Source organism: Priestia aryabhattai (assembly GCF_023715685.1).
Taxonomy (GTDB): Bacteria; Bacillota; Bacilli; order Bacillales; family Bacillaceae_H; genus Priestia; species Priestia aryabhattai_B.
On record NZ_JAMBOQ010000002.1, the window covers coordinates 914,386 to 972,056 of the forward strand.

The 57,671-nt window shown below is 37.1% G+C and carries 62 protein-coding genes and 3 pseudogenes (2 of these 65 only partly in view); 36 read left to right on the forward strand and 29 right to left on the reverse strand.

The window, feature by feature from the left end; genetic code table 11:
* Together M3225_RS11585 and M3225_RS11590 are read left to right on the forward strand one after the other, a co-directional pair.
* On the forward strand, positions 1–1,755 hold the 3' portion of the coding sequence (locus M3225_RS11585) for a DEAD/DEAH box helicase (protein WP_251393536.1). The gene continues 1,452 nt to the left of window position 1, outside the view; 1,755 of the gene's 3,207 nt are visible here — the last part of the coding sequence; its start codon lies off the left edge, out of view; its stop codon occupies positions 1,753–1,755.
* Positions 1,756–1,772: 17 nt separating this feature from the next.
* A complete protein-coding gene (locus M3225_RS11590) occupies positions 1,773–2,429 on the forward strand; it encodes an MtnX-like HAD-IB family phosphatase (protein WP_251393555.1) in 657 nt (218 codons plus the stop codon).
* An 11-nt stretch (positions 2,430–2,440) separates the two neighbouring features.
* Here M3225_RS11590 and M3225_RS11595 read toward each other — a convergent pair whose 3' ends face one another.
* The gene (locus tag M3225_RS11595; protein ID WP_251393556.1) at positions 2,441–3,535 is read right to left on the reverse strand and encodes an acetyl-CoA C-acyltransferase; all 1,095 of its coding nucleotides are present in this window, start codon (positions 3,533–3,535) and stop codon (positions 2,441–2,443) included.
* Positions 3,536–3,548: 13 nt separating this feature from the next.
* Positions 3,549–4,106 carry a biotin transporter BioY gene (locus tag M3225_RS11600; protein WP_251393557.1) on the reverse strand — a complete coding sequence of 186 codons (558 nt, stop codon included), beginning with the start codon at positions 4,104–4,106 and terminating at the stop codon, positions 3,549–3,551.
* Between the two features lie 149 nt (positions 4,107–4,255).
* Here M3225_RS11600 and M3225_RS11605 point away from each other — a divergent pair, with 149 nt between their 5' ends.
* Positions 4,256–5,689 (forward strand): class I adenylate-forming enzyme family protein, encoded by a 1,434-nt coding sequence (locus M3225_RS11605; protein WP_251393558.1) that lies wholly within the window; start codon positions 4,256–4,258, stop codon positions 5,687–5,689.
* Positions 5,676–6,134 (forward strand): GNAT family N-acetyltransferase, encoded by a 459-nt coding sequence (locus M3225_RS11610; protein WP_251393559.1) that lies wholly within the window; start codon positions 5,676–5,678, stop codon positions 6,132–6,134. Before M3225_RS11605 ends, M3225_RS11610 begins: the two co-directional genes overlap by 14 nt.
* Positions 6,135–6,172: 38 nt before the next feature.
* Here the strand turns inward: M3225_RS11610 and M3225_RS11615 are convergent, their stop codons facing one another.
* Positions 6,173–7,735, reverse strand: a complete 1,563-nt coding sequence (locus tag M3225_RS11615) for an alpha-amylase family glycosyl hydrolase (RefSeq protein WP_251393560.1) — start codon at positions 7,733–7,735, stop codon at positions 6,173–6,175.
* A 423-nt stretch (positions 7,736–8,158) separates the two neighbouring features.
* Between M3225_RS11615 and pxpA the strand changes: the two genes are divergently transcribed.
* The 11 genes from pxpA to mug all read left to right on the forward strand — a co-directional run bounded on the left by pxpA (position 8,159) and on the right by mug (position 18,731).
* The gene (pxpA, locus tag M3225_RS11620) at positions 8,159–8,920 is read left to right on the forward strand and encodes a 5-oxoprolinase subunit PxpA (RefSeq protein ID WP_251393561.1); all 762 of its coding nucleotides are present in this window, start codon (positions 8,159–8,161) and stop codon (positions 8,918–8,920) included.
* A 24-nt stretch (positions 8,921–8,944) separates the two neighbouring features.
* Complete coding sequence (locus M3225_RS11625; protein WP_251393562.1) at positions 8,945–10,183, forward strand: NRAMP family divalent metal transporter; 1,239 nt, start codon at positions 8,945–8,947, stop codon at positions 10,181–10,183.
* 52 nt (positions 10,184–10,235) lie between these two features.
* Positions 10,236–11,027 (forward strand): putative hydro-lyase, encoded by a 792-nt coding sequence (locus M3225_RS11630; protein WP_251393563.1) that lies wholly within the window; start codon positions 10,236–10,238, stop codon positions 11,025–11,027.
* 17 nt (positions 11,028–11,044) lie between these two features.
* A complete protein-coding gene (gene pxpB / locus M3225_RS11635) occupies positions 11,045–11,800 on the forward strand; it encodes a 5-oxoprolinase subunit PxpB (protein WP_251393564.1) in 756 nt (251 codons plus the stop codon).
* Positions 11,797–12,792 carry a 5-oxoprolinase subunit C family protein gene (locus tag M3225_RS11640; RefSeq protein WP_251393565.1) on the forward strand — a complete coding sequence of 332 codons (996 nt, stop codon included), beginning with the start codon at positions 11,797–11,799 and terminating at the stop codon, positions 12,790–12,792. Before pxpB ends, M3225_RS11640 begins: the two co-directional genes overlap by 4 nt.
* Positions 12,793–12,813: 21 nt before the next feature.
* Complete coding sequence (accB, locus tag M3225_RS11645; RefSeq protein WP_251393566.1) at positions 12,814–13,275, forward strand: acetyl-CoA carboxylase biotin carboxyl carrier protein; 462 nt, start codon at positions 12,814–12,816, stop codon at positions 13,273–13,275.
* Positions 13,276–13,303: 28 nt separating this feature from the next.
* The gene (gene accC / locus M3225_RS11650) at positions 13,304–14,668 is read left to right on the forward strand and encodes an acetyl-CoA carboxylase biotin carboxylase subunit (protein WP_251393567.1); all 1,365 of its coding nucleotides are present in this window, start codon (positions 13,304–13,306) and stop codon (positions 14,666–14,668) included.
* A 130-nt stretch (positions 14,669–14,798) separates the two neighbouring features.
* On the forward strand, positions 14,799–15,563 hold the full coding sequence (locus tag M3225_RS11655) for an IclR family transcriptional regulator (protein ID WP_251393568.1): 765 nt from the start codon (positions 14,799–14,801) through the stop codon (positions 15,561–15,563).
* Between the two features lie 27 nt (positions 15,564–15,590).
* Positions 15,591–16,400, forward strand: coding sequence for a uroporphyrinogen-III synthase (locus M3225_RS11660; RefSeq protein ID WP_251393569.1), 810 nt, complete (start codon positions 15,591–15,593; stop codon positions 16,398–16,400).
* Positions 16,401–16,809: 409 nt separating this feature from the next.
* Positions 16,810–18,150 carry a coiled-coil domain-containing protein gene (locus tag M3225_RS11665; RefSeq protein ID WP_251393570.1) on the forward strand — a complete coding sequence of 447 codons (1,341 nt, stop codon included), beginning with the start codon at positions 16,810–16,812 and terminating at the stop codon, positions 18,148–18,150.
* Positions 18,151–18,218: 68 nt separating this feature from the next.
* On the forward strand, positions 18,219–18,731 hold the full coding sequence (gene mug / locus M3225_RS11670) for a G/U mismatch-specific DNA glycosylase (protein WP_251393571.1): 513 nt from the start codon (positions 18,219–18,221) through the stop codon (positions 18,729–18,731).
* A 20-nt stretch (positions 18,732–18,751) separates the two neighbouring features.
* Here the strand turns inward: mug and M3225_RS11675 are convergent, their stop codons facing one another.
* Complete coding sequence (locus M3225_RS11675) at positions 18,752–19,861, reverse strand: metallophosphoesterase (RefSeq protein ID WP_251393572.1); 1,110 nt, start codon at positions 19,859–19,861, stop codon at positions 18,752–18,754.
* A 148-nt stretch (positions 19,862–20,009) separates the two neighbouring features.
* Positions 20,010–20,309, reverse strand: a complete 300-nt coding sequence (locus M3225_RS11680; protein ID WP_013057177.1) for a hypothetical protein — start codon at positions 20,307–20,309, stop codon at positions 20,010–20,012.
* A gap of 157 nt (positions 20,310–20,466) precedes the next feature.
* On the opposite strand from M3225_RS11680, the pseudogene M3225_RS11685 reads away from it, so the two are divergent.
* Positions 20,467–20,966, forward strand: a pseudogene (locus M3225_RS11685) (metallophosphoesterase family protein).
* A 29-nt stretch (positions 20,967–20,995) separates the two neighbouring features.
* Here the strand turns inward: M3225_RS11685 and M3225_RS11690 are convergent.
* On the reverse strand, positions 20,996–21,220 hold the full coding sequence (locus M3225_RS11690) for a hypothetical protein (RefSeq protein WP_140456823.1): 225 nt from the start codon (positions 21,218–21,220) through the stop codon (positions 20,996–20,998).
* 153 nt (positions 21,221–21,373) lie between these two features.
* On the opposite strand from M3225_RS11690, the gene M3225_RS11695 reads away from it, so the two are divergent.
* The 11 genes and pseudogenes from M3225_RS11695 (at position 21,374) to M3225_RS11750 (ending at position 30,309) form a co-directional block, all read left to right on the forward strand.
* Positions 21,374–23,356, forward strand: coding sequence for a methyl-accepting chemotaxis protein (locus M3225_RS11695; protein ID WP_251393573.1), 1,983 nt, complete (start codon positions 21,374–21,376; stop codon positions 23,354–23,356).
* 79 nt (positions 23,357–23,435) lie between these two features.
* Entirely contained in the window at positions 23,436–23,573 is a 138-nt protein-coding gene (locus M3225_RS11700) for a hypothetical protein (protein WP_014459963.1), read from the forward strand.
* A 198-nt stretch (positions 23,574–23,771) separates the two neighbouring features.
* Positions 23,772–25,208 carry an FAD-binding oxidoreductase gene (locus tag M3225_RS11705; RefSeq protein WP_251393574.1) on the forward strand — a complete coding sequence of 479 codons (1,437 nt, stop codon included), beginning with the start codon at positions 23,772–23,774 and terminating at the stop codon, positions 25,206–25,208.
* A complete protein-coding gene (locus tag M3225_RS11710; RefSeq protein ID WP_251393575.1) occupies positions 25,205–25,768 on the forward strand; it encodes an MFS transporter in 564 nt (187 codons plus the stop codon). The genes M3225_RS11705 and M3225_RS11710 overlap by 4 nt, the downstream gene beginning before the upstream one ends.
* 101 nt (positions 25,769–25,869) lie before the next feature.
* Complete coding sequence (locus M3225_RS11715; protein ID WP_251393576.1) at positions 25,870–26,061, forward strand: hypothetical protein; 192 nt, start codon at positions 25,870–25,872, stop codon at positions 26,059–26,061.
* Between the two features lie 124 nt (positions 26,062–26,185).
* On the forward strand, positions 26,186–26,377 hold the full coding sequence (locus M3225_RS11720; protein WP_251393577.1) for a hypothetical protein: 192 nt from the start codon (positions 26,186–26,188) through the stop codon (positions 26,375–26,377).
* Between the two features lie 429 nt (positions 26,378–26,806).
* Positions 26,807–27,151 carry a DUF2294 domain-containing protein gene (locus tag M3225_RS11725; RefSeq protein WP_251393578.1) on the forward strand — a complete coding sequence of 115 codons (345 nt, stop codon included), beginning with the start codon at positions 26,807–26,809 and terminating at the stop codon, positions 27,149–27,151.
* Between the two features lie 189 nt (positions 27,152–27,340).
* Entirely contained in the window at positions 27,341–28,135 is a 795-nt protein-coding gene (locus M3225_RS11730) for a formate/nitrite transporter family protein (protein WP_251393579.1), read from the forward strand.
* A 434-nt stretch (positions 28,136–28,569) separates the two neighbouring features.
* Entirely contained in the window at positions 28,570–28,890 is a 321-nt protein-coding gene (locus M3225_RS11735; RefSeq protein ID WP_251393580.1) for a hypothetical protein, read from the forward strand.
* Positions 28,886–29,866: pseudogene (locus M3225_RS11745) on the forward strand (GTP-binding protein); the annotation flags it as partial. The gene M3225_RS11735 and the pseudogene M3225_RS11745, both read left to right, overlap by 5 nt.
* A gap of 131 nt (positions 29,867–29,997) precedes the next feature.
* Positions 29,998–30,309, forward strand: coding sequence for a hypothetical protein (locus tag M3225_RS11750; protein ID WP_251393581.1), 312 nt, complete (start codon positions 29,998–30,000; stop codon positions 30,307–30,309).
* A 72-nt stretch (positions 30,310–30,381) separates the two neighbouring features.
* On the opposite strand, the gene M3225_RS11755 is transcribed toward M3225_RS11750, so the two are convergent.
* On the reverse strand, positions 30,382–30,903 hold the full coding sequence (locus M3225_RS11755) for a hypothetical protein (RefSeq protein WP_251393582.1): 522 nt from the start codon (positions 30,901–30,903) through the stop codon (positions 30,382–30,384).
* Positions 30,904–31,143: 240 nt separating this feature from the next.
* Here M3225_RS11755 and M3225_RS11760 point away from each other — a divergent pair, with 240 nt between their 5' ends.
* The 3 genes and pseudogenes from M3225_RS11760 to M3225_RS11770 form a co-directional block, all read left to right on the forward strand.
* Entirely contained in the window at positions 31,144–32,547 is a 1,404-nt protein-coding gene (locus M3225_RS11760; protein WP_251393583.1) for a glutamate decarboxylase, read from the forward strand.
* A 218-nt stretch (positions 32,548–32,765) separates the two neighbouring features.
* Positions 32,766–33,737 (forward strand): hypothetical protein, encoded by a 972-nt coding sequence (locus tag M3225_RS11765; protein ID WP_251393584.1) that lies wholly within the window; start codon positions 32,766–32,768, stop codon positions 33,735–33,737.
* A gap of 317 nt (positions 33,738–34,054) precedes the next feature.
* Positions 34,055–34,147 (forward strand): annotated as a pseudogene (locus M3225_RS11770) (FtsW/RodA/SpoVE family cell cycle protein); the annotation flags it as partial.
* A 263-nt stretch (positions 34,148–34,410) separates the two neighbouring features.
* Here M3225_RS11770 and M3225_RS11775 read toward each other — a convergent pair.
* Both M3225_RS11775 and M3225_RS11780 read right to left on the reverse strand, forming a co-directional pair.
* On the reverse strand, positions 34,411–35,346 hold the full coding sequence (locus M3225_RS11775) for a 3'-5' exonuclease (RefSeq protein ID WP_251393585.1): 936 nt from the start codon (positions 35,344–35,346) through the stop codon (positions 34,411–34,413).
* A gap of 226 nt (positions 35,347–35,572) precedes the next feature.
* On the reverse strand, positions 35,573–35,815 hold the full coding sequence (locus M3225_RS11780; RefSeq protein WP_251393586.1) for a tyrosine-type recombinase/integrase: 243 nt from the start codon (positions 35,813–35,815) through the stop codon (positions 35,573–35,575).
* A 1,581-nt stretch (positions 35,816–37,396) separates the two neighbouring features.
* Between M3225_RS11780 and M3225_RS11785 the strand changes: the two genes are divergently transcribed.
* Both M3225_RS11785 and mbcS read left to right on the forward strand, forming a co-directional pair.
* The gene (locus tag M3225_RS11785) at positions 37,397–38,095 is read left to right on the forward strand and encodes a hypothetical protein (RefSeq protein WP_230932660.1); all 699 of its coding nucleotides are present in this window, start codon (positions 37,397–37,399) and stop codon (positions 38,093–38,095) included.
* A 156-nt stretch (positions 38,096–38,251) separates the two neighbouring features.
* Positions 38,252–39,832, forward strand: coding sequence for an acyl-CoA synthetase MbcS (gene mbcS / locus M3225_RS11790; RefSeq protein ID WP_251393587.1), 1,581 nt, complete (start codon positions 38,252–38,254; stop codon positions 39,830–39,832).
* A gap of 47 nt (positions 39,833–39,879) precedes the next feature.
* On the opposite strand, the gene M3225_RS11795 is transcribed toward mbcS, so the two are convergent.
* Positions 39,880–40,842 carry a VanW family protein gene (locus tag M3225_RS11795; RefSeq protein ID WP_251393588.1) on the reverse strand — a complete coding sequence of 321 codons (963 nt, stop codon included), beginning with the start codon at positions 40,840–40,842 and terminating at the stop codon, positions 39,880–39,882.
* 386 nt (positions 40,843–41,228) lie between these two features.
* Between M3225_RS11795 and M3225_RS11800 the strand changes: the two genes are divergently transcribed.
* Positions 41,229–41,687: a MarR family winged helix-turn-helix transcriptional regulator gene (locus M3225_RS11800; protein WP_013057155.1), complete on the forward strand. Its 459-nt coding sequence runs from the start codon at positions 41,229–41,231 to the stop codon at positions 41,685–41,687.
* Positions 41,688–41,723: 36 nt separating this feature from the next.
* Here the strand turns inward: M3225_RS11800 and M3225_RS11805 are convergent, their stop codons facing one another.
* The gene (locus tag M3225_RS11805; RefSeq protein WP_251393589.1) at positions 41,724–43,235 is read right to left on the reverse strand and encodes a class I adenylate-forming enzyme family protein; all 1,512 of its coding nucleotides are present in this window, start codon (positions 43,233–43,235) and stop codon (positions 41,724–41,726) included.
* Between the two features lie 412 nt (positions 43,236–43,647).
* Between M3225_RS11805 and M3225_RS11810 the strand changes: the two genes are divergently transcribed.
* Entirely contained in the window at positions 43,648–44,292 is a 645-nt protein-coding gene (locus M3225_RS11810) for an SDR family oxidoreductase (RefSeq protein ID WP_251393591.1), read from the forward strand.
* Positions 44,293–44,326: 34 nt separating this feature from the next.
* Here the strand turns inward: M3225_RS11810 and M3225_RS11815 are convergent, their stop codons facing one another.
* The 10 genes from M3225_RS11815 to M3225_RS11860 all read right to left on the reverse strand — a co-directional run bounded on the left by M3225_RS11815 (position 44,327) and on the right by M3225_RS11860 (position 50,091).
* A complete protein-coding gene (locus tag M3225_RS11815) occupies positions 44,327–44,947 on the reverse strand; it encodes an NUDIX hydrolase (protein ID WP_251393603.1) in 621 nt (206 codons plus the stop codon).
* 176 nt (positions 44,948–45,123) lie between these two features.
* Complete coding sequence (locus M3225_RS11820; protein ID WP_251393605.1) at positions 45,124–45,390, reverse strand: hypothetical protein; 267 nt, start codon at positions 45,388–45,390, stop codon at positions 45,124–45,126.
* Between the two features lie 201 nt (positions 45,391–45,591).
* Positions 45,592–46,017 (reverse strand): 3-hydroxyacyl-ACP dehydratase FabZ, encoded by a 426-nt coding sequence (fabZ, locus tag M3225_RS11825; RefSeq protein ID WP_251393614.1) that lies wholly within the window; start codon positions 46,015–46,017, stop codon positions 45,592–45,594.
* Positions 46,018–46,035: 18 nt separating this feature from the next.
* Positions 46,036–46,842 (reverse strand): ABC transporter substrate-binding protein, encoded by an 807-nt coding sequence (locus M3225_RS11830; RefSeq protein WP_251393623.1) that lies wholly within the window; start codon positions 46,840–46,842, stop codon positions 46,036–46,038.
* A gap of 100 nt (positions 46,843–46,942) precedes the next feature.
* Complete coding sequence (locus tag M3225_RS11835) at positions 46,943–47,221, reverse strand: hypothetical protein (RefSeq protein WP_251393631.1); 279 nt, start codon at positions 47,219–47,221, stop codon at positions 46,943–46,945.
* 15 nt (positions 47,222–47,236) lie between these two features.
* Positions 47,237–47,422, reverse strand: coding sequence for a hypothetical protein (locus M3225_RS11840; protein WP_251393639.1), 186 nt, complete (start codon positions 47,420–47,422; stop codon positions 47,237–47,239).
* 133 nt (positions 47,423–47,555) lie between these two features.
* The gene (locus M3225_RS11845) at positions 47,556–47,771 is read right to left on the reverse strand and encodes a DUF378 domain-containing protein (protein WP_013057146.1); all 216 of its coding nucleotides are present in this window, start codon (positions 47,769–47,771) and stop codon (positions 47,556–47,558) included.
* A gap of 133 nt (positions 47,772–47,904) precedes the next feature.
* Positions 47,905–48,372 (reverse strand): DinB family protein, encoded by a 468-nt coding sequence (locus M3225_RS11850; RefSeq protein ID WP_251393648.1) that lies wholly within the window; start codon positions 48,370–48,372, stop codon positions 47,905–47,907.
* A gap of 431 nt (positions 48,373–48,803) precedes the next feature.
* On the reverse strand, positions 48,804–49,619 hold the full coding sequence (locus M3225_RS11855) for a protein-glutamine gamma-glutamyltransferase (RefSeq protein WP_251393650.1): 816 nt from the start codon (positions 49,617–49,619) through the stop codon (positions 48,804–48,806).
* A 142-nt stretch (positions 49,620–49,761) separates the two neighbouring features.
* Positions 49,762–50,091 carry a hypothetical protein gene (locus tag M3225_RS11860; RefSeq protein WP_251393651.1) on the reverse strand — a complete coding sequence of 110 codons (330 nt, stop codon included), beginning with the start codon at positions 50,089–50,091 and terminating at the stop codon, positions 49,762–49,764.
* A 724-nt stretch (positions 50,092–50,815) separates the two neighbouring features.
* On the opposite strand from M3225_RS11860, the gene M3225_RS11865 reads away from it, so the two are divergent.
* Positions 50,816–51,085, forward strand: coding sequence for a hypothetical protein (locus M3225_RS11865; RefSeq protein WP_251393653.1), 270 nt, complete (start codon positions 50,816–50,818; stop codon positions 51,083–51,085).
* A 452-nt stretch (positions 51,086–51,537) separates the two neighbouring features.
* On the opposite strand, the gene M3225_RS29825 is transcribed toward M3225_RS11865, so the two are convergent.
* From M3225_RS29825 to M3225_RS11885, 4 genes are all read right to left on the reverse strand, one after another.
* A complete protein-coding gene (locus M3225_RS29825; RefSeq protein WP_251393656.1) occupies positions 51,538–51,825 on the reverse strand; it encodes an ATP-binding cassette domain-containing protein in 288 nt (95 codons plus the stop codon).
* A gap of 254 nt (positions 51,826–52,079) precedes the next feature.
* A complete protein-coding gene (locus M3225_RS11875; RefSeq protein ID WP_251393667.1) occupies positions 52,080–52,520 on the reverse strand; it encodes a hypothetical protein in 441 nt (146 codons plus the stop codon).
* 271 nt (positions 52,521–52,791) lie between these two features.
* Complete coding sequence (locus M3225_RS11880) at positions 52,792–53,352, reverse strand: nitroreductase family protein (protein WP_251393669.1); 561 nt, start codon at positions 53,350–53,352, stop codon at positions 52,792–52,794.
* Between the two features lie 235 nt (positions 53,353–53,587).
* Entirely contained in the window at positions 53,588–54,880 is a 1,293-nt protein-coding gene (locus M3225_RS11885; RefSeq protein ID WP_251393671.1) for a Glu/Leu/Phe/Val family dehydrogenase, read from the reverse strand.
* A 198-nt stretch (positions 54,881–55,078) separates the two neighbouring features.
* Between M3225_RS11885 and M3225_RS11890 the strand changes: the two genes are divergently transcribed.
* Complete coding sequence (locus M3225_RS11890; RefSeq protein WP_251393674.1) at positions 55,079–55,234, forward strand: hypothetical protein; 156 nt, start codon at positions 55,079–55,081, stop codon at positions 55,232–55,234.
* Positions 55,235–55,243: 9 nt separating this feature from the next.
* On the opposite strand, the gene M3225_RS11895 is transcribed toward M3225_RS11890, so the two are convergent.
* From M3225_RS11895 to M3225_RS11910, 4 genes are all read right to left on the reverse strand, one after another.
* Positions 55,244–55,633, reverse strand: a complete 390-nt coding sequence (locus M3225_RS11895; RefSeq protein WP_251393689.1) for an alkyl sulfatase C-terminal domain-containing protein — start codon at positions 55,631–55,633, stop codon at positions 55,244–55,246.
* A 5-nt stretch (positions 55,634–55,638) separates the two neighbouring features.
* Positions 55,639–56,613, reverse strand: a complete 975-nt coding sequence (locus M3225_RS11900; protein WP_251393698.1) for an alkyl sulfatase dimerization domain-containing protein — start codon at positions 56,611–56,613, stop codon at positions 55,639–55,641.
* Positions 56,614–57,310: 697 nt separating this feature from the next.
* Entirely contained in the window at positions 57,311–57,508 is a 198-nt protein-coding gene (locus M3225_RS11905; protein WP_251393707.1) for a ChaB family protein, read from the reverse strand.
* A gap of 65 nt (positions 57,509–57,573) precedes the next feature.
* On the reverse strand, positions 57,574–57,671 hold the end of the coding sequence (locus tag M3225_RS11910; protein WP_251393715.1) for a DUF2971 domain-containing protein. Its footprint extends 748 nt past the window's final position; only the last 98 of its 846 coding nucleotides appear in the window; its start codon lies off the right edge, out of view — the gene reads right to left on this strand; the stop codon is at positions 57,574–57,576.

A 57,671-nucleotide genomic window follows, 5' to 3' on the forward strand; every position in this document is an offset into this window, starting at 1 on the left:
GCATATACGGATTTTTCGGCGCCGGTAACAACGGTTGACATCAAAAACAGCAATCAGTTATTAGAAATTAATTTTGACTTAGGAGACATTGATCATCAGACCGTTCAAGATGTTTTAAAATCCGTCTTAGAAAAGAAAAGCTATCATCGTCTAGATAACGGCGCGTTTATCCCTCTTGAAAACGAAGGCTTTGAACATATCCAAAACCTGTTTCGTGAGCTGAACGTAACGGAAAAAGACTTAAAGGATAACTCATTGCAAGTACCTTTATACAGAGGGATGCAAGTGGAAGAAATTATGAGTGCGGGTGATAAATCAGCTGCTAAGTTTGGCTCAGCATTTAAAAGATTACTCACACAGCTTAAATCCCCAGAAGAAATGGACTGGGAAGTGCCAGAATCCTTACAGGCATCCCTGCGTGATTATCAGTACAATGGGTTTAAGTGGTTTAAATCTCTGTCTCACTACTCTTTAGGAGGCATATTAGCTGATGATATGGGGCTTGGAAAAACGCTTCAAAGCATTGCCTATATTTTATCTGAAAAAGATCATGGTGAAGATAGTAGTGCCTTTTTAATTGTTGTGCCAGCTTCCTTGATTTATAACTGGCGCAACGAATTGGAGAAATTTGCACCGAATCTAACGGTTCAAACCATTACAGGAACGCCAAGCGAGCGGGAGGAAAAGTTAAAACGAACAGCTGACGTATGGATTACATCTTATCCAACGCTGCGTCAAGATATTGATTTGTATCAGCCTCTTCATTTTCATGCTTTAATTCTAGATGAGGCTCAGAGTATTAAAAACCATACAACGAAGACAGCAGTAGCTGTGCGGACTATTTCAGCTAAAAAACGTTTTGCGCTAAGTGGTACGCCTATTGAAAACTCACTTGATGAGCTTTGGTCAATTTTCCAGACCATTCTTCCGGGTTTATTTCCAGGGCTTCGCCAGTTTAAAAACATGTCATCTCAGCAGGTCAGTCGAATTGTAAGACCGTTTTTACTACGACGAGTAAAAAAAGATGTGTTAAAAGAACTGCCTGATAAAATTGAAACAACGCATTTATCTGAGCTGACTAAAGAACAAAAAGAGTTATACGTAGGCTATTTAGAGCAATTAAAATCATCTTTAGCCGGTGAGGATTTTAATAAAAATCGAATGAAGATCTTGGCCGGATTAACAAGGCTTCGCCAGATTTGCTGTCATCCTTCTTTATTCGTTGAAAATTACGAAGGGTATTCAAGCAAATTAGAGCAGCTGCTTGAGATTACAAGAAATGCAGTTGCGAACGGAAAACGCTTGTTAATTTTTTCTCAATTTACAAGCATGCTTCATATTATTCGAGAAGAGCTTCAAAAGGAAAACCTCTCATACTTTTACTTAGACGGTCAAACGCCATCAAAAGAACGAGTGGAAATGGCGGATCGGTTTAATAATGGAGAACAAGACATTTTCTTAATCTCATTAAAAGCCGGAGGCACAGGCTTAAATTTAACAGGAGCCGATACAGTTATTTTATATGACTTATGGTGGAACCCCGCTATTGAAGAACAAGCGGCAGGCCGAGCACACCGCATTGGTCAAAAAAATGTTGTGCAGGTCATCAAGCTTATTTCTCAAGGGACTATCGAAGAAAAAATTTACGACTTGCAGCAAAAGAAAAAAGAACTTATCGAACAGGTTATTCAGCCCGGAGAAACGATGCTTTCTAGTTTGACAGAAGAAGAGCTTCGAGAACTGCTTAGTATGTAGCAAAGGATGTGTGAGGAATGAAAAAATGGGCGTTTGTATCAGATTTTGATGGAACGATTTCAAGAAAAGATTTTTACTGGATTGTGATTGAAAAGTATTTTCCAGAAGGTGAAGAACTTTTCCACCGATGGAAAGCAGGAGAAATGAAAGATATTGATTTTTTATCTACTGTTTTTCAATCCATTCACCAGGAAGAACCGCAAATTTTAGAAGAAGTAGCGAATATTCCAATTGATGAATACGTGCCCGCTTTTATTAAAGCTGTTCAGAAAAACGGCGGGGATTTTTATATTTTAAGCGCTGGAACGACGTACTATATTAAACCGATTTTAGATAAATACGGTGTTGAAGAAGTTGAAGTTTATTCGAATGAAGGATATTTTCATCAAAATAATGTTCATTTGCGTCTAGACCCTACTCACAGGTGGCATTCAGAACGCTACGGCATTGATAAATCTACTGTTATTCAAGAACTAAAGGAAGCATACGAAACGATTTATTTTGCTGGAGACAGCGAGCCGGATTCGCATCCGGCAAAATATGCAGATGTCACATTTGCAAAAGATTCTTTGCAAGATTTACTGCGTGAACAAAACGTTCCCTTTGTTCCTGTTGACACATTTAAAGATATTGAGCAATATTTGATACAACATAATGTAATAAAAAAGGCATAAAAACAGCGGTATTATTTGATCACTTCAAATAATACCGCTGTTCCTATTCCGCCTCCGCTCCCTAAAGCAGCTATTACATATCGCATGTCCCGGCGCTTGCTTTCATAAAAAAGACGCGTAGCTAAAATAGCTCCTGATGCTCCGTACGGGTGTCCTAGCGTCAATGCCCCTCCACGAATATTCACTTTCTTTTCTGATATCCCCAGTTCTTGCATGCAAGCGACAACTTTAACAGCAAAGGCTTCATTGATTTCAAATAAGTCAATATCATCTACCGTAAGAGAATTTCGCTTCAGGATGTTTTTAATAGCTGAAACCGGTGCAATAGCTGGATAAAGAGGTGACACTCCTGAAATGTCAGCGTCGATAAAGCGTAAAACTGGCTGAAATCCTAAGGCTCGTGCTTTTTTCTCTTCCATCACAAGTGTGATGCAGGCTCCGTCATTGATTCCGCAGCTGGTGACTGCGGTGACGGTGCCTTCTTTTTTTAAAAAGACGGGGCTGACTTTTTCAAGCAGCTTTGTTATGTTTCGTTTTTTCATAAATGCTTCATCTTGCATCACGTTCGGAAGATGAAGGGTTTCTTCTTCAAACAATCTCTTTTCAAAAGACTCCCAGCTTCTTTCATGACTTAAAAGAGCGTACCTGTCTTGCTGCTCTTTAGATATGTTATATTGCTGAGCTACGTTTTCTGCTGCGATTCCCATGTCAGGATCACCAATTTTATCAGGAGAAAAACGTGCTCTTTTTTCAAAAGGAGAGGTGCTTGTACTTTCAACACCTCCAGCTAAATAACACGTTCCAGCGCCCGCTTTTATCAAATAGCTGGCCATTCGAATCGCATCTAAGCCAGCTCCGCACTGACGATCGATAGTCATTCCCGGGATAGAAAAAGGGAGGTCTGCTTCTAAAGCTGAGAGCCTAGCTACGTTTCCTCCTGGACCTACAACATTCCCTAAAATAATGTCATCAATTTCATGTTCGATTCCAGCGCTAAGCTGTTTTAATAAAGGAGCCGCTAGCTCTTGAACATGAAAATCTTTAAGTACACCGTTTTCTTTTCCAATGACTGTACGCTTCGCTTTTACAACTGCTGCTTGATACATAGTCATCACTTCCTTACATAGAAGCTGTGTTAGAACGGCCAGGTACCGTTACTACTTTTCGAACTTTTGTAATTAAATAAGCCGCAACCACTGCTTTTATACAGTCACCTGGAAGGTAAACGAAACTTAGCTGAAGAGACTTCAGAAACGGAATGTGAAGCTGCATTGCCTGCACAGGAATGCCACATGCATATACTAACACAATGCCAAATAACACATTGACGGCAAACGCCTTTGCAACCGTTACATTTTTTAACTTAGATAGCGTCCAGCCAATAAAGAAAGCTGCAAACACATAGCCTATGATATATCCAGCACTCGGACTCAAGAATACGCCAATTCCTCCGCGCCCTCCAGCAAGTAAAGGAACGCCAGCTGCTAGTAAACATAAAAAAATAAATTGGCTTAATGCGCCTAACCTAGCCCCAAGAATACCTCCTGCCAGCATAACTCCCATCGTTTGAAGAGTAATAGGAACGGGAGTAAATGATAGAAAAATAGGAGGAACAAGCCCCAGTGCTCCCATTACAGCCGTAAATAATGCGACATACGTCATATCTTTTGTTTTCATTGTAAACCTCCGCTATGTATGATAAAACATGACTATCGTATCTTATTAAACTTAAATTAGTCAACTTTATTTTTATATAAGTTTACATTTTTTCTTTTCTCAAACGTACATTTACGGTACACTAAAAGAAAAAGGGAGTTTAAGCAGTAATGAAACGAATTGAAGAACTAATTTTTTATCAGTGTCAACAAACGCCTGACGGACTGGCACTATCGGATTCTATTAATAAGCTAAGCTACAGTCAAATGTGGGATTGTGTATGCAAAGCCGAAAAACAGCTGCACGAAAAAGGGATAAAAGAAGGGGAGCTCGTTGCTTTAAGCATGCCAAACAATGTAGAAGCTATTGTGTCATTTTTAGCGATTTTAAAAGCCGGTGGAGTGGTAATGCTTTTACACAATGAATTAACAGACGCTGAAATCGATACTTATTTTTCGATTCAATCTCCGAACTGGCTATGGAAAACATCTTCTTTAATTAAAATAATGAAAGAAAAACCTATGCTGCCCGTACGGCAAGTGAATGCACTGTCCGACCTATTTTTATTTGGATTTACCTCCGGGTCAACAGGAAGGCCTAAAGGGTTTGTAAAATCGCATCATTCTTGGTCTTCATCATTTCAAGAATGGTCAGACATATTTTCTTTAAAGCCACACGACAAAGTGCTTGTTCCTTTACATATCTCGTATTCCGCGCAGCTTTACCCAGTTTTACATGCGCTTTGCAGCGGCATGTATGCTGTTATTTTAGAAGCGTTTACACCTTCTGCTGTTTTTAAGAAGGAAGCTAGCTGTATGTCTATTACACCCGCATTAATTTCTCCATTGCTTCGTTACGTACAAAGCAGACCGAAAGAGAAACGACTTCTGCCAAAGACCGTGATTTCAGTAGGCAATAAATTATCACCTTCCGTTCGAAAGAAATTTTCACAAGCGTTTCCTGTTGCCTCTCTTTATGAATATTACGGATCTTCCGAAATGGGATTTGTTACGGTGCTTTCACCAGATACAGCTGAAACGATGCCTCATACAGTAGGTTATCCTGTTGACAGTGTAGACGTTTTAATCCTTAATGAACGTGGAAAAGAAGTAGAAAAAGGTGACAAAGGAACGTTATTTGTAAAAACAAATCAAGCATTTGAAGGGTTTGTTAATGACAGCAAAGAAACAAACCGCTCGTTTTTGAACGGATATGTTACGTCGCATGATATTGCAGTTCAACTTCCAGATGGAAGCATTACGATTGTAGGGAGAGATAAAAACGTGATTAAAAGCAGCGGAAGCTCAGTTTATGCTGAAGAAATTGAAGAGCTGCTTTTACAAATACCGGGGGTTAGCGAAGCAGCCGTTTTTAGTGTAGTAGATGCTGAACGTTCAGAAGTCGTAGGTGCAGCAATTGTCTTAGAGAACATTTCTCTTTCTGATGTGAGACAAGCGCTGACAAAACGAGTATCTGCTTATAAAATCCCGCGTGTATGGAGAATTTTAAAGTCCTTTCCGCGAATGAAAAATGGTAAAATTGACAAAGCAATGATATACAGCTACTTTACAGAGAAAGAAGGGAAGACATATGATTTCATTTGAACCCATTACAGCTGACACGATGTATATTGTTTCAGAGATTATCAATTCGAACGAAGCTTATAATGTGTTGGAAAACGGCAAGAAAGAGCGGAGCGAACAAGAGCTTTTTAAAGAATACATGAATGAAAAAACAGACAGTTATTTTATTAAAGCTGACGATACATACGTAGGAGTTATTGATTACATGAAACAAAACCCAAACGATGACCATCCATGGATAGGGGCTTTTATGATTCATAGCGCGTATCATAATTTCAGTTTTGGAACGCAGGCTTATGTAGCGTTTGAAGACAAGCTAAAAGAAGAAGGAGTTTCAGTCCTGCGCCTTGGCGTCCTGTCTCAAAATTCTAGAGCCAAGTTGTTTTGGGAACGTCTTGGTTTTACACAGTACGCCACTAAGCCGCTGCACCATAATCAAGTTAACTGCTTGGAAAAAGAGCTATAAAAGAAATCCGTGGATATAATCCACGGATTTCTTTTATATTATTTTATTAAAACCGTTGTATTAGCCGGAATCACAAGCTGATTTTTGACTTTCTTAGCACCTTTTTCACTAGCAAAAATCAATTTACCTTTCGCCGTCACAGATACTTTTACCGGTTGATTTGAAATATTATGATACACGCTAATCGATTTGCCTTTATACGTACGGCTATAGGCAACGACTTCTTTCTTGTCTACTGAAACAGATTGAAGCGTTCCTTTTACTAACTCTTCGTGCTGCTGACGCACACGAATCATTTCACGGTAATGATTTAACAAAGAACCCTTTTGTTTTGTTTGTGCTTCTACTGACACACCATTGCCGCCTTTGTTGTATACAGGTGTTTCCCAGCTGGTTTGTCCAAGTCCGTTTCCTTCGTACCAGCGGAACGGTTCACGGATTAATTCATCAGGCTTTTCACCGGTCATTCCAACTTCTTCACCGTAATAAATATACGGGTTGCCAGGAAGCGTAAGTAAGATAGAAGCAGCTGATTTTGCTTTATTCACATCGCCGCTTAGCTCACTCATGACGCGATTTTGGTCATGGTTGGTTAAGAAAATGCCATCAATTTTGTTTGGATTGTATGATTTGAACAGCTCATCCGTTGCCGCTGCTGCAGTGGCAATTCCTTGATCATTTCCTGCTTTTACAGAGTTTACAATCTTTCCTGCTAAATCAAAGTTAAACAGAGAATCAAGCGATTGATAGTAAGGAGCCACGACTTCAGGCTGATCCCATACTTCACCCGTTAGATATACGTTCGGGTTTTCTTTTTTCATCGCATCTCTGAACTCATTCCACCATACGATATTTTTCTTAGCGCCTTCAGGTGTTTGACCTTTAAAAATATGAAGCGCAGCATCTAGGCGGAACCCGTCAACTCCTTGCTTCAGCCAAAACTTTCCTACGTTAATCATTTCTTTTCTTACTTCAGGATTAGCGTAATTTAAGTCAGGCATTCCTTCCCAAAACGTTCCGTAAAAATACTCTCCGTTTGGAGCTTTATGCCATACTTGCTGTCCCCAAGATCCTTTTTCATTCAAATCGGTATTTTTATCAGCCCAAATATAGTAATCTCTGTACTTGCTATTTTTATCTTTTAACGCAGCTTGAAACCAAGGGTGTTCACTGCTCGTATGATTCACAACGAGGTCCATAATAACTTTTACGTCTCGTTTATCTGCTTCTTTCATCAGCTTGCGAAAATCTTGCAGATTTCCATACTGCGGATCAATATTATAATAGTCCGTTACATCATATTTATGATAGCTAGGAGAAGGGTTGACAGGCATCATCCAAATCCCGTTTACTTGAAGATCATTTTTTGTATGAGAATTGCCGTCATTTAAATAATCCAACTTTTGTGTAAGACCTTTTAAATCACCATGTCCATCCTTATTTGCATCGTAAAAAGAGTTTACATACACTTCATAAAAAACACCGTTTTTATCTGCTGTTGGAGACTTACCTTTATGTACGGTTTCTGCGTGAACGCCTGTTGATAAGCTAGCAGCCAGCGGCAGTGTTAGTGCTAAAGCTGTCCATTTTTTCCCTTTCATCGTTTCATCCCCTTTTTGCAATCGTTTGCATAAATTGACTACAATTGAAATATAGCACCTTGTTGAAAACGATTACAATAAAAATTTCATTTTGATTATTTTGAACTATTAATTATTCTGACAACCTGTTTATTTACTGTGTCTAATGACATTAAGGGGTTGCGTTATATTAAGTCTATAGATAGAAGAGATCGATAAAATAAGAGAGTATTATCCAAGCGAAAATAATGACTATGTTAAATATTCTGACAATGTTATTGTTCTATTCATCATCTCGTGCTACAATCCAAATATAACTGAAAAACGGTACTTAAATTCCGAAAAACGGAACAAAAAGTATTGATGCAGATAATATAGCTTGAATTTTCCTTACTATCTGTAAATGATTACGCTTACATAAAAAGGTTAAGGGGGAAGAACGCATTGAGTAAAGTAGATTTAAACTGTGATTTAGGGGAAAGCTTTGGTGCTTATCACATTGGCAATGATGAAGCGATCTTAGATTATGTGACGTCTGTGAACGTAGCCTGTGGATTTCACGCAGGGGATCCGAGCGTCATGAGAAAAACGGTAAGATTGGCTGCTGAAAAAAAGGTGCAAATTGGTGCTCATCCTGGTCTACAGGACCTTATCGGTTTTGGACGTAGAAACATGAATATTTCACCTCAAGAAGCCTACGATATTGTGGTATATCAAATCGGTGCATTAAACGGTTTTTTGCAAGCAGAAGGGGTATCAATGCAGCATGTAAAGCCCCACGGTGCACTATATAACATGGCTGCTAAAAACAAAGCATTGTCTGAAGCGATAGCAAAAGCTGTTTACAACGTAAATCCTGAACTGATTTTATTTGGGCTATCTGGAAGTGAGCTCATTCAAGCAGGTAACAAAATTGGGCTAAAAACGGCCAATGAGGTATTTGCAGACCGTACCTATCAATTAGACGGTTCTCTCACTGCTCGCACTGAACCAAATGCTTTAATCGAAAATGATGACGAAGCTGTTTTTCAAGTTATTACAATGGTGAAAGAAGGGAAAGTAAAATCTCAGCAAGGCAAGGATATAGAGTTACAAGCAGATACAATTTGTATTCACGGAGACGGGGCTCACGCACTTGAATTTGCTCGTCACGTGAACCGTTCTTTAAAAGCATCAGAAGTAGTAGTTAAAGCTATTTCACAATAAAAACTACATACAATCAGGAGGAAGATGATATTGGAGCCAATTAAAAAATCAACACCTCAGCAAAAGCTTTCGGCTGCGCCTAAAGTAAACTGGACGTTAATGCTTGGAGCCGCTTTTTTAATGGCCACATCGGCTATTGGACCAGGCTTTTTAACTCAAACTACCGTATTCACACAAAATTTAGCAGCAAGTTTTGGATTTGTTATTTTAATTTCAATTATCCTTGATATCTTTGCTCAAACCAACGTATGGAGGATTATTGCTGTCTCTGAAAAACGCGGACAAGAGATCGCCAACATGGTATTTCCAGGATTAGGGTACGTGCTCGCTATTTTAATTGTAATCGGCGGACTTGCATTTAATATTGGAAATATTGCTGGTGCCGGGCTTGGTTTAAATGCGATTACAGGTATTTCTCCAACAGCCGGGGCTGCAATTAGTGCAGTAATTGCTGTATTAATCTTCGTTGTAAAAGAAGCTGGAAAAGCAATGGATCGCTTCACGCAAATTGCAGGTTTTGTCATGATTGGACTGATGGTATATGTAGCAGCTACGACTTCACCTCCCGTTGGAGAAGCTGTGGTGAAAACTTTTGCTCCTGATAAAATCGACATCATTGCTATCGTTACGCTTGTTGGAGGAACTGTCGGTGGTTACATTACTTTTGCTGGCGGACATCGTCTTTTAGATGCTGGTGTAAAAGGCATCGATTCTTTACCTCAGGTAACAAAAAGCTCTGTAACAGGAATTCTGATTACTTCCGTTATGCGAATCGCTTTGTTTTTAGCTGTACTTGGCGTTGTGTCTAAAGGGCTGCAAATCGACCCGGCCAACCCTCCAGCATCCGTGTTTCAGCTCGCAGCAGGAAACGTCGGCTATAAAATTTTTGGGATTGTCATGTGGTCTGCTGCTATTACGTCTGTGGTAGGAGCTGCTTATACATCCGTTTCATTTATTCAAACCTTTAGTGAAAAACTTAATAAGAACTCAAACTGGATTATTATTGGTTTTATTATTATTTCAACTCTGTCGTTTGTCTTAATTGGAAAACCTGTAAAAGTTCTTCTTTTAGTTGGAGCACTCAATGGATTAATTTTGCCCGTTGCTCTTGGGACATTACTGATTGCTGCCTACAAAAAAAGCATCGTTGGCGATTATAAACACCCTTTATGGCTCACCATTTCTGGTGTACTTGTGGTTATTGTGATGGCTTTAATGGGCGGCTATACGTTAATGGATCAAATTCCTCAATTATTTAAATAAAACAAGGTGCCCGCACGTAAGTTGCGTGCGGGCAATGATGGGAGATAGAAATATGACAAACCTTTCACAACTAACTCCAGCTGAACTCCGTCAGCAAATCCGTAACAATCTGCTTATTCAGCCAACAGCAGGCATGGCAAACGGCTATACTCAAGCTAATTTAGCTATTTTACCAAAGAAGCAAGCTTTTGACTTTCTACTGTTCTGTCAGCGTAATCCTAAATCTTGTCCTCTTTTAGATGTAACAGACGTTGGGTCTTCGGTGCCAAAGTTTGCAGCTCCGTCGGGAGATATTCGTACAGACATCCCAAAGTATCGAATCTATGAAAATGGGGAACTAGTAAAAGAAGTAACCGATATCACAGACTACTGGACAGAAGATATGGTTGCTTTTCTTATCGGCTGCAGTTTTACATTTGAACACGCACTTTTAAACAATGACATACCCGTTCGTCACATTGAAGAAAATTGTAATGTGCCTATGTATAAAACAAATATTTCGTGCACTGAAGCAGGGATATTCCGCGGCTCGACGGTAGTTAGTATGCGTCCAATTCCTCAGCGAGACGTAGTGCGGGCAGTCCAAGTAACTTCACGTTTTCCAGCTGTACATGGGGGACCTGTTCACATTGGAGATCCCGCTGCGATAGGGATTAAAGACGTTCAATCTCCGGATTTTGGTGATGCCGTTTCCATTAAGGAAGGCGAAGTTCCTGTATTTTGGGCTTGTGGTGTAACCCCTCAAGCTGTAGCAATGGAAACAAAACCTTCTATTATGATTACACATGCTCCGGGGCATATGTTTATTACCGATATTCGAGATGAAAAACTAGGTGTTTTATAAAAGAAAGAGGTGTAGATATGAATCAAACCGTAACAAAAGCATCGGCTGTAATTTCTCCGCTTGGCGACTCAGCGCTTGTTATAACGTTTGGAGACAGTATTCAGTACGATATTCATAAACAAATCAAAACGTGTAAAGATTCCATAGAATTAAATCCTTTCCCTGGGTTTATTGAATGCGTGCCGGCATTTACGAATCTTACAATCTTCTATAACCCTCTTGAAGTTGTAGCAGCTGTGAGAAAAAAGCAGAAGAAGGAATTTGTTTCTCCTTTTGAAGTAGTGTCTTCTATCGTTCAAAGTAAACTAGAGAACGAACAGACAGAAAAAGAGTTAGCTCATCGTACGGTTTCCATTCCAGTTTGCTACGGAAGAGAGTATGGACCTGACCTTGAATATGTCGCTCGTCACCATAACTTAACAACTGAAGAGGTAATTAGTATTCATTCTGAAGGCGAATACTTAGCGTACATGATTGGGTTTGCTCCTGGATTCCCATTTCTCGGAGGATTGTCTGAAAAGATTGCTACACCTCGCCGGTCGTCTCCTCGCACCTCTATTCCTGCCGGCTCGGTTGGTATTGCGGGAATGCAAACAGGAGTGTATCCTATTTCCACTCCAGGAGGATGGCAATTAATTGGCCAAACGCCTATTAAACTGTTTTTACCACAACAAAATCCGCCCAGTTTGCTGCAAGCTGGGGATATTGTGAAATTCGAGCCTATCTCTAAAGAAGAGTATCAAGAAATACAGGCAAAGGAGGGGGGAAAATGAGTATACGAGTCAGTAAAGCCGGGTTATTAACGAGCATTCAAGATTTAGGAAGAAGAGGATTTCAACAGCACGGTGTGATTGTAAGCGGTGCAATGGATTCTTATTCTCTCCGAATTGCTAATTTACTAGTTGGTAACGATGAAAAAGAAGCGGGACTTGAAGTTACTCTAGTGGGGCCTACCCTTGAAATAGAAAGTGATTGTTTAGTGGCGATTACCGGAGGAGATTTAACTCCTTCGATCAACGGAAAGCCAGTCCCAATGTGGAAACCTTTATTTATTCCAAAAGGAAGCATTTTATCATTTGGTCCTTGTAAAACCGGGTGTCGTTCCTATCTATCTGTAGCCGGGGGATTTGCCATTGATGAAGTATTGAATAGTAAAAGCACGTATTTGAGAGGCGAAATTGGTGGCTACAAAGGAAGAGCCTTACAAACAGATGATGTTTTACCCCTATCTGTTCCAGCTGCTTCGAAGCCTGCTTTTCTTTCCAATGAACTAATAAACGGGGTATATACTTCTTCATGGTCCGTAAATTATAAGGAATTTGTTCATTTCACAAAGAAACCAGCGGTCCGTGTTATTAATGGCAGTCAATTTGATCTATTTACAGCTGAAAGCAAAAGTCATTTTACTCAAGAGCCTTTTAAAGTATCGAATCAATCAGATCGAATGGGCTATCGAATGGACGGACCTTCTCTTCAGCTTCAAGAAAAAAAAGAGTTATTGTCTGAAGCTGTTTCACAAGGTTCTGTTCAAGTTCCACCAGATGGAAATCCCATTATCCTGTTAGCAGACCGTCAAACTACGGGAGGATATCCTAAAATCGCTCAAGTAATTACAGCGGATTTACCACTTTTAGCTCAAGTGAAGCCTGGAGAGTCCATTTACTTTTCTCACATTTCGCTTCATGAAGCAGAAAAAATCTATTTAGAAAAAGAACAGCTGCTTCAAGAATTGAAGATTGCTATTAACCTTGCCTCAATTAAATAACAAAAACGGGAGTGACAATAGATGATAAACGTACGTGAATTGCAAGAAGTTGTTTCATTAATGAATGAATCTGGTATTCAAAAGCTCCATATTGAACATGAAGGGACAAAAGTTGTCATTGATAAAGCAGGAATTCCTTTAGAGGACACAGCTGTTACAGAAGTAAAAACCGAGGAAGTAAAAGCCGTTGCCACTGAGCAAGTGCCTCAAGATTCTATGTCTGTAAACTCAGCAGAAAACAATGAAAAGCAAATTTTATCACCAATGGTCGGAACGTTTTACTCCAAGCCAGAAGCAGACGCCGATCCCTTTATTCAAGTAGGACAAACAATTGAACGTGAAGATGTTGTATGTGTGATTGAAGCGATGAAGCTTTTTAACGAAGTAGATGCAGGAATTGAAGGAGAAGTGCTTGAAATTCTTGTGAAAGACGGAGATGTTGTTGAGTTTGGACAGCCTCTATTTACCGTAAAATCATACTAAAGTATACATACTGTCAGGAGGAGTCATTATGTTCAAAAAGGTCTTAATCGCAAACCGCGGCGAGATTGCAGTTCGTATTATTCGGGCTTGTAAAGAAATAGGAATTGCAACCGTGGCAGTTTATTCAGAAGCAGACAAAGATGCACTTCACGTGAAGCTAGCAGATGAGTCATTTTGTATTGGTAAAACACCTTCTAAAGAAAGCTACTTAAATATTCGTAATCTGCTTACCGTAGCGCAAGTAACCAAGGCAGACGCTGTTCATCCCGGCTACGGATTTTTAGCTGAAAATGCTGATTTTGCTGAGATGTGTGAATCCTATAACATCACCTTTATTGGTCCAAAAGCGGAAGCCATCCGTAAAATGGGAGCAAAAGCTGTAGCAAGAGATACAATGAAGCAAGCCGGCGTGCCTATTGTACCTGGAACGGAAGGACTGATTGAAGATAGCAGCACCGCTATCCCAGTAGCACGAGAAATAGGCTATCCAATCATCGTAAAAGCCACAGCGGGCGGCGGTGGAAAAGGAATGCGGCTAGCTCATAGCGAAGAAGAGTTAGAAAAAGCGATTCGTCAAGCTCAGCATGAAGCAGAAACAGCCTTTGGAAACGGCGGAGTATACCTTGAAAAGTATTTAGAAGAACCGAAACACATCGAAATTCAAATTATTGCTGATGAAGAAGGGAATGTGGTTCATTTAGGTGAACGAGATTGTTCGATTCAACGACGTCATCAAAAATTAGTAGAAGAAGCTCCGTCTCCTGTGGTAGATGAAAACCTTCGTGCTAAAATGGGCAAAGCGGCAGTCTCGGCAGCTAAAGCAGTCGATTATACAGGTGTCGGAACGGTTGAGTTTCTGTTAGATAAGCACGGACATTTTTACTTTATGGAAATGAACACACGGATTCAAGTTGAACACCCCGTTACAGAACTTGTAACAAACATTGATTTAATTAAAGAACAAATTTCGGTGGCAGCAGGTTACCCGCTATCATTTGCTCAGCGAGATGTTCAGTTAAAAGGATGGGCAATTGAGTGCCGAATCAATGCAGAAAATCCGGCTAAAAACTTTATGCCTTCTCCTGGAAAAGTCGAGATGTATTTACCTCCTGGCGGCTACGGGGTTCGTGTAGACAGCGCCGTTTACCCAGGCTATGAAATTTCTCCATTTTATGATTCAATGGTAGCGAAATTGATTGTAACAGGGAAAGATCGACATGAAGCGATTCAACGAATGAAACGTGCGCTTAAAGAATTTATCATTATAGGTATTCATACAACCATTCCTTTTCATTTAGAATTACTGGATCATCCTTCGTTTAAGGAAGGGGATTTTACAACCAAATTTCTAGAAAGTAATCCTATTTCAATTAAAGAACTAGAAATGGTATAAGAAAGGAAAGTGCTCTTGTAAGGGAGTGCTTTCCTTTTTTTCTTCATGTATAATAAAAGAATATATCATTAGCTAGTAAGCTATACGTCTATCAAATACATGTATTCGCATAAATAAGGGAGAAGGTTTCATGCAAGCTAACAATAAAACAGTCGTTAAATCCATGCAGATTCTCACGCTTTTTATCAAGTACCCTAAACTGACTTTCACAGAAATGATGGAATATTCAGGCGTTCCCAAAACCTCTTTGCATCGAATGATTGGCTCGCTTGAAGAGATGGGCTTTTTAACAAAAGATGCGCAAGGTTACTACTCGCTTGGACTTTTATTCTTACAATTTGGCCAGCTAGTGGCTAATCGTTTAGATATTAGAAGTATTGCGAGGCCTGTAATGGAAACGCTCCGAGACGACGTAGAAGAAGCGGTTAATTTAATTGTACGAGACGGGAATGAAGCTATGTATATTGAAAAAGTAGATACGCTTCATCCAGTGCGTCTCTATACATCAATTGGAAGGCGTTCACCTCTTTATGCAGGAGCCTGTTCACGCATTATCTTGGCCCATTTACCTGAAAAAGAACAAGAGGAATATATTAATCAAACGGAGCTAACTCCAATAGGTATTGGAACCATTACAGATAAAAAGAAGCTAAGAAATGCATTAAAAGAAGCAAAAGAAAAAGGGTATACAATTAGCACCTCTGAATTAGAAAACTTTACAACATCCGTGAGTGCGCCAATTTTAAATCATCAAAATGAAGTTGTTGCAGGCATTAGCGTAGCGGGAATTGAAGCGAGATTTCAAGGGGACAGACTGCCGTTCATTATTCAAAAAGTAACAGAAGCGGCGATCGTGATTTCTGAAAAGCTCGGTTATGGAGGATCATTTAAGTAGCAGACATAGAAAAATGGAGGTAGACCATTGAAACGATTAGAAGGTAAAACAGTCGCATTGGTAGGTCAGCGTAAAGTAGAAGAAATCAGCAAAATTGTTGAAAATCTTGGCGGGACTCCGCTTGTACGACCTGCACAAGGAACCATCTTTTTAGATGACACACATTTAGAAGCAGACATTAAAGAACTTGTAAAAGGAAATTATGATTGGTTTATTTTTACGACAGGCGTCGGCACAGAAATTCTTTATAAAACGGCAGATAAGCTAGGGCTAGCTGACGAATTCCTTTCTTCTTTACAAGCAGCCAATATTGCTGCACGCGGGTATAAAACTGTAAATATGTTAAAAAAGCTTGGAATTACTCCAACCGTTCGAGATGATGATGGAAGTACAGCAGGACTAGTCAGGGCCCTTCATTCGTTTTCTTTTGAAGGAAAACATGTAGCGCTTCAGCTTCACGGAGACCCTGCACCAAAGTTGATTGACTTTCTTTCAAATCAAAAAGCCCAGTTTAAAGAGGTTTTACCGTATCAGCATATTCCTCCACAAGCAGAAGTGATGGAACAGCTTATAAACGAATTAATAAGCGGAAAAATCGACGCAGTCAATTTCACAAGCGCTCCGCAGGCCCGCTTTTTATTTTCGTTTGCAAGAGAATATGGGCAAGCTGATCATATTCGAGAACTCTTTGAAAGCTCTGTAGTAGCTGTGGCCGTTGGAAAAGTAACCGCTGCTGCTTTAAGAGAAGAAGGAGTAGGCCGTATTGTTATTCCTGATCAAGAAAGAATGGGAAGCGCAATTGTAGCTTTAGAACATTATTATCAGCAGCGTGATTAAAAAAACCTTCTCGCCTCACAGCGAGAAGGTTTTTTGTATGACTTCATCCACATCTTGTCGAATATTGTTTATTAACTGCCTATCAACCTCTTTTTAAACACCTTCGAACGGGAAATAAAAATAGATTTGTTACTATTTTAGAAAATCATTTTCAAATATTGTAAAAACAGTAGAAAAAGGTGAATGTACATGCAAGCGTTAAATGTTACATTACTGAAATACAATTGTAATATTGTTATTCTTTTTATCAACGTTTATCGTGGTATAATTTTCGTAGATTTTCATTAGCAGATTTAGCTATTTATCGACAAATACAGTTAACTTTACATAAATTGTCAGACTTTTATACATATTGATACATAATTAGAAATTACTAGTTTAACAGAGCGAGAAAGTGGAGGAATTCATATTGAAAAAGAAAATGCTTTTACTTAACACAACGGTTTTATTAGGTCTGGGAGGAGTTTTATCAACTCCAGCCTATGCCTCTACCATTCAGGATATGGAATCACAGAAATCTCAAATTCAAAATCAGCGCCAAGATGTGCAATCTAACATCAAAGCAGCTTCTGATGAATTGACACGCCTTCAAGCAGAACAAGATCAAATGAAAGCACAGCTTGAGCGATTAACATTAGCAGAAGAAGAAAATAATAAAAAAGCCCAAAAAACAGAAGTAGATATTAAAGAAACGTCTAAACAAGTGGACCAGCTTGAAAAAGAAATTAAGCTGCTTCAAGAAAAACTTGAAAAGCGAAATGATATTTTAAAAGATCGTGCACGTTCCCTGCAAGAAAGCGGCGGTAATGTAGAGTACTTACAAGTTTTACTTGGTTCTTCAAGCTTCAGTGATTTTGTAGACCGCGCGCTAGCTGTTTCCACTATTGTAGATGCAGACCGTGATATTTTAAAAGAAACAAAAAATATGCAAGATGAATTAAAAACAAAACAAGCAGATGTTAAATCTAAGCTAGCTAGCTTAGAAGACATGAAAGCAGAACTGGATGAAATGACTGTTCAGCTAGCAGCTCAAAAGAAACAAAAAGATACATTGGCAAAAGAACTAAAAGATAAAGAAGCAAAAAATGAAGAATTAAAAGCTTCTCTACAAGCAAAAGACAGCTCTCTTGCAAATGAACAGTCTACGCTTGAACAAAATATTAAAGACCAAAAAGCTGCGGAAGAAGCAGCAAGAAAAGCAGCTGAACAAGCGGCTAAAGAGGCAGCTAAGAAAGCAGCCGAACAAGCTCAAAAAGCAGCGGCTGTACCAGCTGAAAAAGCGGATTCGTCTTCTGCTAAGGAAGCAGCGCCAAAAGCAAGCAGCAATGATGTTGCACCGACAAGCGCTCCGGCTCCAAAAGCTAGCAACGTCGTAACGGTAGGAAACCGCTGGATTGGAAACTCTGCTTATGTATTTGGCGGAGGACGCAGCCACTCTGATATTAACCACGGTTTATTTGACTGCTCGTCATTTGTACACTGGGCATATGCTCAAGTAGGCATTAACCTTGGGCCTCTTGGATCTGTAAGTACAGAAACGTTAAAACATGCTGGAACACAAGTGTCTTCTAGTCAAATGCAGCCTGGAGATCTTGTTTTCTTCGATACATATAAAAAAGATGGCCACGTTGGTATTTATGTAGGAGGCGGCAAGTTCATCGGTGCTCAAAGCTCAACGGGTGTTGCAATCGCAAACATGAGCAGCGGCTACTGGAAAGCTCATTTCAACGGACGCGTAGTTCGTATTTAATAGGGTATAGTAAAAAGAAAACATCCAATTTGGATGTTTTCTTTTTACATTGTGAGGAGCGTATCATTATGAATTCTATTTTTGATCATATACAACCTAACTTAGATATTTTATTTGTAGGTTTTAATCCAAGCATCCGTTCCGGTGAAACGGGGCATCATTTTGCTAATCCAACCAATCGTTTCTGGACAATTCTTCATAAAGCAGGTTTGACAGATCGTAAATACCATCCGGAGGAAGATCACTCGCTGCTGCAGCTAGGATACGGTTTAACAAATATTGTAGAGCGTCCTACAAAGGCAGCTGATGAGATTACAAAAGAAGAATATGCAGAAGGCAGAGAAATCTTAAAGAAAAAAATAGCTACATATACGCCTAAAATCGTTTGTTTTGTTGGAAAAGGTGTCTATCAACAGTACAGCAGACGTAAGCAAGTAAAGTGGGGCAAACAAGAAGAATCGATGGTATCAGGAATAATGGACTTTGTTGCCCCGTCTTCAAGCGGGCTCGTTCGAATGAAAGTAGATGAAGTAGTCGCTATTTATGCAGAGCTTCCAAAGTTACTGCGTACATTAAAATAGAGAAAGCTTTAAGGCTTTCTCTATTTTGTAAATGAAATATCAATTTGAATAATTTCTGATCTGCTTCCAATTCGAAGCGGAGGGCCCCAAAAGCCAAACCCTGAAGAGACAATGGTGTGTAGTTGATTATTTTGCTTGTAGCCCCAATCAATTTCAAATAACCGCTTTGTAATCAAATGATTAGGTGCCATTTGCCCTCTGTGAGTATGGCCGCACAAAAGCAAATCTACTCCCGCTTGTTCAGCTTCTTTTAAAGCAAGCGGCTGATGATCCATTGCAATGACCGGAAGAGAACGATCCGTTTCACTCGCTAAATCGAAAAAGCTGTCTCGGTTTTTATCCGTCTTGTCTTTTCTTCCTATTAAATACAAGCTATCACCTATGTTTAACACTTCATCCATTAAAATAGGAATGTTCATTTCTTTCATTCTTTCCACAAACTGAGGGATCTTCCCGCCGTAATACTCATGGTTTCCCAAAATTCCATATGTGCCTAAAGGCGCTTTAAGCTGTTTCATCATATAATCCATTTCTTTTTTAAAGAATACTTGGGGATCATCGTCAATAATATCTCCAGGGAGTAAAATAAGATCCGGCTGTATCTTTTGTACATGAGTGATTAACCGCTGCAAATGTTTTTTGCCGGACAATGTGCCAAAGTGCATATCAGATGCTACGGCAATGCGAAGGTTTTTCCGATTCGTCTTTTTAGCAAGCGAAATCGTGTATTTCCTTACCACAGGACTGTAAGCATTATACGTACCGTAAGCAAAAATGAGTAAAAAAGCCGCAATTATGAAAAATCCGATTGAGTCGATAGCTGTAGAAAGCGAAGCGCCTAGAAGAGTGAGAATATATACGGCTAGATTACTTATAGGAAGCAAAAGAACCGAATATTGAATAAATCCTAACCAGTACGATCCCATAATTTTAAATATGCTGACTTGTTGAAACGCACGGCTGATGATAAAGGAATAAGCAAAAAACACAACGATCACTGTAAGAATCCATTTATTCTCCACTTCAAACATTGTGTGAAGCCACACCCAAGCGTTCCATCCGATGTACAGAACGAATAAATTATATAAAATAACAACTAAAATAGACCTTACTAACACACTTACTTTCATACGCTAACCTCTTTTCTTTCATCCGTAATTCCACTATAGCTCATTTTTATTGCTTCAACAAAATTTTATCTCTTCTTCTCATCAATAAAATTTTTGCTTGTCGCACAAACGAAAAAACACACCTATAAAACAGGTGTGTTTTTTTGTATTAATGATGGTGATGCGCGTGATGAAGGCTGCTAATCACAAATTCAGGCTCTGGAACATGGAAATATTGAATCCATACGCCTTCTAAAAATTTCTCGCGTTTATCTAAAATAATATCGATATCTTTATCCGTTTTTACGATTTCATCATGTTCAGTCGGTGTATCGAATTTCCAATCGTAATGTGCGTGATCACCGTGATCTATGGTCACATATACACGAATCATTTTTCCTTGACCTTCTGGGCTAGCCAATGCATTTTTTAACACTTTCGCTGCATTTCGGTTAATTTTTACTTCCATTTCGAAAACTCCATTCTGTAACTTAGTATGTAAAGTATTTTCGCAAACTTAAACGAAAAAGAGAAATTTTTTGCCTGAAGTTTTTTGTAGGGTTGCTTCATTCCAACGTAATACGCTACACTACACCATAAATGAACGAAAAAGGAGCGTATGATGAATGAAGATTGTTATTTTAGGTGACACTCATATTCCAAAGAGAGCGAAACATTTTCCAAAAAGACTCCTAGCCGAACTGAAAACAGCTGATGCTATTATTCATACTGGGGATTTTCAAACGATAGATGTATACAATGAACTGCGCGTTTTTGCTCCTGTACACGGCGTGATTGGAAATGTAGACAGTGAAGAGCTTCAGCAAGTACTTCCATATTCATTACTTCTTCCGTTTGATGATGTTACTATTGGTATAACCCACGGTCATGGCAAAGGAAAAACGACTGAAAAACGTGCGCTCGGGGCATTTGAACATCAAGAAGTGGACGCAGTAATTTTGGTCATTCTCACATTCCTGTTCATAAACAAATTGGTGATATTACGTTGTTTAATCCAGGTTCCGCTACTGACAAGCGGCGTGAAAAGCAATTTTCGTTTGGACTACTGTACATACAAAAAAACACGCTGCATTTTGAACATGTTTTTTATGATTCTAAAGACTAAAACAAGAGCGGACTCTTGTTTTAGCATTTTTACGTTGTATGGTCTAAATGAGCAATATATTCGTGAAGCTTATTTTCTTCGTAATCATTTAAGTCATGCATAGGAATAACCTGCTGAGTTTGAGGATCCGTTCCTCTTACTTCTGCAATTTTGACTCCTTCTTTATAGATATTAAAAATATCTTTTTCTTCTCCGCGCTGAACCTTTTCTTTTTCAAACATTGAAAAAGACTTGCTGTTTTTACTTTCTTCCATTAAAATCACCTACTTTTTTTATCATACTCTTATCTTTTCACACCCATTGTTAATTATGTATACACTCGATGACTAAAGGAATATGAAGTCTTGCCGATAGAAAGGAAGTGCACGATCACTTTTAACTACAGAGAGAGAGAGAGGCTACATAGCATGGAGAGAGTAAGAAAAAAAAGGTCCCTTAATAACTTTAAGACAAAACTGGTGCTAGCATTTGCAGCGATCTTATTAGTGCCATCTGTTATGATAGGTGTATCAGCTTACATAACAGCGAAACATGAAATTGAAAATGAAATTATCAACACAGCACAGCAAAATGTACAGTCCATTAATTCAGTAATTGACGATACCATTGAACCAAAAATTCATGATGTAGAGTTTTTTGCGTCCGTGGTGAATAACGAGCGCTACAATGAAAAAGATATGGCTACTTTAAGAAAAGACTTTAACTTATATGCTTCTCTTCATCCAGAAGCCATCAGCATTTTTACAGGAAATCAGCAGGGGAAGTTTATTCAATCGCCTAAAAAAGTGACACAAGCAGGCTATGATCCCAGAAAACGAGATTGGTACAAGCTAGCCATGCAAAACAAAGGAAAAACAGTTGTCACTGAACCTTATCCATCAGCCTCTACAGGGCAGACAGTTATTACTGTAGCAAAAACAACTGCGGATGGTACCGGAGTTATTGCTTTAAATTTAGATATAAGCCGCATCAATAAAGCTGTCAATAAAGTGAAAATTGGAGAAAAAGGATATCCATTTCTTTTAGATGGAGAAAGAAAATATATTGTTCATCCTACAGAAAAAGCAGGTACAAAAGCTACACAATCTCTTTTTGACCAACTTTATGCAAAGAGTTCCGGATCTTTTGAATATACCTTTAACGGTGATGAAAAAAAGATGGTTTTTACCACAAATAAAACAACGAACTGGAAAGTTGCAGGTACTATGTATTCATCAGAAGTGAGTGAAGCAGCACAGCCTATATTCTCCAAAACGCTATTCATTATCATAGTTTGTCTGATAATCGGGAGTCTTACCATTTTTGTGGTGTTGCAATCAATCATTAAACCGCTCAAACAGCTTAAGAATCAGGCTCTGCGCGTCAGTGAAGGAGATCTGACAACAGCGATTACCGTCAATTCAAAGGATGAAATCGGTGAATTAGGGTATGCTTTTAGTCAGATGCAAAACAATCTTCGCACATTAATTCAAAATGTTGAAATGAGTACAGAACAAGTCGCTGCTTCTTCAGAAGAACTCACGGCCAGCTCACAACAAACGAGCGCTGCGACTGAACAAGTATCAGTTGTGATTCAAGAAGTGGCTTCTAGTGCTGAAAAGCAAACGGCTGTTATTGACCAAAATGCAGCTTCTTTAGATGAGATTGTACAAGGAGTTTATACGATTGCTCAGCGTACAGAAACCGTTTCTCAGCTATCAAGTCACAAGACATCTGAAGCTGTAGAAGGCGGAAAAGCTGTGAGAGAAACGGTGGAACAAATGGAATCCATTTCTCAATCCGTCGAGCTATCTAATACAACTATTCGTACTTTGTTTCAACGTTCAAAAGAAGTTGGAACAATTTTAGAAGTAATCAGCGGTATCGCTGCTCAAACAAATTTACTAGCCTTAAATGCTGCAATCGAAGCGGCACGAGCTGGGGAACATGGAAAAGGGTTTTCTGTTGTGGCAGCGGAAGTAAGAAAGCTAGCAGAACAATCACAAGCGTCCGCGTCTCAAATTTCTGAGCTTATTCAAGCTATTCAACAAGATACCCAGGAATCTGTACATACAATGGAGCAAGTAACAAACAAAGTTGAAGAAGGACTAACAATTTCACAAACAGCTATTCAAAAGTTCGAACAAATTCTAAGCAGTATGAATGAAACGACTCCGCAAGTAGAAGAAGTCGCTGCGGTTGCTCAGCAAATTTCAGCAGCCGTTGAAGAAGTGGCTCGTACAGCGGGTGAAATAGCGATCCTTGCTAAAGGAAATGCAGCTACATCTGAAGAAGTGGCTGCATCTACTGAAGAACAGCTGGCTTCAATGAAAGAAATTGCTGTTTCCGCACAATCTCTGTCTCAAATGGCAGAACAATTAACAGTGCTCATCAGCAAATTTAATTTGTAAACTTTCGTCAAATCGTCATAGACCTCTTTTATATTGGAAAAAGTAGAACATACACATATGAAAGAGGTGACAGTATCTGATGGAGCAAACAAAAATGACCTTTGAGCCAGCTTCAATTAACGATGATATGCATGCGAAGCTAAAACAGCTAGAAGAGCAGTTCCAACAAACGTTAGGAAAAAGAGTAGCTTTAGTTGCATACGAAGCTGAAAAATAAAGAAACAAAAAAAGAAAAGACACTAGGTCTTTTCTTTTTTTGTTTCAATAAGGTTGAAATACATTAAATTATAAATATTTTTTACATGCTTTCTCAAAAAAAGTAGTGAAATAGTGTAAAATTACACTTTATTAGTGTTATTTCACTTTTTATATGGTATAATTTCACAGAAATAAAGAAAGGAGCTTACGGTTTATAATGAAGAAAAATGTGTTGTTAGGAGTTTTTTTATCTTTTTATCTAGTGGTTTCGTATGCCTCATATCATATTTATAAACAACAGCAGATCCGTCCTGTAACGGGGGATGTTGCTCGGCTTCTTCCTACAAAAGTCAAAGAAATAAAGCATGGAACCAGTGAAAAACAGCTGCAGCATTGGGTGAAAACCGCTTCACAGCATCATGAAAAAATAGCGATTTCAGGCATGCAGCACAGCCAAGGAGGGCAGACGTATTATCCAAATGCTATTTTACTTGATATGAAGCAGTACAATAAAATTGTAGATTACAAGCCCGGTCAAAAAGAAATTACGGTTCAAAGCGGGACGACGTGGAATGATATTCAGCAATATATACATAAAGATGGTCTTGCTCTTCAGGTTATGCAATCACAAAATATTTTTACCATTGGGGGTTCTATTAGTGTAAATGTACACGGAAGAGATATTCGATACGGTTCTTTAATGGATACGGTAAAATCTATGCGTCTCCTGCAGGCGGACGGATCCATTATCGAGATTAGCCGGACGAAACACCCTGAGTTGTTTTCTTTAGTAAACGGAGGCTACGGGTTATTTGGGGTCATTTTAGATGTGACACTTCGTTTAACGGATGATGAATGGTATGAAGATGAAATTATTCGCTTAGATTATAGACAGTATACAGCGTATTTTAAAAACTACGTACAGCATAATCCTGATGTTCGTATGCATATGGCACGTATTTCTGTTTCTCCTAACCAATTACTAACAGATATGTACGTCACAAACTACCGTTTATCTTCTCAGAATACTTCTACTGCAAAAGAACCGCTCAAGACAGAAAAAATAGTGGCACTTCCTAAATTTATGCTGGGGCTGTCTCGATATAGCGACTGGGGCAAAGATATGCTGTGGGAAACACAAAAGGCTTATTTCTTAAGGCAAAATGGACGCCTTGAAACAAGAAATAATGTTATGCGTTCTGAAAGTGATTTTATGGAGTACGAAAGCGCTAACCGGACGGAAGTTTTACAGGAATACTTCGTTCCAGTTGATGAATTTGCTTCTTACATCGATGATTTACGTGAAGTGTTATCAACAGAAAAATTAAATTTACTAAATATTACCGTTCGCTATGTAGAAAAAGACAATAAAGCAGTCATGTCTTATGCAAAAGACGATATGTTTGCTCTTGTTTTACTTATTAATCAAAAAAAAGATCACCAAGGCATCTCTGATACACAAAGAGTTATCAGAAGAATGGTGGATGTGACGTTACAGCATCAGGGAAGCTATTACTTGCCTTATTACGGCTACCCAAGCAAGAAGCAATTAGAAGACGCTTATCCTCATACTACCACCTTTTTTAATTTAAAAAGAAAATATGATCCAAACGAAACGTTCGTTAATTTATTTTATAAGGAGTATGGAAAATGACGTATAAACAACTCTTACATTCACAAAGCCTTATGATTACCGCAAGCAGTATTGTTTTTCCTTTTTACCTTTTACTGATTCGAAATCTTGGCGATAGTTATTCACAATTTGGCTTAGCTTACGGAATTTTCGCTTTAACCGCAGCTTTGAGTCATCCTTTGATCGGTTCATGGAGTGACAGGGGAGGAGAAAAGCGCTTGCTCATTTTATATACGTTTGGGATGGCGGTTGTTATGCTCGTTATTCCCGTTCTAACAACTATCACGCAGGTGTATATCATTCAAATTATAATGGGGCTACTTGGAGCTCTTCAAAAAACAGCAGAAAAAATAGCGTTATCTAGGCAGACAGATCGTGCTCATACGGGAAAACAAGTAGGACACTATCATTTATGGACCTCTATATGGGCAGCTTTAGCCGTGATTGCAACGGGATATATCATTGACTTTCTTACAATTGGCAGCCTTTTTTACATCACTTCGTTTATGTATGTAGCAGCAGGGGTATTAATATGGCAAAAACCAAAAACAATCGAGCTTGAACGCCACCATTCGCTGTAAAAGCATATATGGACAGGTCACTTGGATTTTTTAGTTCGTATTATAAGATACTATAAAAATTTTATGTTCTCCCGATATAAGTATTGAAAGGAGAAACGTTTATGCAAGGTATAAGTATATCAGGGCAAGGTGCATTGTCTTCTATTATAGTATCGTTCGCTATTTTCATCATTATATGGGGTCTAATTCCGGGTTTAACTATAAAGTATGTATTTAAAAGTCAAACACTAGGTATAGCAAGTTTTTTTATCGGTATTGCCTATGGGGTTAAAGCAGGTCATTTCCTTACTTAAATACGGCCTGCTGTAAGTAAGATTACGGAAACATGGACTGCTAGTAGCTAAGCGGGAATCCCTTTTGTTTCCTGTTATTTTTTTAGAGAATTTCTACATAATAACGGTTAAAGAGGTGAATCCGATGACAGATAATAATGTTGGTTTTGGAGTTAGCGGAGGCGCAGAGACTAGAAAAAAATCTACTGTTTCTAGTGAAGCCCCTATATCTAATGATGTACAACAAAACCTAAAACAAGATAACTACGAAAAGCTTAGCCATCAACTAAATTCATTATCTGATGATGAGTTTAGAGCAGATCGGGATGAAGATTAAGGATGACCTATCAAAAAAGAATATTTAAATTAAATAAAGTATTATGAAAGTAAACTAATTGGATTCCATGACTTTGACGTGATAGCATTAACTACTGGTACAAACATACCATTTGACTATTTTGACATACTATTTTGTCAAAGTTCTTAGTTATTTCTTTGATAACTAAGAATCCATTTGTGACCTTTAGGTAGAGATATAAAGGTAATCCTTCACTTTAATGAGTGAAGGATTTTTTTTATCATTTTGTAATGGTTTTGCGATTATTTGGATTAACGAGGATAAAATAGATACATTGTATACAATGTAAACGTCGTCATGTATAATGTAACTTGTATTATCAAAGTTTTACACTTTTGTCTCTTATTCTTAGATAAAAACTTGAATGAACAGGATAGACATACTCCAGATAAGCGGAGGCATATACCGGTGTCTAAAAAAATACATGATTTTAATGATATTATTCGAAAGCTGCGCAAAAAAAATTTTGGGAAAGGTCCAGAACGAATTCATACTGTATTCGTTCAAAACATGGCTATTTCAACTTTGTATGGCAACTTAACGCCAGCTGAACAATTTATCGCGAGAACAACCGAAGGTAAAGAGACGGTACATAGGGCAAGAACAAAGCTTATTCAAAACCTTTATGCTTCATCTCTTCCAGAAGGACTTGAAGACTTGTTAGGAGTTAAGCTGAACTATTTATTTTCCGATATCAAAGTGGAAGAAGATATCGCTGTTTCCGTGTTTTTATTTGAAGCCAATATCCAGTAGAACAACGTAAAAATACATAATTTAATTAAATGAAAGATGAGTAGGATCTGCTTGTTTTTTATTTGGTTTTATTATAGATAATGATGACTGATATACTGTAAAGAAAGTGCAGGATTATTAGGCAGCATTCAAAAACCTTGTGTAAAAGGTATTTTTGAGTGCTGCCTTTTTTAGTTAAGGAGGAGTTTTATGGCATTTCACAAGCCGGATAAAATGTTAAACATTGCTTTAGAAGCAGGGGTTTCAAAAACGAAGTTATCACTTTCTTCCATTCTCATGCTCGGGTTTTTAGGAGGCGCGTTTATTGCGCTTGATTTTTTACTAGATGTACGCGTCATTGGTAATTTACCAGCTGAATGGGGAAGTTTATCGAATCTTTTAGGAGGGGTCGTCTTTCCTGTAGGTCTTATGCTGGTCGTACTTGGAGGAGCAGAGCTCATTACGGGTAATATGATGTCTGTTTCCATTGCCCTGTATGCAAGAAAAATTTCACTTCGTCACTTGCTTCATAACTGGTTTTGGGTCACACTTGCTAACTTTTTAGGTGCCGTCTTTATTGCGTATTTCTTTGGACACATTGTAGGTTTAACAGAAACAGGGCCTTTTTTAGATAAAACGGTAGCAATCGCTCAAGCTAAAATTGATGAGTCATTTTTTAAAATGCTTATTTCTGCTGTGGGCTGTAACTGGCTTGTATGTTTAGCTATTTGGCTTTCATACGGTGCTGACGACGTTACGGGGAAAATTCTTGGTATTTGGTTTCCGATTATGGCTTTTGTTGCGACTAGCTTTCAGCACGTTGTAGCCAATATGTTCATTATTCCCGCTGCCATTTTTGCAGGTCACTTTACATGGATTGATTTTATTACAAACATTGTCCCTACCTTTATTGGAAATATGATAGGAGGAGCTGTATTTGTAGGCCTTATTTATTTTTCTTCTTATCAACAGAAACAAAAAGAACAATTAAAAAAAGCTTCTTAAGCGGTTTTTATCAGTTGTCATAAAAAAAGCAGTCTCTTAGTAAAGAGGTTGTTTTTTGATAGTAAAAGGTGAAAAAATGTATTTTTAACAAATTATGTATGGTAACATATAAATCAATTAGGATATGATGGCATGAATGGTTGAATTCGCACTTTTATTTCCATAATAATATTATGGTTAACTAAATGTTAATCAACACATGTACAAGGGAGAGAATTAAATATTGAATATTGGTATAGGCTTGATTCTACTATCTGTCGCACTACTATTTCTCGCATCAGGAATGTTTTTACGTAAAAAAAGAAAGAAGATGGGTAGCAACAGTTTGTTAATAGTGGGAACATTGATTTTATCAGCAAGCCTAGCATTACTTACTGGTTTATATGATCCTATGCAAATCATATCTAAAAACGTACTAACGGAGAGTGAAGAAATTGAGTTTGCTGTTTGCTGTTTTACTTATCATATTTGGTAGCATTTTAACTGGTTTGACCAGTAACGGTCTAGGCGCAATAGGTAATAACATAATGCATTTAGCTGGAATTGGATGTCTTATAGCAGCTATTTTTATAGCAAAAGGCAAAAAAGATACCAAACGCCGTACAAAAAAGAATGCGATGTTTAATCACGCATTCTTTTTTGATGTGAGCAGCTATCATTCTTTGTCGTCCACTTTTTCTTACGATTATTATAAAATAGAGAGTAACAGCTATACATACAGTAGTAAGGTGGTATTTAATAATGAAACAATCTAACAAAACGATTGGGATTGTAGCGCATGTTGATGCAGGAAAGACTACGTTTTCCGAACAGCTTCTTTATTATACAAAAAGTATTAAACTTTTTCGATTATTAGATGCCGAAGATCCTTCTTTACATGTGAAGTGGGAAGAAAGAGTTCAAGAGCTTCATATTCATGTAATGGGGGCAATTCAGCTTGAGGTCCTCGAAAAACTGATAAAAGAACGTTTTAATATAAATGTACAGTTTGAAGAACCAGAAATTTTGTACAAAGAATCCATCGAAAATACGGTAATGGGCTACGGACATTTTGAACCGTTAAAACACTATGCAGAAGTTCATTTGAAAATAGAAGCAGCGGAACAAAACAGCGGAATTACCTTTAAAAATGCGTGTCACGCCGACGATTTATCCGTTGGGTATCAACATTTAGTACGACAGCATATATTTGAAAAGCCGCATCACGGTTTGCTAACGGGGTCGCCTATTACTGATATAAAAGTGACGTTACTTACTGGACGAGCTCACAACAAGCATACAAGCGGAGGAGATTTTAGAGAAGCAACGTACCGGGCATTACGACAAGGGTTAGAAAAAGCAAAAAATATTGTGCTAGAACCTTATTATGACTTTAAAATTAAAGTGGATATTGATCAAATGGGCAGGGTGTTAGCTGATGTTCAAAGCGCACACGGTCGTTTTGATTCTCCTCAAACAACCGAAAATAAAGCGATTATTACGGGAAAAGTTCCTGTTGCTACTTTTATGAACTACGGCTCGACGCTAGCATCTTTTACGCATGGAAAAGGAGCGATGTCTCTTTTATTCGGAGGATATGAACGCTGTCATAATGAAGAGGAAGTTATTGAACGAATCCGCTACAATAAAGATGCCGATCCCGAATACAGCTCATCGTCCGTCTTTTGCACAAAAGGACAAGGCTATACGGTTCCTTGGAAAGAAGCAGAAGAAAAAATGCATTGTTTATAAAAGTACTGTAGCTATTGCTACAGTACTTTTTTCATCATGTGCTTTCACCAGCTGTTTTCTCCATACCTTTACAATAAAAACCACATTATAGTATAATTTACTTATATTTCTAAAAAAGAGGTGATAGAAACATGGATGCTACTGTTAAAATAACTAAAAGCGGGATAATAGGTGGGATTCTTGGAGGAATTTCACTTTTATATGTCATTATTAATGCTTTATTGATCCTTAATTTTTTCACAGGACTTATTGCCGCTGAAAAGCTTCAAGGGCTGCCTATTATCGCGCCCATTTTTTTAGTTCCGCTTATGATTGTTCCTGCAATTATTGGTTTTTTTATAAAAAAAGACAAGCTCTGTCTATGGGCGATTATTTTAAATATTATCTTGTTTCTTGTACCAATTTGCTATCATGTCATCGGTACGCTAGTATTTGGCCCTTAATTTAAAAAACGAACAAACTTCAATATAGAGAAGTTTGTTCGTTTTTTCATATCATATAACCTTCTATAAAGACTATTGAGCCGGCGCGGTAGTTGCACTGCTGTTTTCGTCTTTCACCATCATCCTTATGCCTTGTACAACCGCAATTCCTTCCCACTTATTAAGATCAGGTTCAAGAAATTCTAAAGCAAACGTGTGTGGACGTAATGACAAAAAAGAAGAGAGAGCCCGGACTTGAATGACGGGAACGCCGGAACGCAAAACGTCAAATTTACGATCTGTTATATTCCCTGTAATTTCATATGTATCGCCATCGTTTCGAATATAAAGATACTTCTTTTTGAAAAAAGTGAATTTCCGTTGAATCATTCCCACTTCATTTCCGTGGTGATCTGAAATGATTAGCTTTGGCATAAGGGCAAACATTTTAGATTTACCTGTGAATACGATCTCTTCGTTCTTTAAAACCTCAAATTTATTAGCAATGGACAACTTATATGCAACATTTCCAACAACATTTTGTGATTCATTATAAATAGGAGATTCACCTAATTCGAAAAACTTATCTTGCAAGATAATCCCTTTTCTCTCCATCTAAAAACCTCCTTTTAGAATATATTACCATATTTTGCGCCTTTTGAGTTGTGCCAATCAAATTTTCATGAGTATTACTAAATAAAGTTCATCCTTACGTGCTACGGGTAATGAAAAGAATGAAAATGGGTTTCAAAGCTCATAATGTGTAAAGGAGACCATGCTGGTTATAACGCCAGGTGAACGTAAAGCAGTTTGTCATACATTCAAAGTGCACTATACATAAGGAGATGATCGTTTATGCCTCAATGGCACCCGCATCGTGAACAAGAAAATTTACCTGATGAAGTTCCTGTTAATCCGCTTTTTTCTCGACAAGGAGAAGTCACCATTCCAAGGCTGCGTATTGGTGATCAAGGTATGCTTCCAGAAACAGCTTATCAAATCATTCATGACGAAATTGCTTTAGACGGGAATGCTCGCTTGAATTTAGCTACGTTTGTTACTACTTGGATGGAGCCCGATGCAAAGCGTTTGTACGGCGAATCTTTTGATAAAAATATGATTGATAAAGATGAGTATCCACAAACAGCGGCTATTGAAGAGAGATGTGTACATATTTTAGCGGATTTGTGGAATTCACCTAATCCTGATACAACGATGGGCGTTTCTACTACAGGTTCATCTGAAGCATGTATGCTCGGTGGACTTGCATTAAAGAGACGCTGGCAGAAACTACGTAAAAGTAAAGGGCTATCAACGGACCGGCCAAACATTGTATTTAGTTCATCCGTTCAAGTGGTATGGGAGAAGTTCGCAAACTATTGGGATGTAGAGCCTCGTTATGTAAACATTAATCCAGATCATCCTTATTTAGATGCAGAAGGTGTGATTAATGCGGTTGACGAAAATACAATTGGCGTCGTACCAATTCTTGGAGTGACGTACACAGGAGTTTACGAACCAATCGCTGCCATCGCAAAAGCATTAGATGAGGTACAAGAAAAGACAGGATTAGATATTCCTATTCATGTAGATGCTGCTTCTGGAGGTTTTATCGCTCCGTTTCTTCAACCAGATTTGATCTGGGATTTTCGCTTGCCGCGAGTAAAGTCCATTAATGTGTCGGGACATAAGTACGGTTTAGTCTACCCTGGTTTAGGATGGGTGATTTGGAGAGAAAAAGAGGACTTGCCTGAAGATCTTATTTTCCGCGTTTCTTATTTAGGAGGCAACATGCCAACTTTTGCACTCAATTTTTCTAGACCAGGAGCACAAGTTCTTTTACAGTACTACAATTTCTTACGTTTAGGTAAAGACGGCTATTATGCCGTACAAAAAACCTCACAAGATACCGCGCTGTTTCTTAGCAAAGAAATTCAAGAAATGGAAGCATTCGAAATTCTTTCTGATGGTTCAGATATCCCGGTGCTTGCTTGGAAACTGAAAGAAGGATACACGCCAAATTGGACTCTTTATGACTTGTCTAGACAATTGCGTACGTACGGATGGCAAGTGCCTGCTTATCCGCTACCTCCAGACATGGAAGAAATAACAATCATGCGCATTGTCGTTAGAAATGGATTTTCAAGAGACCTCGCTCATTTATTTATGGTTAATTTCAAACAAGCTATTGAGTTTCTTAATTCGTTGGATAGACCTGTTCTTAAAGACACGAAATACGACAATGGATTTCATCATTAACATCTATTATGAAAACACAAATCCGCGCACCTTTTTTAGAACGCGGCTTTGTGTTTTTTATTTTATACATAAAAAGATAATTTTTTTCAAAAAAATACCATAATAATCAAGAAAATATTCTTATGTTTTCTTGATTTTGGTATAATAACTTCTAAGGTTTTGTAGTTCTTTAGAATTATATAAACCCTAAAAAAGATAAAAAAAGGGGATAATAGTCTATGAAAATGTTGAAAGTTGCTTTTGGTATTCCACTGTTAGCTATATTACTGACGGCGTGTAGTGATGAGTCCAGTGAAACTGTATCGCAAAAAGAAGAGCCTACAGAGAAATCAACAGCGGTTCATACTAAAGAGAATGGTAATAAAACTGCTGTAAAAGAATCATCGCCTAATACATTACAAACAAAAGCATCAACGATTAAAAAAGCCATTAATTCTAATGAAGCTGATCGCAATTACTTATTAAATGTAATGAATGGTTATCAGTATATCCAAGTAGGTGACAATCAGTATATTTACTATGGCATTAATCAAGAGCAAAATGTTTTTTGTATGATGGAAGTTAATTTCAACGCTAGTGGTGATTATGTAGAAAACATTAATTTTGTTGATAATGCTTCAGAAGAACAAATTGCTTTGCTTCAAAACCAAATCAAAGAACAACAAAAGCAATTATCAGACCTTGAACAGCAGCAAATGGAAAAAGAATTAGATGATTACTATGCGCAGCTAGAAGAAGACCGACAAAAAGAAGAAGAGGCACAGGCCAAGGCAGAAGCAGAGCGTAAAGCGGAAGAAGAACGTTTAGCAGAAGAGGAGAAGAAACAACAGGAGGAAGGCGAAGCTCAGGTAAAAGCGGATGAGGAAGAAGAATCTGATGCAGAAGATGAGGCGCAAGCAGAATCAGAGCAAGAAGATACAGAAGCAACTGCAGAAGAGGAACCAGCCGAACCAACAGTATCCCAAGAACAAGCTGTTCAGCTAGTTCGTGAGCAACAAGGCATATCTGAAGATTCACCTCTTCTTGTAGAATACGATCATGTTGACGACTCAGGAAACTATATTATCCATGTTTATGAAAGTGTTGTTGATAATGAAGAAACAGGAGAGGGACATACAGCTACACAAGGTTGGTATCAAGTAAGTCCTAGTGATGGATCAATTACTGATGTTACGATAGAAGGCTACTAATAATAGAAATAAAAAGTGTTTACTAAACACAAAGAGGGCGACATGGACAAATTTTAGAGCGACCAACAAAAGAAAGTGAATGATAAATATGATTATCATCCCGTATGCAGTGAATAGAATGATTTTATGCAAGAGACAATTACAATAAATAATAAATGGAGCGGAAATTCCGCTTCATTTATTATTTAATCAAAAATAGGAGTATAGTTAAGGAGGCATTATGAAAACAATAATGTGAAATAAAAACGAATGGGTGGAAATACCAATCTTTGTTTTCCAAATTTTTATGAAATGCTACAATAAATATTTTTTGTAGTTCATTATTAGCTATTGGTATCTCTACTATGATTGGTGCCCAAACTTTTTTTAACCTTGGAGATGTATCAGGAATCTTACCAATAACAGGTGTAAATTAAAGGGTAGTGTACGTTAAGTTTTAATGTTAATTTTTAAATGAAATATTGGAACCTGCCGAACAGCAATTAAATGAATTGAGAAATGCTGCTTGGGATGCTACTTTAATTGTTACGTCAGGTAAGGAAAAAATAGCGGAATTTGATATAAGTAAATTGGGAAACTAAAATGAAAACTTTCAACTCTTGAGAGTTTATGGAATGAATGGGAACGAGGGGATAAGGAAAGAGCTGAATTATGTACGAAAGAGAACGGATTTTCATCCTCTCTTCAAAGAAAGCTGGTTTAAAGGGTGTAGGGTGCTCTCATCTAAAATGATAATTTTTGATGAATATTCGAGATGTTCATTATAACAAAGCAGCAAATTATGATAAAAATCCAGTAAAAGACCGGCATAAAAACCATTTTCCTCCGAAAACAAACCAGAGCGATTGATAAGAATATTTTCGTATTTTTTAACGATTCTTTGAGTTCTCTTTATAATTTTTACTGCATCTTTCATTTTATACATTTCATTTAACTCTTCCGCAAATATGCGGAGGTCTTTTTGTATTGTCTTTCTAAGCGTTGCATTCATTTCTTTAATGTTCTGCGGTACTTCTTCCAGAATAAATTGCTTTATCATAATGAAATCAGACTGTACTGGCTCGTTCAAAAAGCTTAGGTAAATGCGAAGAGTGTTATACGCATCATACATCGGATTGTGCTTTTTACCCTCAAACTGCAAATTATATAAAGCTAACCCATTTTCTACTGATACGTTATTTTTAGAAACACGCTTTGTAAAAATTGCTTGAAAATCAACATAACGCTGTTCTATTTTCTTTATAGTAGCAAGAGAGATTTCGTGCTTTTCCGCATCTATTTTTAAGCGAGATAAATCGCTGGTAGACCAAGAGAAAAAACGGGATTTTTTAATTCCGCCAATCCAGGTTAAAAAGTCTTCAAAAACATTTTTAAAATTACTTGCACCGACTAAATCAGTATCTTTAATACCGGTTAACTCTTTGCAGAAGCGGCTTAAGGACACCCGTTTTGTAGGTTGAATATAACGGTCAAAAAACTCAATGTCTTCTGTCACGATATTGTACTTCACCGCGCCGAGCCGAATTGCTTCCATATCTTCAAACGGCATTCCTTTGTTTGAACACAGCATTTCAAAATCAAAAAAGATAAATTGTTTTACATCTGCCATATTCTATGCTCCTCTCTCTAACAGGTTATTATAAGGGAATAGTGGTGAAAGAGAAAGGACCAATAAATCCCAAATTTTAAGAATAACAATGAATTAAATGAAAGTTTTCTAACGGAATCGAGTGTTCAAGAAAGCAATATTCCTTTAAAAATCAATCGGAATCTTCCATTTTCTGATGAACTCTTACTACAGCTATCTAGAAGTAATCCAGCTCTCTTGGAAAAACTCATTTTAGACCACTACTGATTTTATCTAAGAATACAGGTTCACTGTAATGTAATTGATGCTTCATTAAACGTTGTCGGTATTGATGAAATAAAGGTATCACAATAGCATGAAGAGGGAGAAGACGCTCTTTTTTTCCTTTTCCTAGTACTCTTATTGTTTGATTATCAAGATTTATCTGCTCCCATGTTAAATCAACCAGTTCTTGCCGGCGCATACCGCTCGTTGCAAGTAATTTAAACAATGAATTATTTCAAAAGGCTAGGGGACGCTTATCAGTTTCTAGGTAGCGGAAAAGTTTTTGAAGCTCTTCTAGGGACATATAAACAGGAAGCTTTTTGTCTGATTTTGGAGCTTGAATTCCTGCCATGAAGTCTGACTTCATATAATTTTCCCTCAAAATTTACTTAGTGATTACAAATACGAAATTCGTCTTTGTAATGTTCGAGACTTAATGTCATGTTTAACACTTGTTCTTGTGCAAATCGTTGACTAGTAGAAGATGTCAAGTCTTCTAAGTTAATTGAGCGGTTATGAGTTTTCAGAAACTCCTCATAACATTTCAAATCAAAGGCGTAGCCTATAAAGGTAATCATCAACAGCTTGTGTGAAATTCATTCGTAACGATCTCCTGGAAATTAAATTATCAGAACGTAACCGCAAATTATGGGACGTACCTGGATGTTATTACGACGATCACGAAAGTTATGGAACAAACCTATTTATTATAATCAACTTTAAAGTGAAAAGGTCCTTATAATGAATCTTATGAGAACATAAGGGAGCAACTTATTGTTCTGTTTGAAGTTTTTCTAGTTTACATAATATATATTCTAGGAACCAATAGATAAAACAAAAATTCTGTCTCAATTCAAAAGTATACTTATAATAATGAGACAGAATTTAAAAATGAGATAGGGTTTGTGTTTATATGAACTAACTCACTAAACTAATTGTCAGCAAGATTTGTTCTAATTGAACAATACTGGATATAATTTTATCGAAATACATATTGATTTCACCAGATTATTTTTAGATTTGATTAGTTCGATTTATATTTATAGAGTTTGAAAAATAAATGAGTTTGCTTATAGAGATTAAATTTTATACTCATTCATTTTTCTCATCGTATTCTCAATAAACTCTTTGCAAATCGATGAAATCTGTTTACGTTTAATATTTTAAGGATTTATTTGCTACTAAACATATATTTTTCATTCAGTACATATGTTTGTATTAAATGGATTTTTATTCATTGATAAAAGTTAAAACCTCGTATTTACTGTAATAAAATACATCAATAAGTATTTTTATTCTATCTGATTCTTTGCTAAAATGTTTGAAAGCCCCTTTCCTATCAGCTTTTTAGTGATTTTAGTTGTAGTTTCCTTTTTCATCGGGTATAATATTAAACAAATAGATGACGGTATAAATTGGATGTCATTATCCAGTTTTAAAGGAGCGATACTCATGAACATTACAATTTATTATGGAAATCATGAAGATAAAACAATTCATACAATGGATTGTCACGTAGATATCGATTTAGACGATGAAGATATGGTAGCTTTAACAGAAGCTCGTTAATGAATATATAAAAGGCTGTGGATGCTTTTCATCTGCAGCCTTTTATTTTTTGCTTCCCCCTCTCCTTTCTAGCTTCTAATGACCGCTACGCTTTACAATCATTAGCTACTTTTATTATAAAATTTTAAATTCTCCGTGAACTCCTCTTTACTTTTCGACACATTTTTTGTATCATTAGATAAGAACGTGTGTTCGATTTATTTTTTATCGTATTGATGATCACAAGGAGTGTTTTTGAATGACGGTACGAAAAAGAAAAAGAAAGAAGCTCCCTCCTACCCTATCCAATACAGGCTTTATTGGAGCAACGTTTGCTGATACAGATGAATTAGCACGCAACGAATATCACTTCCCTCGTAAACAAATGAAAATTACCCATCATGTCTTAGATGCTTTGCTTCAAGGGGCAACGCATTTATTTCAACAGCATAAAGTTGAAGCCGCTATCTCATGCGTGTATTTACCTAAGTACAAAAAGATTGGGTTGGTCCTTTCTAAACAGCCTTTTGGCCACGATGAAGGCATTGGGTATTTTATTAATTACTTAAAGGAAATCGGACATATTGAGTGGGATGAAAAAACGAAAGACTACGAAATACATAATACGAGTTTTATTGGCGTGGTATTTGCAGACCTAGAAAAAATTGCTAAGTTTACCTTCGATTTTGAGTTAGAATTGCTGTCAAAGTTCGTCAAAGACTTAATTATTCCCGCTAAAGAGCTGTTCTTGCAGCATAATGTAAAAGCGTATCTCTCAGGCGTTGAAAATGAAGATCAGCATAAAGTAGGATTTGTTTTATCAATCAAGCCTTATGATGAACGTAAGGAAGCAGACTTATATTTTGTGGAATATTTAAAAGAACGTGGTTTATACGAAGAGGACGAGTCTGAAGAAGAGTTAGTACCTATTCATACAAAATGGAGCTTATTTAAATAACATACGTTATACCCGCTGTCTTAATGAGACAAGTGGGTCTTTTTTTGCTTTTTTACGAAAACCGAAAACAAATTAGTAGCAAGTACTAATAGTTAGTAATATAATAATAGTAATGATAAAAAATCATTGATATCTATAATATAAGGAGTCGTTTTTATGATTCAACTAAAAGATTTAGTTCCAAGTGAACATTACAACTTAACAGAGGAAATCGAAAAACATGCATCCGATCAGCTTGCGCTAAAGTGGCAGGACGCTGACGGTGCACGTAAGGAAATTACATATAACCAGCTGTTAGCAAAAGCAAACAAAGTGGCAAACGGGTTAACAGAGCTAGGCTTAACAAAAGGCGATCACGTTTTGGTTATTGCGCCTCGCCTTATTGAATCGTATGCTATTTACTTAGCATGTTTAAAAGCAGGTATTATTGTAATTCCTTCTTCAGAACTATTACGCGCAAAAGATATCCAATATCGTTTACATCACGCTGAAGCAAAAGCGATTATTTCTTACCATCCTTTCTGCAATGAGATCGATAAGATTGAAAACTTCCCTACTTCTCTACAACATAAAATTACGTTTGGCGCTGATGTTACGTCATGGACACGCTTAGAGTCACTGACTGCGAATGCATCAGAACAGTTCCAAACAGCTAAAACAACCAAAGATGATACGGCATTCCTCCCTTATACATCAGGCACAACAGGCCAGCCAAAAGGCGTTGTTCATACTCATGGATGGGCTTATGCTCACCTTCGTATTGCGGCTGCTGAATGGTTAGATATTAAAAAAGGCGATACGGTCTGGGCAACAGCAGGTCCAGGTTGGCAGAAGTGGATTTGGAGTCCGTTTTTATCTGTACTTGGACAAGGTGCAACAGGCATTATCTATAACGGACGTTTTGAGCCTAAAAAGTTTTTAGGAATTTTACAGGATGAAAAAGTAAATGTACTGTGCTGCACGCCAACAGAATACCGCTTTATGGCTAAAATTGATGAGCTTGAACGTTTTGACCTGTCTCACCTTCATAGCGCTGTATCTGCCGGAGAGCCGTTAAATGAAGAAGTTATTAATGTGTTTAAAAAATATTTTAATATCCAAGTGCGTGATGGATATGGTCAAACGGAGAATACCCTTTTAATCGGTACATTAAAAGGTGTAAAAACGAAGATTGGTTCAATGGGTAAACCAATGCTTGAAGGGTTTGTGGAAATCATTAATGAAGACGGCGAACCTTGTAAGCCTGGAGAAGTTGGAGACATTGCCGTTCGTAAAGACCTCCCTTCTCTTTTCAAACATTATTATAAAGATATGGAGCGTACAGAGAAAACGTATAAAGGAAACTATTATTTAACAGGTGACCGCGCTTCTAAAGACGAAGAGAACTATTACTGGTTCCAAGGACGCGGAGATGATATTATTATCAGTTCCGGCTATACAATTGGGCCGTTTGAAGTTGAAGATGCGTTAATTAAGCATCCAGCGGTTAAAGAATGTGCCGTTGTAGCTAGCCCAGACGCTGATCGCGGCCATGTTGTAAAAGCGTATGTTGTTCTTGTCGATCATGTAAAAACAACAGATGCAGGGTTTATTAAAGAGCTGCAAAATCACGTAAAGAGCCTAACTGCACCTTATAAGTATCCTCGCGTGATTGAATTTATTGATGAATTGCCAAAAACCAATTCAGGTAAAATTCGACGTGTAGAACTTCGTGAACGTGAGCAACAACAAGCATAATAATAAATGAAAAAAACGACGTATCATAACAGATACGTCGTTTTTTATTAGATGGAACGCTGTGAAGTACGAATATCCACCGTTAAAACACCGGTATTTACATTTGCGTATGCTTTAATGATGACAGGATAATCTTTGTTGTTTGTGAACTTAAAATCAGGTCCTCCCCACGATACGGTCGCATCTCTTCCTACAGGTACATAACCTACATGTTTTGAATGGTGAGACCTAGCTGTCACTTGAAGACCAGCGCCGTCAATAGCATTAAATAATGTAGAAGATGTTTGGCAAATACCTCCGCCAATTCCCATCACCAGTTGTTTGTTGATAATTTCAGGAGCGGGCTGATAACCTCTCTCTGCTGTGCGCTCCCCAACTGTTTGATTATAAGAAAATGAATCTCCTGGTCCTAATACAACGTTATTAATCGCTTCTGCTGATAGCTGAACATTCCTGTTTCTGCCTGTATCACTTGGACGAAAACGTGTAGAATACGAAGCTAATGATACATCAGCGATTCCTTGAGCAGATGCTGCCGTTACATTTGGAGCGGTTTCGTAAATCGGAACCTTCACATCCAATTGTTTCGTATTTAAGTTCTGCAGATTTTTAACAAGCTCTGCTTCTTTTAAAATGATTTGTTTGGACCCCCCGGTTAACGATCCATTTGCATCCATTTTTATATTTTGCATAGGCGTATCGATCCCTTTTGCCAGCTTAGACGCTAATTGTTTAATTTCTTGATCATATACGTTTTTATCCTTGTAATGAACCGGCTTGAATTCTTTCATTACTTGTCCTGTACGGGAATCTTTCAACTGATACGTCAGGTCTTCGACTTTAAGGACTGGTTTTTTCTTTTTCTCAGTCGTTGTTTCTGCTTTTTTAGCCGCTTGTTTTTGTTCTATCGCAGCCGTTTGCTTTGCAGAATGATTTGTGTACATGCTGTACGCAATGAACGCACTAACAATTGTCACGCCAAGCAAAAGCGCCCCTACTACTTTCTTCATGTAATTGAATCCCCCCATATCTCGGCTTTACCTCAATATGTTTTTTCTATAAAAATATGTACACATTCATTTTATACAAACATCGTCTAAAAGACGATATGTCAAAGTGAATAATCACCATTTTTTATATTTTTTTCTTTGTTCAACACATGAGATAAAGCGGATTGATGTTCATAGACCCCATTTTTCAGAAAACATATGTTGTATACGTTTCCTAATATTACTATTCTTATATATAATAGCACGAAAACAAGGATTTTTTAACGAATTATGGTAATTATTTTTAAATTTTTCTGACAATTTTCGCAGTGTTGTTCATTTTTCTATGGGCATTATACATGGTATAATGGTAAAAATGGAATTTGTTTTATGAGGAGGATTTACGCTTGACTGAACGTTATAGCAAAGAAGAGATTAGTCATCAGCTAGAAAGTATAGATCATGTAAAAGAAGCTCTTTTAAAATATAAAAACACCGTAATCGGTGAGAAATATGATTTGCTTCCCTATCATTTAACTTCAACAAAAGAGGCAATCCTAAAGACAATTCACGATAAAAAAAGCTGTATTGTTAGCGATATCACAAAAGTACTCGGTCTCTCACCCGGTGCTATCACCATTGTATTAAATCAATTAGAAGATGATGAGCTTGTGAATCGTATTTATAAAAAGCAAAACCGCCGAAGCGTATGGGTAGAGCTGACGGAAAAAGGCGAAAAAGTTGTCGAAATATTGCAAGCTACACGTGTCGATTTTTGGTCAGATCTACTTTCACACTTATCAGAAGAAGAAAGAGATCAATACTTTCACATTATGAAAAAAATATCTCAAAAATTACAGCAATAAATATAAAAAAAGCGGCTATAAAAGCCGCTTTTTTTATTATGCATGTGCTAATGCTTGTTTTTTTACTTCGTTTTTCAACACTTTTCCTACGCTGTTTTTAGGAAGTGAAGAAACAAATACAACAGTTGGTACTTTATATGATGCTAATCGTTCTTTACAGAAATTCACTACATCTTCTTCAGTTAAAGTGGATGCTTCTTGTTTAACAACAAATGCATATGGAACTTCACCGTACACATCGTCAGGCATACCGACAACTGTGGCTTCTAATACACCGTCTGCTGCTAAGACAACTTCTTCTACTTGATCTGGGTAGATATTGTCTCCTCCATATACAATTACATCTTTGTAGCGTCCTTCGATATAAAGAAATCCATCTTCATCCAATCGACCTGCATCACCCATCGCTAACCAGCCATCCTGCAAGACAGCGTTTGTTGCCTCTTCATTTTGCCAGTAGCCTTTAAAAAGATAAGGACTTCGTACAAGCACTTCACCTTTTTCTCCAGTTGACACTTCTTGGCGTGTATCTGGATCTACAATTTTAACTTCTACATATGGAGCTGGTTTTCCAGCTGAGCTTACTTTCTTCCATCCCATTTGAGGATGCCATGAACTGATAATCCACGCTTCTGTGCTTCCGTATCCTTGAGCTAAAATCATTCCATTACGGTCATATTGTTCGATTAGAGACTCTGATACTTTTGTTCCGCCTGACACAGCAAGTTTTAGAGGGAAATTATAGTGAGCTCCTTTTTCAAGCTCTTCTACGATGTATTTTAATGCTGGTGGTAGTGCAAACAGCATTTTAATGTTTTCTTTTTCAATTACCTCAATTACTTTAGCTGGATCTGTTTCTTCAGAACATACCATTGTGTTCCCTGTATTAATGCACATAAATAAAATGCTCATAGAACTCATGTGGAAGAATGGATGAACAAACAAATAGCGCATGCTTTTATCGATATTTGCACGTTCTTCCTGTCCGCCAGAGTTTAAAAAGGCACTTACGGATCCGTGTGCAATCATACACCCTTTTGATTTGCCTGTTGTACCTGATGTGAACATCATTAATGCTAGATCTTCAGGGAGTACTTCAGGAAGCGCTTCTGGTGTGTTTGTATTATAAGCTGAGAATTGAGTGGTAAATTCTTTTGCATCCTCAATTTTTAACGTAAAGCTCAGTTGAGCCGTTTGTTCTGCTTTTTCTAACACAGATGTAAATTCATTGTGGTGGATAACCGCTTTTAATTGTCCGCTCGTAATAATGCTATCCAGTTCATAAGGAGTCATACTTTTACTTAGGGGAACAACCACGGCTCCTACTTGTAGAATACCCATCGTTACAACTGGGTAAGCGATGCTTGTATGAGCTAAAATACCGATGCGATCTCCTTTTTCAATTCCTTTCTCTAAGAAATAATGAGACAACTGATTTACTTTTTCATGAAATTCATTAAATGTATAACGTTCATTATGTTCAACTAGTGCTTCATGTTGAGGAGAAATCTCTGCACGTTCTGCGACTAAGTATTGTAATGTGTTCATTTTATCCTCTCCTTTTGTCCGCTCGGACTAAATATTACATTCGTAAATATTTTAATGACTAAAACATAATAACAAAAAATTTTTCCGAAGTAAAAGTTTAAAATTATCAAAATGTGTTTATATAGGTTGTATCGGGAAATGTTAAAAGAGGTACTGTTTTTAAGAAACATTGTATTACCAAGGGTTTGAGAAAAATTTACAAAATTTAAATAGTTCAGACACTGGGTTTAACGAACTATTTTTTTCCTTTTATTGTTTTTAAATTAGTTTTTATTTCTTGTTTTTCATTTTTTTAATATATTTTCTTACTTTCCCCTTATTCACCGGATTTTGAGCTCATTTGTTGAATGGAAACGGTGAATATGAAACAATAATATATAAGTATTTGGATTTGAAAGGAGCAAATTTAGACATGAAAGTTCTTGTAATTGGTGCGAATGGTCAAGTAGGCAAACATATTGTAAATATCTTGAGTGAAAGTGATGTACACACTGTACGTGCGATGGTTCGTAAAGAAGAACAAGCAAAAGAACTTGAAGCAAGAGGTGTTGAAACGGCTGTTGCAAGCTTAGAAGGCACTGTACATGAAATTAAGGAAGTGATGAAAGGCTGTGACGCCGTTATCTTTAGCGCAGGATCAGGCGGAAGCACAGGTCATGATAAGACACTTTTAATTGATTTAGATGGTGCGGTAAAAGCGATGGAAGCTGCAGAAGATTTAGGTATTAAACGATTTGTGATGGTAAGTGCACTTCAAGCACATCACCGTGAAAACTGGAATACATCATTAATTCCTTACTATGTAGCTAAACATTATGCAGATAAAATCTTAGAAGCAAGCGGATTAACATATACAATTGTTCGCCCAGGAGGATTGTTAAACGAACCAGGAACAGGACGTGTAGATGCCGGTGAGAACAAAGAGCGCGGATCAATTCCTCGTGAAGATGTAGCGCGTGTTGTAGTAGAAACGTTAAGTGAAGATCATACATTTGGACGTTCTTTTGATTTAGTTTCAGGTGATACGCCTATCACAGAGGCTATTCAATCTATTTAATATAAAAAAGCAGCGAATGCGTATTCGCTGCTTTTTACTTATCATTTAATACATGTACTAAATGATAAATCACTTTTGCTGTCAGTCCCCATATAACGCGATCTTCGTAGTAGTAAAAATGTTCTTCCATCTCTCTTGTTTGCCAATTGTAATTTTCACCACCAATAATGGCGTCATAAGGAAAATTATGTTCGGGTTCTACTCTGAAATGAATATTGTGTATATCAGGTTCGGTACGCTGAAAAAAAGAAAGAGGCACGGTAAATACTTCTGCTACTTCCGAAGGATTCGGTCGAAGTTCAAGCGACTCATCAACAAAACCTACATAAGGATAAATAATCGTTCCAAATTGAGAAACAATATAATCTAAAGCTTGTACTTGCTGAATAGATTCAGACGTAATGCCTAACTCTTCAGATGTTTCACGGATAGCCGTTTCTTTTTCGTCTGCATCCGTTTTTTCAACACGCCCTCCTGGAAAACAAATTTCTCCGGGCTGTCTTCGTAAATCGAGCGCTCTTACCTCAAATAAAACATGTAGTTCCCCTTGTTTTTCAATAAGCGGAACAAGAATACCGAAGCGAGAAAACTGCTCCATCCCAAGGATTGTCGGCATCCGATTTTCTAACTTAGCTATAATACGGGATGCATCCATACGTCCACTTCCTTTCACAAAATGAATTATCAAAAGAATAGCGAGTTATAAGCTACGATGTCAACTAACCTGCAAAAGAAAGCTGTTATCTTTATTATATGAAGAGATCCATCGAATTGACACTACAATTGATAAAAATATATAACATGAATATAAATAAAAACAGATAGCATCGGCTACCTGTCTTTTTGTTTTGTTTTTAACAAACCATAAATAAGCAAAAAGAATGCAACTACACTGATGAGCAACCCTCCTACTTGCTCATCAGTGAGTCCAACACGAAGCTGAAGCCAAAAGATAACCAAGCAAATCAAAATGACGCTGGTAGCTAAATAAAAGTAAATGCTGTAGAAAAATGGATTCGTTCTTTTCCGTTTGTAGACAAGTAGTGAGATGCCTATATACGTACCCAAAAGTGCAAGTAATACAACAACTTCCGTCAATGTTCTCCCCTCTCCCTTTTTTCTTCTATACCCCGTTTCTTCTTTCATCAAAAGGAAGTTTAACTAAGGTATTTATAAAAAAACCGCCCTTATGTCATAAGGCGGTTTTCTCGATACGCTTTATCCTGAATTATTTTCTTTTTTAAATTGATAGTTTTCATCTTGCTAACATCAGCTGCTTTTTCTACAAAGGCGTTTGTATTATACATCAAGAGCAAAGGTAATGACCGCTTCACAAGCTAATTCGCTGTCCACAAATGCTTTTCCTTTTCCTTTCACAATCTTTCCGCGCTGCTTGAGAATCTCAAATTCTAAGCGAAGTGTATCTCCTGGTCTGACTTGACGCTTAAAACGACATTCATCTATTCCTGCTAAAAAAGCAAGTCTTCCTTTTTGTTGGTCATTAGGGGCCATGGCAAATCCACCTAGCTGAGCAAGAGCTTCGACAATAAGTACCCCTGGCGTTACCACATAGTCCGGGAAGTGACCTTGAAAAAAAGGTTCATTTGCTGTTACTTGTTTTATCCCTATCGCAAGCTTTCCTTCTTCTTGTTCCAAGATGCTATCAACAAGTAAAAAAGGATAGCGGTGTTGAATGGTATGTTTTATTTGTTCAATATCTTTCATATGTATCGCTCCTTTTTCTTATAATAAGGGGTCCTTACCGTCAAATGCAGGAAACGTATCTGGATGAAGAAGCGGCGCGAGTTTTTTTAATCCCAACAGCAACCGAGGTGAAGGACGGCAATACAGCCATTCTTCTAGTACATATACGCGATGTTCTTTTATTGCAGACATGTCAGACCAGTTCGGCCTTTTGTGTAAAATGGTCGGATTCACTTTGTTTTTCTGTACCCCTACCCAAGCCAGACACACATGATCCGGATTTCTTTTGAGCACTTCTTCCCAATCACTCTGTACATTTGCTTCTTTGTGATCAGCAAATATATTTGCTCCTCCCGCTAATTCACTAATTTCAGTCAGCCAGTTTGCTTTGCCAGGAGTAAAGACAGGTTTTGGCCACCATTCCCAGTATACAGTGGCTTTTTTGTCAATTTGACGTGCAATCCCTTTATATGTAGAAAGAAACTGATCATAACGCTTTAACAGTTCAGCTGCTTTTGTCTCGATGTTTAATCGCTGACCTAAATCCTGTAGGTTTTGACGAATATCTTCTAGTGAATTAGGGTTATACAAGACGTAAGGAAGCTTTCGTTTTTTTAATTCTTCAATATTTCGCTCCATTCCAGGAACGCTTAGTGACGCTAGGACTAAATCTGGTTTAGCTTCTTCCACAGCATCTATATTAATCGATAAATCGGGACCTAAACGCGGCAGATTTTGAATAGACTGCGGCCAATCGGAATAATCATCAATTGCTACGAGCAAGTGCTCACATTTTAAATACGCCATTAGTTCTGTATTGCTTGGACAAAGCGAAACAATTCGCATATTTCCCCTCCTGCATCCATTTCTTTTTTTCATTATACAATAGATCTACCATATAAAAAGCAGAGGCTTTAGCGAAAGCCTCTGCTTTTGGTACTCTTTCTTATCCGCCCATCGCGTGATAAAAGAAATAAAAAAAAACCAAACAGCCAAGTGAACTAATGCTTGTAGTTAAAATGCCGATTGAAAGCAAGATCTGTCCTTCTCTTTTTGTTTTGGATCGCAGTATATAATAAAAAGCTAAAAAGATGCCAAGAAGTAAATAAATTGCCCATATGTAAGGTAGATTCTTTAGCTGAAAGATGTATCCTTGATTAAATAATAAACAGTAAATAAAAAAAAGATTTACGATAAAAAATATAGGAAGTACACTTTTCTTCATCTATCTGACCCTCTTCTACTCCTTATTTTCTGCTACATTCGTCTTGTTTTGATTTCTCAGCTCATCTCGTATTTCACGTAGATATTGATTTCTCTCTTTCATTCGTTTTAACACTATAACCACAACAGCTATAATGCCAGCAATAATTCCTATATAAAGAAGTCCAAACACTAAGATAGGTACTACACCCCAAAGCTCCATCCTATTCCTCCTACTTTTTAGTCATTACCTTATTTTACCTTGTTTTGTAAAGATGTCACGTCTTTTGTCCATAAAAAAGGGAGTTTGAATATACATTCAAACTCCCTAAAGAGATAATAAAAAATAATATTTATTATAGCGCTTTGCTTTTGACACTCGCTCCTGTTCCGAAAAACTTATCAAAAATTTGATAAAGAGCAGACAGGCCGACTAACCAATAAATCGTTGTTACTAACCAATCCCAAGAGCCAAATAGCTCTTCTACTACATTCACACCTAATGCTACAGCTAACCAATTTAAACCGCCTAAAATCACAAGAAGAGTCGTTAAACCTGAAAGAAATTTCACGTTGTCACCTCCTTGCGAACTGCATTAGGAAAAGCAGCTCATGTTACATCTTATGCGCTGTATGGATTAGTATATGCATAGACGCTATGTAAAATAGTTATAAAGAATATGTGATTTATTCTTTTTTACTTCCTTATTGTGCAGCTTTCCTAATTTGCTTAATTGTTTCTACATGCATCGCTTCGTGATAAAAGCTGAATAAAAACGTTTCGTCAACTGTTGTAAAGTTGATGCCGGCTTTATTTGTAAAAGGTGTGATCAGCTGCTTGTTAAACTGCTGGGGCATAAACTCTTTAATACGACTCGCTTGGTCTCTTAATACATTCGCAATTTCTTCAAGAGAAGGAGGAGTCTCCGTCCAATCAGCAGGTTTTGTTCCTGCCCCGAAAAAGCTTTCGTAACTCTCTGGCGTTTGCATTGGTTCACCCGCTAAGCCAAAAACAAGTTTTTCTTGAATAAAGGCAATGTGTCCGAGATTCCAGCGAATATTATTGTTGAATCCTTTTGGTGTGATGTCCGCTGCCTCTTCTGTTGTTTTTTCTAGGACACTAGTCGTAATCCCTCTTACAACATCCATATGTTTTAGAATCGTGTCTTCCATTGTCTAATCTCTCCTTACGTTGTCGTATTAGATAAACTACTCAATGTCTATTGTGTAAAAATCAATCTTTAAATTCCACTCATAACACTTAAACATTAAAATAAAAGAAAATTCAAAAGAAAAATCCCCCTATATAAAAACTAGGGGGATTTTTTAAGCAGAAGACTTTAAATTTGAGACAGGTCCTTTGTTTGGCTTCGGTTTTAGCTGACCAAGCTTATTTTTCAAGTAATCCTTTAAGGCACCGCGTTTTCTCTTGCGTCTTTTATCACGATTTTTAATGATAATCTCCTCCTCTCCTTTTAGTTTTAAGACCTGTGTATTAAATGGATTCTTCTTTTACACATAAAATCCTTTTGAATTCTTAAATTTACCTTCATGTAATTCTTTTCTTTTTATAAAAAAAGACCAAAGTATTAAACTTTGAACATTCAAGCTACATAGGTAATCGATCCAATAGTGGAAATAATAGCGCTGTTTCTGTCGTACCAAACAACAGGTTCGTATCTAACTGCAAAATAACTGAGGTGAGCGGTGTGAAGCCTGACAATTTCATCTGACAGATAAGCTGAGCGCTTCGCATCTTCTTTTCGCTTCAAATTTAACACTTCAATAATTCTTTCACGCGTCGTAATTCCTATTCCATGGCCAAAATATAAGGTTTCATCTAATACAATAGTGTTTTCACCTTTCCACTGGGGAGTATCAGGGTTATAATCAGGATTTTTAAAATACGCACAGTCTCCGGGCAAGTAATCAGATCCTTTGTGGCCATGAAGCTCAAGGTCTTCATTGTATTGCCAATCGTGTAAGTAAAGATCAGCAAAAAGCCGGTTAAAGTTTTCTTTTCCGATATTGTTTAATACGGCTTTATAAAAGATGATTATAACAGCCATTGCGCATTCAAACGCATATTCGTGTCCGTTGTAAAAAATATCATCAATGGCCTTATTAGGAGAAACTGTAGGCAATAGCTGAAATCCTCCATTATCGGTTCGTTTCCAATACTTTTCGTTACACCTAGAACGTGCAAACGTAGCAAATCTTGCACCGCTTTTACGCAGCAGCACAGCTGATTCAATAATTTGCAATTTAACAGATATATCAAAATCAAGCTGGTCAAATGTAGCATACTCATACACTTCTCTATAGGCATCCATTTGTTTTAAAATATCAGCTTTTTCTTTTGTTAACGAACTATTATTTAAATCACTTATTTTCACAATTTGTTGGTTAACTTTAATCATAGACGTTCTCTCCTTTACAGAAAATGATATCAATCACTTTCTCTAACAGGATATTGATAAAAATGTATTTGGTGTATCTTCATTTATTTAAAATCATGAAGATTAGAAAAAACGATGAAAATATGAAGATTGATCCTGTATTTTAACCGCTAATCTTTTTATTTGTTCCTTTTTGTCCTTTTGTAACTTTTTTAAATATAAAGCGAGCAACCAACAAATATAGTGGTAACACAATAATGACGGCGATAACATTTAAAATCCAAGGTATTGTTCCCATAAAAACGTTTGAAGATGCTTTATTGTACCAACTTACAATAACTATTAAAAAGAAAACACTGGATATAAAGGTACTTATATATCCCTTCTTATAGTTTGTACTTTTCATAGAAACAACAAAGCCAATTACCAATGAAATGCCTGCTGCAATTATGACAAAAATTAAAAATAAGTTTGCTACCTTTTGAACGTCCATCACTTCCCTCTTTCTTATAAAATTTTCAATTAAAACAATGGTTTCTTATTTTATTAGAGACATATTAAAAGTGGTTATAAAAGTGGCATTTAACTATGTTGCTAAGTTTAAAAAGCACTCAAAACATTTAATTCAAGTCGATTTATACATTTATACAATGTACCGTTAGCCGTCTACCACCTTAACTATGTAATTATTACATTATGTATATATGCTCATTTCACCAAATGATTCAGGACTCTTTCTTTAAAGAAATAACATCTCCGCATACAAACGGATAATGTATAAGCGGTGTCTCAGGATGAATTTCTTCAGTATAAGTAATTAGATTCACTATAAATCTAGAACTTTTTTCCCTTAAAAACTTCTTTATCATCTAAGACTTCAAAGACACAGCAATTGTCTTTACTGCGTCTTTGAACTATTGTAGTTATTGTAGTTTTTTGCGGCAAATAATGTAGAACACCCAAGGAATACCGTTCCTATCCCCACTGCAATTAACATAGCATATTTAAATGTATTGTTTAATGCCAATCCTCCCGCAATAGATACGACAAAAATCATAATAAATAGTACTGTATAGTTCTTTTTACCATTATTATACTATTCAATATATCTTTTAACATCCTACTTTGAAGAAACGTTTCATCTTACCTATATATGGATTATTTTAACTATTTATATTAAGATTAAAATTAAAGAAATTAATAAAATGGGGGTTTGTATGAAAAAGTTATATTCTGTATTACTCGTAGCTCTACTGTCAGCAAGTATACTAACGGCTTGTTCAGAAACGAAAGTAAACGGTAAAAAAGACGGAGAATTCTATTCAAGTGAAGATGAAGCCTTTGAAAATGCAAAGAAAGAGTCTACAGGAATACAAGATATTATCGGTGAAAGTAAATACGTAGATAATGAAAAGATTGTTATCTATACAATTAAAGAAAAATCGAATATAGGTGTAGGAACAGCTACATTAACTCAAAAGGATTAAAAAATCCGTTGGTATTTTAATGGGAATCCAGCTATCATAAAACAATCAAAGGGTGATACAGATATCACTAGTGAAATAACGACCCCAAAAGGTGTAAAATATGATTTTTATGCCGGTACACCAACAAAATCTGATATGACAATTGAAACTCGTACCGATACTGAAGTAGTCCCCCATATTGATAAAGAATATGATATTTATTACTACCTCTCCCCTGTTCCAAGAAATTAAGCAGCAATTTTTTATTTTTTACTAGTCGCAACTAAGGGGGACATTATATATGAAAGTGTTTATAAAATTAAATCTGTTTACGTTTATTATCGTCGGATTATCGGGGTGGTGACTTAATAATTACTACCAATACGGATAAAACAATAATAAAAGTATGTAAGGATTGTAGATTATTTTGCACACTTGCATCTTGTTCAGCTATATCAATGCGTAAGTCCTTGTTATACGATTTTATACGATGGGCCACCTTTAAGGCGCTCTCGTTCTTGTGTGCCTTTATTAATAAATAAGTTGCTTCTGCTTAATTTAATAGTTCCACTAGTTGGTTCATCCAGTGCCTCTAAAATGGTTAGCAGTGTACTTTTCCCTGAACCACTCGTTCCCATAACAGCAACCATTTCTCCTACGCCTAACTTAAGGGATATGTCATTTAGTGCAGTGACTTCGTAACCCTCTCCTTTATAAACTTTCGTTAGGTTTTTCACCTTTAAAACATGTTGATTGTTCACGTCTTCACCTCGAAGTATGTTTCTTTATTTTTGGTAACAAAGATAGTTAACTCTCTTATTGCATTCATCTTCGTAAATTTCTCCTATATCTAGTACGTTTCAAAACAGGAATAGTTTTACATTTTGTGAAAAATGGTCAAAAAAGTTGTAATTCTTTATAAAAAACACAAAAAAAGGGTAGAAGCTTATTAGATAAGCCGCTACCTTTTTGTATTATTAAATTTTGTATAAGCATTGAGTGATCACTAAATGCTTCAAAGTTTAGCCGCACTTTCTTTCTCGTGCCTTGTTCTTTTTCTATACAGATCTTCTACAATACTTTCTATTAGAACGATAAAAGTGGCAACGACAAGGGCTCCTAGAAAAGTTATTTGAATACTTGAAAACAGATGTAAGGACAGTATATATAGTAGTTCTGTATATACAAAAGTTTTAAACGCAAGTACAAAAGCTTTTGGTAATTTAAAGTGTCTTACTATCCCTAAAAATATTCCGTTAAAAAAGATCTCTACGACAAATACTAAGCCTATTGCTAAAAAAGACAGCGAAAACAAGTCTTGAAAGTGATTAACACTTATAAGGTTAGGTAAAGCATAGGTTATTCCCCATAAGGCACTAAAAAGAACTGCTGCAGGTAAACCAATAAAAGCACAAATTGCTGCTGCTGCTACAACAATAGCAACTAACATTGACAATGATGTACCTTCCTCTCCTTCTTTCATCTTTTGAACTAGAACATATAAGATACCCATAATCACGATAAAAACAAATCCAATAATAAGATAAATTGTAATATAATAACTCTTTTTACTGTTATTATAAAACACACATTCGTTACAAGGGAATACCGAATGTTTGCGCTAAGTTTCTTTGTGCGACTTTTAAAAACAATAAAAAAGACAGCCCTCAACGTATGAGTGACTGCCTTTTTTATTTTAGTATTTATAGAAACATAGGAAGAACTTTTTAACGATACCAAATCGTTTTATCTTGATACGGAATACGTTTTGATGAACCTTCTTTGTTAGGGTGACCGACGTAAATTAATCCTAAGAGCTTATCGCCGTCTTCTAGAGATAAAAAGTCATTCAGTTCTGACTGGTAGACAATTTCACCCGTTCTCCAAATTGTCGCCAAACCTTGTTCTTCCGCTACCAATAGCATATTTTGTATACTTGCTGCTACGGCGGAGATTTCTTCAATTTCTGGGACTTTTCCAGAAGGACTTACTGCTACAGCAATAATGACAGGAGCACGAAGCGGGCCTTTTTTAGCTTTTGTTGTTTTTTTAAACGCTTCTTCTTCACTTAGGTGGGCAGTTTTTTGCTTCATAATACGTTCCATTTCGTCTCCTAAACGAATACGTGAATCCCCTGTAATCACTCGGAACTTCCAAGGCTCTGTCTTTTTATGGTTAGGAGCCCACGTGCCGGCTTCTAACATAAGGTTGATAGCATCTTCTGATACGTCTTTGTCTTGCATAGCTCCAATCGTTCTTCTGCTTTTAATAATATCTAATACGCTCATACTTTCCGTCTCCTTTTCTACATTCAATTTATTAGTATAGGTATGTATATGTCTTGTATATAGAATAATTGAAAATCATTCTCACTGTCAATTGTTTTGCTTATCACTGGGGTGGTGATAAATATGCCAATTTTTTAAGCATGTTTGTTTTTTTAGCAGTTTTTCTTTTAATTATTTGGCAGTTTTGTCAAATAAAAAACGATTTGGAACATGTAGTCCAAATCGTTTTTTTATCTTATACCCAGCCGCGGAAACGGGAAGCTTCAGCTGATTTTTTGATTCCAGCCATGTAAGCGGCTAGTCTCATATCTACATCATTTTCTTGAGCGATTTGATAAATAGTTTCAAATGAATCTACCATTACTTTACGTAATTTGTAAGCTACTTCTTCTTCAGACCAGTAGTAGCCTTGATTATTTTGCACCCATTCGAAGTATGAAACCGTTACGCCTCCAGCACTTGCTAAAATATCTGGCACTAAAAGCACACCTTTTTCATCTAAAATGCGCGTGGCCTCAAGCGTAGTCGGCCCGTTCGCTGCTTCTACTACAATAGAGGCTTTGATGCGATCCGCGTTACGGACAGTAATTTGATTAGAAATTGCTGCGGGTACTAAAATATCACATTCTTGTTCTAATAGCTCTTCGTTTGTAATCACATTCGTAAATAAATTAGTTACGGTACCAAAACTGTCTCGTCGATCAAGCAGGTAATCAATATCAAGACCAAGCGGATCATAAAGAGCACCGTATGCGTCTGAAATGCCAATTACTTTTGCTCCTGCATCATGCATGAACTTAGCGAGAAAACTGCCGGCATTTCCGAACCCTTGAATAATAATCCGCGCTTCTTGCAAGTTAAGGCTTTTCTTTTTGACAGCTTCTTCAATACAAATGGTTACTCCTTTAGCCGTTGCGGTTTCACGTCCTTGAGACCCTCCTAGTACGATGGGTTTTCCAGTAATAAAACCAGGAGAATCAAACTCACGGAGTCGGCTATATTCATCCATCATCCACGCCATAATTTGAGAGTTTGTATAGACGTCTGGTGCAGGGATATCTTTAGTAGGTCCAACTATTTGACTGATAGCTCTTACATAGCCGCGGCTGAGTCGTTCTAGTTCACCAAAAGACATGTTTCTTGGGTCGCATACAATTCCGCCTTTACCGCCGCCATACGGAAGGTCGACAATCCCGCATTTTAAACTCATCCAAATGGATAATGCTTTTACTTCTTCTTCATTTACTTCAGGATGAAAGCGCACGCCTCCTTTAGTAGGTCCGACAGCATCATTATGCTGAGAGCGGTAGCCGGTAAATACTTTTACCGATTCGTTATCCATTTTAACGGGAATACGAACCGTCATCATGCGCAGCGGTTCTTTCAATAAATGGTACACTTCTTCACCATAACCTAGTTTTTGAAGCGCTTCTTGAATAACGGTTTGAGTAGATAAAAATAAATTAAGTGATTCCTGTTCTTGCTCCTGTTCTTTTTTTAATTCACTAGCTGTTTTTGTAATGGACATTCTGTTCACCCCATATTAATCATTGAAATTTCTCAATAATTTAACATGCAATTCCTGTGCCAATTTCGACTGTTTTAAAACGCTTTTATTTTATAAATAATCTGCATTAGCAAGCCTTATATTCCCTGCATAGGCTGATATTAGTATATACTTAAAGAAATAAGACAAACTATTTATACTACAAAGGAGGAAAGTGCTATGTTAAATGAAAGAAAAGAACAAGAGCGAAGCAATTACTATATAGAATGCTGTTCCATCTGCGGAGAAAGGCTAACATCTTTTCAGGAAAAAGAAATCTTCACATGCGACAGCTGTTTTGAACAAAAAGTAAACGATGTACTTTCTGAGTTGTAGGCAGGTACTCTATTTTTTAGAAACAGGTGTCACAATATTAAAGTTTGTATCGATAGAATCCTGACAAGACAAAAAGAAATCCCATTTTGATTTATCTCCTTGAACAACTATGACTGAACTATAAGAGTGATCATTTGTAGTTGTGAGTCGATATAAGGTATCTTGCCACATCGTTACCGTCACCTCAGCTTTCTTTCGCGTATCTCCAAGATACCTAAAGATTCCATGCTTAAGTTCTGTGAGAGCTACCTCATTACGATCTGGTATGGCAAACAATATACGGTAGTTACATGCTCCTGCCTTTAATCCATCTACGCGAATGCTAAATAGTTCTAAAATATTTTTCAAAGGAAGTGTATCCCATACTTCTTTTGTGATAATGTTGTCCGCTCCGCCCATATACTCTACATATTTTTAGCTGATTCTTCGGGAAACAGTTTATTTAAATCAACTGGGTTACTGTTATACCAGCCCATATAGCGCAGATAAGCTGCTTTTGCATTGTGGTTAACCGTTCCATAAAAGCCGTTTGTATACCATTCTTGAGATAGGGTTTCTGGTAGCCTCATCATTCGGCCGACGTGATCAATGGTATATCCTTGATTCATCAGTCTTAAAGTTTGGTCATGAATATACTGATAAACATCTCGTTGATTTTCTATATATGCGATGCACGATTGGTTCCCGAACCTTGGCCAATTATGTACGCCGAATAGCGTTGTTAATTCTTGGCCGAATAAATCAATTGCTTGCTGCAAGTATCTTGCCCATGCTGCTGCGTCTCTTACTTTTGCTCCTCTGAGTGTATAAAGGTTGTGCTGAGTCGCCGTACAGTTTTCTGCAATACACAGAGACTTTTCACTAGGAATATAGATGTTCATTTCAGCAGGTGCTTCCGTCCCTGGCGTAAGCTGAAATTGAAATGAGACGCCATCAATTCTCTTACTCACATAAGAATTATGTTCCGAAGGACGAATTTCTTCTATTCCTTTGATGAGTGTAATTGTTCCAAACGAAATTTCTTTTCCGATACCGTTGTCAATTAAGCCTTTTTCATCTCGTCGCAGTCGAATACCATACATGTATTGACTTCTTCGTGTCATTGCTACTGCCGCCGTGACGTTTTCATCGATAATAGCGTCCATAAACCCAGCAGGAGCATAAACTTTACTAGGTTTATTTTGTGATGAGTCAGGTAATATCCCTAGAACTCCGCCGTAATGATCCATATGGGAATGAGAGAAGATAACTGCTTTGATAAGGTGTTTTCCAAAGTGATGGTTTACTAGTTTAAGCGCTTCTTCTGCTGTTTCTTTGGATGTTAAACAGTCAATAACAATCCATCCCGTTTTCCCTTTAACAAACGTAATATTGGCCATATCAAAGCCTCTTACTTGAAAGATGTTTTCAGTTACTTGATATAAGCCAGCTTGTACATTTAATTTCCCTTGTTCCCACAGTTTAGGATGGACAGTAGCAGGTATGGATTATTCAAATAAAAAAGCGTACTTTCTTAAATCCCATACAGGATACAGCTGATTTTTTTAGAAATCACAGGAAAAGGTACGCGTACAAGAGATTGGTAATCCGCAAGATTTTGTTCTGATTTCACTTGTTTCCAGTCTATTTTTTCGTAAGCTTCAGCATTGGTCGCTGCAGTCTTTTGAGTAGCATCTTTTCGGTGAATCGTTAACCCCTGTTCATAATCAAACAGCAGAACCCCCTCCTTTTTATTACTTTATGCGTAAAAATAAGACGAAGTACAAAAAGGCAGTGAAAATAGAGTGAACAAAAAAAGAAGATGTGCTTAAGGCGCATCTTCTTTTTTATACTGGATTTTACGTTTGAATAGTCGAGTATTCTGTCTTGATTAGACAGCCTAGCACTTAGTATAACGATTGTTTACCAATGTGCCTTTTGTAATCAAAGCAAATCTTCCTTCTAAGGTGCTCAATACGTTTCTTGAAGTCGCTGTAAAACAATGCATGTATACAGTCTCTCCTTTCTTGTATTGACCTTACATAGAATGTGTACCCGCAGTAAATGACTTAAAACTTACTTTAGGCTCTTTTATCGCTATTTTTTTACCCATTTGTCATTATCATCTTTTTTGTACTTCGTTTTCACCGCATTCCAAGCAACTTTGTGAGCGGTAGCTTCTTTTTTGTATTCATCACTAGCTGAGTTGAATGCTTCTTTATAAATTTCCTGAGCGTGATGAGGAAGATTATCTCTTACTCCATCAGGCAATTCTTTTAATGAATTGTAAGGCATAATAGTATTCCTCCTTGAAAACATCTTTTACTACTGATTTACCTATTTTCAAAGAGTGTAAACATTTAATAAATATAGTCCTTATATAAGTCAGACTGAATAACCTTTTTATAAGCGAGTCCGTGTTTCTTAGTAAGGGCTTTTACTTTATCTACACAGCTTT

Coding starts and splice junctions, on each gene's coding strand:
- M3225_RS11730 (WP_251393579.1), top strand. CDS start 27,341: ATGGCATTTCACAAGCCGGATAAAATGTTAAACATTGCTTTAGAAGCA.
- M3225_RS11815 (WP_251393603.1), bottom strand. CDS start 44,947: ATGGATGCATCCCGTATTATAGCTAAGTTAGAAAATCGGATGCCGACA.
- M3225_RS11830 (WP_251393623.1), bottom strand. CDS start 46,842: ATGCGAATTGTTTCGCTTTGTCCAAGCAATACAGAACTAATGGCGTAT.
- M3225_RS11675 (WP_251393572.1), bottom strand. CDS start 19,861: ATGAAAGTAAGTGTGTTAGTAAGGTCTATTTTAGTTGTTATTTTATAT.
- M3225_RS11865 (WP_251393653.1), top strand. CDS start 50,816: ATGAAAAAGTTATATTCTGTATTACTCGTAGCTCTACTGTCAGCAAGT.
- M3225_RS11805 (WP_251393589.1), bottom strand. CDS start 43,235: ATGAACACATTACAATACTTAGTCGCAGAACGTGCAGAGATTTCTCCT.
- M3225_RS11595 (WP_251393556.1), bottom strand. CDS start 3,535: ATGTATCAAGCAGCAGTTGTAAAAGCGAAGCGTACAGTCATTGGAAAA.
- M3225_RS11885 (WP_251393671.1), bottom strand. CDS start 54,880: ATGTCCATTACAAAAACAGCTAGTGAATTAAAAAAAGAACAGGAGCAA.
- M3225_RS11720 (WP_251393577.1), top strand. CDS start 26,186: ATGACAGATAATAATGTTGGTTTTGGAGTTAGCGGAGGCGCAGAGACT.
- mug (WP_251393571.1), top strand. CDS start 18,219: ATGAATTCTATTTTTGATCATATACAACCTAACTTAGATATTTTATTT.
- M3225_RS11710 (WP_251393575.1), top strand. CDS start 25,205: ATGACGTATAAACAACTCTTACATTCACAAAGCCTTATGATTACCGCA.
- M3225_RS11610 (WP_251393559.1), top strand. CDS start 5,676: ATGATTTCATTTGAACCCATTACAGCTGACACGATGTATATTGTTTCA.
- M3225_RS11600 (WP_251393557.1), bottom strand. CDS start 4,106: ATGAAAACAAAAGATATGACGTATGTCGCATTATTTACGGCTGTAATG.
- accB (WP_251393566.1), top strand. CDS start 12,814: ATGATAAACGTACGTGAATTGCAAGAAGTTGTTTCATTAATGAATGAA.
- M3225_RS11750 (WP_251393581.1), top strand. CDS start 29,998: ATGGATGCTACTGTTAAAATAACTAAAAGCGGGATAATAGGTGGGATT.
- M3225_RS11640 (WP_251393565.1), top strand. CDS start 11,797: ATGAGTATACGAGTCAGTAAAGCCGGGTTATTAACGAGCATTCAAGAT.
- M3225_RS11655 (WP_251393568.1), top strand. CDS start 14,799: ATGCAAGCTAACAATAAAACAGTCGTTAAATCCATGCAGATTCTCACG.
- M3225_RS11900 (WP_251393698.1), bottom strand. CDS start 56,613: ATGGCCAATATTACGTTTGTTAAAGGGAAAACGGGATGGATTGTTATT.
- M3225_RS11850 (WP_251393648.1), bottom strand. CDS start 48,372: ATGGAAGACACGATTCTAAAACATATGGATGTTGTAAGAGGGATTACG.
- M3225_RS11755 (WP_251393582.1), bottom strand. CDS start 30,903: ATGGAGAGAAAAGGGATTATCTTGCAAGATAAGTTTTTCGAATTAGGT.
- M3225_RS11765 (WP_251393584.1), top strand. CDS start 32,766: ATGAAAATGTTGAAAGTTGCTTTTGGTATTCCACTGTTAGCTATATTA.
- M3225_RS11715 (WP_251393576.1), top strand. CDS start 25,870: ATGCAAGGTATAAGTATATCAGGGCAAGGTGCATTGTCTTCTATTATA.
- M3225_RS11905 (WP_251393707.1), bottom strand. CDS start 57,508: ATGCCTTACAATTCATTAAAAGAATTGCCTGATGGAGTAAGAGATAAT.
- M3225_RS11700 (WP_014459963.1), top strand. CDS start 23,436: ATGGAGCAAACAAAAATGACCTTTGAGCCAGCTTCAATTAACGATGAT.
- M3225_RS11615 (WP_251393560.1), bottom strand. CDS start 7,735: ATGAAAGGGAAAAAATGGACAGCTTTAGCACTAACACTGCCGCTGGCT.
- M3225_RS11680 (WP_013057177.1), bottom strand. CDS start 20,309: ATGGAAGTAAAAATTAACCGAAATGCAGCGAAAGTGTTAAAAAATGCA.
- M3225_RS11625 (WP_251393562.1), top strand. CDS start 8,945: ATGATATTGGAGCCAATTAAAAAATCAACACCTCAGCAAAAGCTTTCG.
- M3225_RS11785 (WP_230932660.1), top strand. CDS start 37,397: ATGACGGTACGAAAAAGAAAAAGAAAGAAGCTCCCTCCTACCCTATCC.
- M3225_RS11855 (WP_251393650.1), bottom strand. CDS start 49,619: ATGATTAAAGTTAACCAACAAATTGTGAAAATAAGTGATTTAAATAAT.
- fabZ (WP_251393614.1), bottom strand. CDS start 46,017: ATGAAAGATATTGAACAAATAAAACATACCATTCAACACCGCTATCCT.
- M3225_RS11840 (WP_251393639.1), bottom strand. CDS start 47,422: ATGGAGCTTTGGGGTGTAGTACCTATCTTAGTGTTTGGACTTCTTTAT.
- M3225_RS11760 (WP_251393583.1), top strand. CDS start 31,144: ATGCCTCAATGGCACCCGCATCGTGAACAAGAAAATTTACCTGATGAA.
- M3225_RS11810 (WP_251393591.1), top strand. CDS start 43,648: ATGAAAGTTCTTGTAATTGGTGCGAATGGTCAAGTAGGCAAACATATT.
- M3225_RS11880 (WP_251393669.1), bottom strand. CDS start 53,352: ATGAGCGTATTAGATATTATTAAAAGCAGAAGAACGATTGGAGCTATG.
- M3225_RS11590 (WP_251393555.1), top strand. CDS start 1,773: ATGAAAAAATGGGCGTTTGTATCAGATTTTGATGGAACGATTTCAAGA.
- pxpB (WP_251393564.1), top strand. CDS start 11,045: ATGAATCAAACCGTAACAAAAGCATCGGCTGTAATTTCTCCGCTTGGC.
- M3225_RS11690 (WP_140456823.1), bottom strand. CDS start 21,220: ATGGAAGAAAGTAAAAACAGCAAGTCTTTTTCAATGTTTGAAAAAGAA.
- M3225_RS11895 (WP_251393689.1), bottom strand. CDS start 55,633: ATGGGCGGAGCGGACAACATTATCACAAAAGAAGTATGGGATACACTT.
- M3225_RS11795 (WP_251393588.1), bottom strand. CDS start 40,842: ATGAAGAAAGTAGTAGGGGCGCTTTTGCTTGGCGTGACAATTGTTAGT.
- M3225_RS11890 (WP_251393674.1), top strand. CDS start 55,079: ATGTTAAATGAAAGAAAAGAACAAGAGCGAAGCAATTACTATATAGAA.
- M3225_RS11630 (WP_251393563.1), top strand. CDS start 10,236: ATGACAAACCTTTCACAACTAACTCCAGCTGAACTCCGTCAGCAAATC.
- M3225_RS11775 (WP_251393585.1), bottom strand. CDS start 35,346: ATGGCAGATGTAAAACAATTTATCTTTTTTGATTTTGAAATGCTGTGT.
- M3225_RS11605 (WP_251393558.1), top strand. CDS start 4,256: ATGAAACGAATTGAAGAACTAATTTTTTATCAGTGTCAACAAACGCCT.
- accC (WP_251393567.1), top strand. CDS start 13,304: ATGTTCAAAAAGGTCTTAATCGCAAACCGCGGCGAGATTGCAGTTCGT.
- M3225_RS11835 (WP_251393631.1), bottom strand. CDS start 47,221: ATGAAGAAAAGTGTACTTCCTATATTTTTTATCGTAAATCTTTTTTTT.
- mbcS (WP_251393587.1), top strand. CDS start 38,252: ATGATTCAACTAAAAGATTTAGTTCCAAGTGAACATTACAACTTAACA.
- M3225_RS11705 (WP_251393574.1), top strand. CDS start 23,772: ATGAAGAAAAATGTGTTGTTAGGAGTTTTTTTATCTTTTTATCTAGTG.
- M3225_RS11860 (WP_251393651.1), bottom strand. CDS start 50,091: ATGGACGTTCAAAAGGTAGCAAACTTATTTTTAATTTTTGTCATAATT.
- M3225_RS11695 (WP_251393573.1), top strand. CDS start 21,374: ATGGAGAGAGTAAGAAAAAAAAGGTCCCTTAATAACTTTAAGACAAAA.